Annotated in this window: 48 protein-coding genes (2 of these 48 cut by a window edge); 26 read left to right on the forward strand and 22 right to left on the reverse strand. The window is 46.4% G+C overall.

All coding sequences use genetic code 11. The features are described from left to right. Both WC647_11160 and WC647_11165 read right to left on the reverse strand, forming a co-directional pair. A protein-coding gene (locus WC647_11160) for a hypothetical protein (protein ID MFA6222858.1) crosses the window boundary here: on the reverse strand, nt 1-799 show its 5' portion. It extends 122 nt beyond the left edge of the window; only the first 799 of its 921 coding nucleotides appear in the window; it begins with the start codon at nt 797-799; the stop codon falls past the left edge of the window. 88 nt (nt 800-887) lie between these two features. After that, nucleotides 888-1298, reverse strand: a complete 411-nt coding sequence (locus tag WC647_11165; protein MFA6222859.1) for a DUF296 domain-containing protein — start codon at nt 1296-1298, stop codon at nt 888-890. Nucleotides 1299-1399: 101 nt separating this feature from the next. Between WC647_11165 and WC647_11170 the strand changes: the two genes are divergently transcribed. Next, nucleotides 1400-1696 (forward strand): hypothetical protein, encoded by a 297-nt coding sequence (locus WC647_11170; protein MFA6222860.1) that lies wholly within the window; start codon nt 1400-1402, stop codon nt 1694-1696. On the opposite strand, the gene rsfS is transcribed toward WC647_11170, so the two are convergent. After that, nucleotides 1683-2120 (reverse strand): ribosome silencing factor, encoded by a 438-nt coding sequence (rsfS, locus tag WC647_11175; protein MFA6222861.1) that lies wholly within the window; start codon nt 2118-2120, stop codon nt 1683-1685. The two genes, WC647_11170 and rsfS, sit on opposite strands and share 14 nt — an antisense overlap. 20 nt (nt 2121-2140) lie before the next feature. Beyond that, entirely contained in the window at nt 2141-2773 is a 633-nt protein-coding gene (gene nadD, locus WC647_11180) for a nicotinate-nucleotide adenylyltransferase (protein MFA6222862.1), read from the reverse strand. Nucleotides 2774-2904: 131 nt separating this feature from the next. Here nadD and rseP point away from each other — a divergent pair, with 131 nt between their 5' ends. After that, a complete protein-coding gene (gene rseP / locus WC647_11185; GenBank protein MFA6222863.1) occupies nt 2905-3978 on the forward strand; it encodes an RIP metalloprotease RseP in 1074 nt (357 codons plus the stop codon). Between the two features lie 73 nt (nt 3979-4051). Further along, on the forward strand, nt 4052-4741 hold the full coding sequence (tsaB, locus tag WC647_11190) for a tRNA (adenosine(37)-N6)-threonylcarbamoyltransferase complex dimerization subunit type 1 TsaB (protein MFA6222864.1): 690 nt from the start codon (nt 4052-4054) through the stop codon (nt 4739-4741). 10 nt (nt 4742-4751) lie between these two features. Here tsaB and WC647_11195 read toward each other — a convergent pair whose 3' ends face one another. Beyond that, nucleotides 4752-5534, reverse strand: a complete 783-nt coding sequence (locus WC647_11195; GenBank protein MFA6222865.1) for a metallophosphoesterase — start codon at nt 5532-5534, stop codon at nt 4752-4754. Nucleotides 5535-5754: 220 nt separating this feature from the next. On the opposite strand from WC647_11195, the gene WC647_11200 reads away from it, so the two are divergent. Then, a complete protein-coding gene (locus WC647_11200) occupies nt 5755-6735 on the forward strand; it encodes a hypothetical protein (protein ID MFA6222866.1) in 981 nt (326 codons plus the stop codon). Between the two features lie 137 nt (nt 6736-6872). Then, the gene (locus tag WC647_11205; protein ID MFA6222867.1) at nt 6873-9440 is read left to right on the forward strand and encodes a PAS domain S-box protein; all 2568 of its coding nucleotides are present in this window, start codon (nt 6873-6875) and stop codon (nt 9438-9440) included. An 88-nt stretch (nt 9441-9528) separates the two neighbouring features. Here the strand turns inward: WC647_11205 and WC647_11210 are convergent, their stop codons facing one another. The 4 genes from WC647_11210 to iorA all read right to left on the reverse strand — a co-directional run bounded on the left by WC647_11210 (nt 9529) and on the right by iorA (nt 13862). After that, nucleotides 9529-9738, reverse strand: a complete 210-nt coding sequence (locus WC647_11210) for a hypothetical protein (protein ID MFA6222868.1) — start codon at nt 9736-9738, stop codon at nt 9529-9531. A gap of 142 nt (nt 9739-9880) precedes the next feature. Then, nucleotides 9881-11302: a DNA recombination protein RmuC gene (gene rmuC, locus WC647_11215; GenBank protein ID MFA6222869.1), complete on the reverse strand. Its 1422-nt coding sequence runs from the start codon at nt 11300-11302 to the stop codon at nt 9881-9883. 197 nt (nt 11303-11499) lie between these two features. Further along, nucleotides 11500-12084 (reverse strand): indolepyruvate oxidoreductase subunit beta, encoded by a 585-nt coding sequence (locus WC647_11220; protein MFA6222870.1) that lies wholly within the window; start codon nt 12082-12084, stop codon nt 11500-11502. Further along, nucleotides 12081-13862, reverse strand: a complete 1782-nt coding sequence (iorA, locus tag WC647_11225; GenBank protein ID MFA6222871.1) for an indolepyruvate ferredoxin oxidoreductase subunit alpha — start codon at nt 13860-13862, stop codon at nt 12081-12083. Before iorA ends, WC647_11220 begins: the two co-directional genes overlap by 4 nt. Before the next feature lie 872 nt (nt 13863-14734). Between iorA and WC647_11230 the strand changes: the two genes are divergently transcribed. Continuing rightward, the gene (locus tag WC647_11230) at nt 14735-15376 is read left to right on the forward strand and encodes a L,D-transpeptidase (GenBank protein MFA6222872.1); all 642 of its coding nucleotides are present in this window, start codon (nt 14735-14737) and stop codon (nt 15374-15376) included. A gap of 92 nt (nt 15377-15468) precedes the next feature. On the opposite strand, the gene WC647_11235 is transcribed toward WC647_11230, so the two are convergent. From WC647_11235 to WC647_11245, 3 genes are all read right to left on the reverse strand, one after another. Then, complete coding sequence (locus tag WC647_11235; GenBank protein MFA6222873.1) at nt 15469-15990, reverse strand: flavin reductase family protein; 522 nt, start codon at nt 15988-15990, stop codon at nt 15469-15471. A 167-nt stretch (nt 15991-16157) separates the two neighbouring features. Then, complete coding sequence (locus WC647_11240; protein ID MFA6222874.1) at nt 16158-16319, reverse strand: hypothetical protein; 162 nt, start codon at nt 16317-16319, stop codon at nt 16158-16160. 82 nt (nt 16320-16401) lie between these two features. Beyond that, complete coding sequence (locus tag WC647_11245; GenBank protein ID MFA6222875.1) at nt 16402-16797, reverse strand: NAD-dependent epimerase/dehydratase family protein; 396 nt, start codon at nt 16795-16797, stop codon at nt 16402-16404. A 283-nt stretch (nt 16798-17080) separates the two neighbouring features. Between WC647_11245 and WC647_11250 the strand changes: the two genes are divergently transcribed. From WC647_11250 to WC647_11270, 5 genes are all read left to right on the forward strand, one after another. Then, nucleotides 17081-24976, forward strand: a complete 7896-nt coding sequence (locus WC647_11250; GenBank protein MFA6222876.1) for an SDR family NAD(P)-dependent oxidoreductase — start codon at nt 17081-17083, stop codon at nt 24974-24976. Between the two features lies 1 nt (nt 24977). Next, nucleotides 24978-25730, forward strand: coding sequence for a 4'-phosphopantetheinyl transferase superfamily protein (locus tag WC647_11255; GenBank protein MFA6222877.1), 753 nt, complete (start codon nt 24978-24980; stop codon nt 25728-25730). Nucleotides 25731-25742: 12 nt separating this feature from the next. Continuing rightward, entirely contained in the window at nt 25743-27299 is a 1557-nt protein-coding gene (locus WC647_11260) for a radical SAM protein (protein MFA6222878.1), read from the forward strand. A 141-nt stretch (nt 27300-27440) separates the two neighbouring features. Next, entirely contained in the window at nt 27441-27728 is a 288-nt protein-coding gene (locus WC647_11265) for an integration host factor subunit alpha (GenBank protein ID MFA6222879.1), read from the forward strand. Between the two features lie 107 nt (nt 27729-27835). Beyond that, nucleotides 27836-29254 carry an MATE family efflux transporter gene (locus tag WC647_11270; GenBank protein MFA6222880.1) on the forward strand — a complete coding sequence of 473 codons (1419 nt, stop codon included), beginning with the start codon at nt 27836-27838 and terminating at the stop codon, nt 29252-29254. Between the two features lie 7 nt (nt 29255-29261). Here WC647_11270 and WC647_11275 read toward each other — a convergent pair whose 3' ends face one another. Continuing rightward, nucleotides 29262-30818, reverse strand: a complete 1557-nt coding sequence (locus WC647_11275; GenBank protein ID MFA6222881.1) for a DHA2 family efflux MFS transporter permease subunit — start codon at nt 30816-30818, stop codon at nt 29262-29264. A gap of 10 nt (nt 30819-30828) precedes the next feature. Beyond that, a complete protein-coding gene (locus WC647_11280) occupies nt 30829-32022 on the reverse strand; it encodes an HlyD family secretion protein (GenBank protein ID MFA6222882.1) in 1194 nt (397 codons plus the stop codon). Nucleotides 32023-32265: 243 nt separating this feature from the next. On the opposite strand from WC647_11280, the gene cbiM reads away from it, so the two are divergent. The 9 genes from cbiM to WC647_11325 all read left to right on the forward strand — a co-directional run bounded on the left by cbiM (nt 32266) and on the right by WC647_11325 (nt 40060). After that, nucleotides 32266-32868 carry a cobalt transporter CbiM gene (gene cbiM, locus WC647_11285; protein ID MFA6222883.1) on the forward strand — a complete coding sequence of 201 codons (603 nt, stop codon included), beginning with the start codon at nt 32266-32268 and terminating at the stop codon, nt 32866-32868. A gap of 83 nt (nt 32869-32951) precedes the next feature. After that, the gene (cbiQ, locus tag WC647_11290) at nt 32952-33695 is read left to right on the forward strand and encodes a cobalt ECF transporter T component CbiQ (GenBank protein MFA6222884.1); all 744 of its coding nucleotides are present in this window, start codon (nt 32952-32954) and stop codon (nt 33693-33695) included. Further along, a complete protein-coding gene (locus WC647_11295) occupies nt 33692-34336 on the forward strand; it encodes an ABC transporter ATP-binding protein (protein ID MFA6222885.1) in 645 nt (214 codons plus the stop codon). Before cbiQ ends, WC647_11295 begins: the two co-directional genes overlap by 4 nt. Before the next feature lie 127 nt (nt 34337-34463). Then, entirely contained in the window at nt 34464-35024 is a 561-nt protein-coding gene (locus tag WC647_11300) for a septal ring lytic transglycosylase RlpA family protein (GenBank protein MFA6222886.1), read from the forward strand. 108 nt (nt 35025-35132) lie between these two features. Then, nucleotides 35133-36455 carry a methylenetetrahydrofolate--tRNA-(uracil(54)-C(5))-methyltransferase (FADH(2)-oxidizing) TrmFO gene (gene trmFO / locus WC647_11305; protein ID MFA6222887.1) on the forward strand — a complete coding sequence of 441 codons (1323 nt, stop codon included), beginning with the start codon at nt 35133-35135 and terminating at the stop codon, nt 36453-36455. After that, nucleotides 36427-37857: an exodeoxyribonuclease VII large subunit gene (gene xseA / locus WC647_11310; protein MFA6222888.1), complete on the forward strand. Its 1431-nt coding sequence runs from the start codon at nt 36427-36429 to the stop codon at nt 37855-37857. The genes trmFO and xseA overlap by 29 nt, the downstream gene beginning before the upstream one ends. A gap of 3 nt (nt 37858-37860) precedes the next feature. Further along, entirely contained in the window at nt 37861-38667 is an 807-nt protein-coding gene (locus tag WC647_11315) for an inositol monophosphatase family protein (protein MFA6222889.1), read from the forward strand. Nucleotides 38668-38756: 89 nt separating this feature from the next. Next, the gene (locus tag WC647_11320; protein MFA6222890.1) at nt 38757-39503 is read left to right on the forward strand and encodes a 4Fe-4S double cluster binding domain-containing protein; all 747 of its coding nucleotides are present in this window, start codon (nt 38757-38759) and stop codon (nt 39501-39503) included. A 5-nt stretch (nt 39504-39508) separates the two neighbouring features. Next, the gene (locus WC647_11325; GenBank protein MFA6222891.1) at nt 39509-40060 is read left to right on the forward strand and encodes an NUDIX hydrolase; all 552 of its coding nucleotides are present in this window, start codon (nt 39509-39511) and stop codon (nt 40058-40060) included. Between the two features lie 32 nt (nt 40061-40092). Here the strand turns inward: WC647_11325 and WC647_11330 are convergent, their stop codons facing one another. Next, the gene (locus tag WC647_11330; protein ID MFA6222892.1) at nt 40093-40503 is read right to left on the reverse strand and encodes a twin-arginine translocase TatA/TatE family subunit; all 411 of its coding nucleotides are present in this window, start codon (nt 40501-40503) and stop codon (nt 40093-40095) included. A 194-nt stretch (nt 40504-40697) separates the two neighbouring features. Between WC647_11330 and WC647_11335 the strand changes: the two genes are divergently transcribed. Then, a complete protein-coding gene (locus WC647_11335; GenBank protein MFA6222893.1) occupies nt 40698-41420 on the forward strand; it encodes a DUF1573 domain-containing protein in 723 nt (240 codons plus the stop codon). A gap of 66 nt (nt 41421-41486) precedes the next feature. On the opposite strand, the gene WC647_11340 is transcribed toward WC647_11335, so the two are convergent. Then, on the reverse strand, nt 41487-41960 hold the full coding sequence (locus WC647_11340) for a hypothetical protein (GenBank protein MFA6222894.1): 474 nt from the start codon (nt 41958-41960) through the stop codon (nt 41487-41489). Between the two features lie 312 nt (nt 41961-42272). On the opposite strand from WC647_11340, the gene WC647_11345 reads away from it, so the two are divergent. Next, nucleotides 42273-43892 carry a tetratricopeptide repeat protein gene (locus tag WC647_11345; GenBank protein ID MFA6222895.1) on the forward strand — a complete coding sequence of 540 codons (1620 nt, stop codon included), beginning with the start codon at nt 42273-42275 and terminating at the stop codon, nt 43890-43892. A gap of 129 nt (nt 43893-44021) precedes the next feature. Here the strand turns inward: WC647_11345 and WC647_11350 are convergent, their stop codons facing one another. The 3 genes from WC647_11350 to WC647_11360 all read right to left on the reverse strand — a co-directional run bounded on the left by WC647_11350 (nt 44022) and on the right by WC647_11360 (nt 49597). Beyond that, the gene (locus WC647_11350) at nt 44022-45320 is read right to left on the reverse strand and encodes a phenylacetate--CoA ligase (protein ID MFA6222896.1); all 1299 of its coding nucleotides are present in this window, start codon (nt 45318-45320) and stop codon (nt 44022-44024) included. 188 nt (nt 45321-45508) lie between these two features. Further along, on the reverse strand, nt 45509-48649 hold the full coding sequence (locus WC647_11355; protein ID MFA6222897.1) for an AsmA-like C-terminal region-containing protein: 3141 nt from the start codon (nt 48647-48649) through the stop codon (nt 45509-45511). 57 nt (nt 48650-48706) lie between these two features. Further along, a complete protein-coding gene (locus WC647_11360) occupies nt 48707-49597 on the reverse strand; it encodes an alpha/beta fold hydrolase (GenBank protein ID MFA6222898.1) in 891 nt (296 codons plus the stop codon). A 295-nt stretch (nt 49598-49892) separates the two neighbouring features. Between WC647_11360 and WC647_11365 the strand changes: the two genes are divergently transcribed. Then, the gene (locus tag WC647_11365; GenBank protein ID MFA6222899.1) at nt 49893-50309 is read left to right on the forward strand and encodes a hypothetical protein; all 417 of its coding nucleotides are present in this window, start codon (nt 49893-49895) and stop codon (nt 50307-50309) included. Between the two features lie 169 nt (nt 50310-50478). Next, nucleotides 50479-51960 carry a DegQ family serine endoprotease gene (locus WC647_11370; GenBank protein ID MFA6222900.1) on the forward strand — a complete coding sequence of 494 codons (1482 nt, stop codon included), beginning with the start codon at nt 50479-50481 and terminating at the stop codon, nt 51958-51960. A gap of 158 nt (nt 51961-52118) precedes the next feature. On the opposite strand, the gene WC647_11375 is transcribed toward WC647_11370, so the two are convergent. Beyond that, nucleotides 52119-52463, reverse strand: a complete 345-nt coding sequence (locus WC647_11375) for a hypothetical protein (GenBank protein ID MFA6222901.1) — start codon at nt 52461-52463, stop codon at nt 52119-52121. A 414-nt stretch (nt 52464-52877) separates the two neighbouring features. On the opposite strand from WC647_11375, the gene WC647_11380 reads away from it, so the two are divergent. Next, on the forward strand, nt 52878-53075 hold the full coding sequence (locus WC647_11380; protein MFA6222902.1) for a hypothetical protein: 198 nt from the start codon (nt 52878-52880) through the stop codon (nt 53073-53075). Nucleotides 53076-53239: 164 nt separating this feature from the next. Continuing rightward, complete coding sequence (locus tag WC647_11385) at nt 53240-54307, forward strand: branched-chain amino acid aminotransferase (protein ID MFA6222903.1); 1068 nt, start codon at nt 53240-53242, stop codon at nt 54305-54307. A 122-nt stretch (nt 54308-54429) separates the two neighbouring features. On the opposite strand, the gene xerD is transcribed toward WC647_11385, so the two are convergent. Beyond that, on the reverse strand, nt 54430-55356 hold the full coding sequence (gene xerD / locus WC647_11390) for a site-specific tyrosine recombinase XerD (GenBank protein MFA6222904.1): 927 nt from the start codon (nt 55354-55356) through the stop codon (nt 54430-54432). 39 nt (nt 55357-55395) lie between these two features. After that, nucleotides 55396-57671, reverse strand: the 3' portion of a protein-coding gene (gene glnD / locus WC647_11395) for a [protein-PII] uridylyltransferase (GenBank protein MFA6222905.1). It continues 400 nt past the right edge of the window; 2276 of the gene's 2676 nt are visible here — the last part of the coding sequence; the start codon falls outside the window, past its right edge; it ends in the stop codon at nt 55396-55398.

The raw sequence follows: 57671 nt of genomic DNA on the forward strand, positions 1-57671 counted from the left end.
ATGAAAAAACGATAACCAGCACATTGTTCATGATTGCAAAACTTACTCCGGCGCCTACACGATTGGAAGAACTCTCTTTAGGAACAAGCAAGAACCCGGTCAGATAATATATTGCGGAAAGTCCGTAAGCCACTCCAAGGCTCAACAGGAGAACGCTAGGGCTCTGAAAGAAAAAATAAGAGTATTTGGAGAACACCCCCAGGTTGATAATCGCAAATATAACGAGCGAAATAGGAAAATGAAACGGAAGTATTTTTTCCAAGGTCTCCATGAAAAACCGTCGAGCCACAATTACGGCCAACATGGGGACAAATATGATAGTGGCCAGTAATCTGATCATCAATTCCAAAGGGATATTGACTTCCTGACCAGCGAGCGCTTTAAGGAGAACCGGCAAAGTGAAAGGAGCCAGCAATGAGGTGATAATGACCATTCTCAACACAGGCGCCAACTCAGTATCCAACAAGTTAGCTATAAAAGGGGCCACGACCCCTGTTGAAATTCCAGATAACAAGAGAACAGGGATGGCGAAATCCGGAACTACCAACAAAGCGACCCAATACAAAACAGCCGGCAGAATCGCCAACTTGAACAGTACAAGGATAAGCGTCGTCTTGAGGGATCTTGGGGATGTATCCAGCAGTGAGTCGAAGTTGATTCTCAAAAAACTGAGAAACATCAGTAACATCATGAAATACAATGGATAAGGCTGTAGCGGAGAACACAATTCCGGTTCAAATATGGCAATCGCAGCGGAAGCGAAAATTACAACCAGAAGAATGAAGTCATTCATCCTCATGGCGCTTTCACCGCGCCTATTTTTTCGATGAAATTTTTGACTGACTTGAATCCGTCGCGGCCGACCCCAAAAATGGGCTGACTTCTTTTCAAGATTTTGCCCATAGCATCAGTCCGGTCGCCTCGTCATATTCTCTTCTCATTATGTGTCCGGGTATCTCGATTCCGCAGAGTTCGGAAGCGAAAATTATTGAGCCTGGTCCGAGATGGCCTCCAAAACACTGAAATTTTTGATCTGCAACCAGAATGTGGGCATGAGCGAATATCTCGCCATCCTTTTCTGATATGTTACCGATGCAGGAAACAATTTCTAAGTCTTCATTGAATTCCTTAAAACTATACTTTTGTTCACCCGGATTGTAGAAACCTATAACAGCCTTCGTTAAGGCTCCAATCAGATTGAAAGATCCACTGCGAATTGATCTGGATCGAAACTCATCGGTGATGGTGTCCAGCAAATCTAGACCCTTAGGGAGACGCGCCAAAAACTGTAATCCCATATTTGTTTTCTCCTTGAGTAATTTTTCCGCAAGAGATAGATGTGAACCACGGCCAAGTGTATAGTGTCCTTGTCTCAAACTCTTAACGCAAGAGGAACGATATGAAAAGAGGTTTTTGTCACCATTGCGGAGAGCCGCTAGAGTTTGCCGAGAAGGTATTTCGCAACGACACATGTGTTGTTTGTGGTTCGGATATCTTTTGTTGTTTAAATTGTTCGGAATATGATCAAACAGCCTCTAACCAGTGCAAGGAACCTCAGTCGGAAAAAGTTTCGGTAAAGGACCGGCGGAATTTTTGTGAGTATTTCAATCTATCAGAAAGAAAAAGTTCAGCAAACGCGAGGGAAAAAGCTGCGGACGCTAGACGCAAACTGGAAGCTCTATTCAAAAAAGATTGAGGTCATCTTCATCCTCGATGTCTTTAGATGCCGCAATCTCCTTAATTATATCAGGCGCGAAAATTTCACGGGGGGCGTCCGACCAGAGTCCTTCCAAATCGTAGAATTCTCTCGAGGCAATCTGGAAAACATGAACTATAACTTCACCATAATCCAGCAACACCCAATTTCCTTGAGATAAACCTTCGGTTGAATATGCGCGTGTGCCTGTGGCTGACGCGGCTTCAAGAATTCCCTCCGCTATTGATTTTACGTGTCTAGCGGATCTTCCGGAGACAATAAGAAAATAATCCGTAATCGGGGTTAGTCGGCTCAGTCTCATCAGCACTGGATTTATCGCTTTTTTTGAAAGAGCGGTTCTTAGAAGGTTTTCCGCTTTTACTTTGGAATCGTGGATTGTGAGTCGCTTGGCTGATTTATTCATATGTCCATTTCTCTTATCTTTTAGGAGTATAAGTTATGTAATTTAATATATTCTAAAACTGCTTCAGGAGTGAGGTATTTTGCGCTCGACGAACGCTTGAGCAATTTTCTTAATTCCGTAGAAGAAACATTTAAGCCTCTGATATCAGAACGCAATATTGATGTTCCACTTGTGTGAACAAACTTATCATCATGACAAGAAAACTCTCGCTTCAATGCTTCGGGGAGATTTTCCCAGGCTTTGCGAAAGGTCATTCCTGGTCGATTGACTATGATAAAGTTGGCCAGAGTAAAGAGTCTTTCGTAATCTTTCCATGTTCGTATCTCACTCAGGGAGTCGGATCCCATTATGAAATAGACAAGATGATCCGTTTGGGATTTAAAATAATTTAACGTGTTAACAGTGTAAGATGGGATGGGAAACCTCAATTCCATGTCTGACACTTCGAAGATCGGGTTGTCGGAGCAAGCAAGACTTGTCATGTTAAATCTATGTTGCGCCGGATATATTTCTGTCCGATTCTTGTGAGGCGGTTGGTGACAGGGTACAAAAATGACCTTCTCGAGATTGAACCTTTCTGAAGCTTCTTGAGCGAGCCTCAGGTGTCCAATATGTGGGGGGTTGAATGTTCCGCCAAGTATTCCAGTTTTCAATACGATCTCTTATAATGAAGAAATGACTTGTTTTATAGGAACGAGATTTTATATTTAAACATGTTAATTGAAAAGAGGAATCCTGCCGGATCCTTAAAGATTCGAGGGTTCTTCCCCGGGAGGACCAAAGTTTGGAATATATTCTTGGTTTTATCGTCCTATTAGGCGTCTTAATTTTTGTTCATGAATTTGGGCACTTCATTGTGGCAAAAGCCCTAGGGGTCAAGGTCCTTAAATTTTCACTCGGATTTTCACCTGTAATGATTAAAAGAAAATGGGGTGAGACCGAGTATATGCTCAGTTGGATACCTCTGGGCGGATATGTGAAACTCTTCGGTGAAGAACCCGATTCTGAGGAGGAGATCCCTCCTGAAGAACAACACAGGACATTTACAGGTAAACCCGTTTGGGCAAGAATGGCGATTGTGGCCGCGGGGCCGGTCTTCAATTTTATCTTTGCTGTGATTCTCCTGTGTTCCGGTTTTGTAGCGGGTTTTCCTGTGCTAGCCCCGGAAGTCGGCAAGGCTCTTCCTGGCAGTCCTGCTATTGAAGCAGGTTTTCAACCCGGGGATTTGATCAAAGCCATAGACGGCAGGGCCGTTTGGCGATGGGATGACGTAAGGAATACGATAGAAGACGCTGCCGGCAAGCGCCTCGTCTTTACGGTTGACCGAGATGGTAGCGTTAAGGAGATTTCCGTCACTCCCACATTAACTGATCAAAAAGATGTCTTTGGCGAACTTAAGGGAAGGATAGGCATTGCTCCATCCGGAAAAAAGATTGAACTGAGCTTTGTGGCCTCGATTGGTGAAGGTGTCCGCTTTTCAGGATATTTGACAAAACTTGTGGTCATGACTGTCGTTAAGCTGGTTCGTGGGGAAATAGGCGTCAAGGCATTGAGTGGTCCTATAACAATTGCCCAGGCTTCCGGCGAAAGCCTGAAAGCCGGAGTTTTCAGCTTCATATTTCTCATGAGCTACATTAGCATTAACCTGGCGATTATCAATTTGCTTCCTATACCAGTCTTGGATGGCGGGCATCTTTTGTTTTTCCTCATCGAGGCGGTAATAAGAAAGCCGGTCACCGGGAAAATCAGGGAAGTCGCTGTTCAGTTAGGTCTTTTGATCATAGTGTTCCTGATTGGTTTAGTCTTTTTCAATGACATATACAGGATCGTCACAAAAGGTTGGGCACTGTCTCCTTAGGTCTCGGACCAGCTAATCTTGGCTTCGTAAACCTTGGTTGGTCTTTGAAAATTTGTCTGTCGAGGGATTTCAATTGCTGATTCTTGCTGCGCACACCACTACCCCTGAACTCTGTATAGCTCTAACAAGAGAAGAAAAGCTGATCCAGGAACTGGTCCTGAAGCCTGGCAAGGAACATCTTGAAAACATCTCAGGGGCAATCCAGGAAGTTCTCACAATAGCGAATCTTGAACCCGGCAGCCTCAATGGGCTCGCCGTAGCGGTAGGACCCGGATCATTCTCTGGGATACGGGTGGGTCTGTCTGTATTCAAAGGTCTAGCTCTTGGGCTAGGCCTAAAAATTTGCGGTGTTTCGACTCTGGAGATCCTTGCCTGGCAGGCTTTGGAAATTGGAGATGTAGGAGTCCCTATAATTGAGGCTGGCAGGGGTGAGGTTTACTCGGGTTTTGTTAAAAAAAGTTCCGAGGCCATAGAAATTATTCAATCCCCAAGACTGGTAAACAAAAGCGAATTGGCGGAATTTATAGCGCGATTCGAACCACGTGAAGTGTTTATTTGTGGGGCTCAGGAACTGATAGAGGATATTTTCGAGAACCGGGATGTCTATCTAAAACCTGTGCTTAGGCCTTCTGCTTCGGCTTGTGGCATCCTTGCCGAAAAGCGTTTAAGGTGTGGTCTTTCAGATGACATTCATCGGCTCGTTCCTGTGTATGTGAGGAGATCCGACGCAGAGGTGAAGAAAGATACAGTCAGGTCCTCCTGATTAAGTCCAATCAGAATTTGTCAAATTCATAGATTGTTCTAGTCCAGAATTTGCTATCAATAAATTCCCGTGGTTCAATTTCGATTAATCTTTTGTTGATTCTGATGACGTGATATACGCTGTCCCAGTGTTCCAACAAAGGAGACCCGCAAGACGATACAATGATGGAGCTTTTATTATCGGGAATTCGAAGTTCGACTACCGAAGACCTGTGTTTATGACCCTGCAATATCAATTTCACTTTAGATTGCGCGCATATAGTAAGAATTGCTCCGGCATCCGATAGTTGGTGAGCCCAAAAAGATGACGCGCGTAGGACAGGGAGCACGGGATGATGCAGGAAAAGAACCTTTAGATATGGTAAATACTTTTCCACCTGTTCTTTGAACCAATATCTGCTCTTTCTGGAAATGGATCCTGGCCATGAAGGAAATTGGCTCACTGAATTTAGCCCAAAGAAAACGGCCTGGTGTTCTTTGGATTTGAAAAACACCTGGTCGCTTGAACCAAAAAAGGATCTGTAGCGTCTCATTGAAAATGAAGGAAACAGAAGTTCCCATGGAGCGAAAACGGGCGTCTCCCTATTTCCAGGGATAGTCAAGTATGGGGAGCATGTTGAATCGAGAAAATTTTTTGCCTGTCTGAACTGTTTTGTGTGACCCCTGTCCGTAACATCTCCGGACACCACGATCAGGTCGGGCTGTTGGTCGAGCAGATCGGATGAGAGGGCCTTCAGTTTTTCGGGAGATATTGACGCTCCGAAATGCAAATCCGAGAGATGGGCTATTTTCATGGGACCTAGGATAAACTTGGATAAAGTTCGGGTCAATACCGTCTGATACCGAGAAACGTTTTCAAAGGAAACAGGATGAACATAGATTCAAATTTGAGTTGATTAATATGGCAAAATTAGTTAAAATTACTAATGAAAATAAGATTGTAACTATTGAGCGCCGTCCATTGTTCTTTCGCAAGATCAATGGTGATATGCTTGAGGCTAAAGGAGTGTGTTCATGAAAATAATATTTCGAGCGGGTTTTACCGCGCTTCTCTGTCTTTTTCTGGCCGGGATCGCTGTAGGTCAGGATTATTATGGCGGTTATCAACCATATCAAGGCCAGGACTACAGCTCCTACGGGTCGTCAGGTTATGCTCAATCGTATCCAGGTTATGGGCAGAACTCTTCATCCGGTTATGGTTCACCGTATGGGTACGCGGAACAGTCAGGCGCCCAGGGAAACCGGGCCCCGTATGGCTATGATCAATACCCCGGCGTTCAGGGCTATGGTCGATACGACAATTCCCCTTTAGGAGCTGGATCATACGGCTTGCCTTCATCTTCTCCTCAATCCAATCATCCTACTTTGAGAACCAGGTTGACTCCACCGGTAGGGAGAGGTGGCGCGCCTGAAGTCAGAGAAACCACGAGGGTCGTTACACCGTCCCGGCAACGAGCGCAAACCAGCCAGAGACCCGCTGCGATTCCAGCATCCAGAGGTTCGGAAGAAGGAATGCTTTACAATAATGATATTTATTGGGATGGCAGGGAATCTCAGAGTCAGGAATCCGGGGCAGCGGCGACTCCGCCGCAGGGGTCACAATCCCTCAACAGAGGAGCGGCTTCCTCTGCCGCCAATGCCGCTGTTCGACAGGCTAAACCACCTGCAGTCGCAAACGCTAATCAGATAAGAACGCAGCGAACTCGCCCCAATATTGTGAGACAGGAAACCAAGGCGGTGTCTACGCCCCCTGCGCCAAGCGCTTCAGGCTTCAAGTGGGGCAAACAAATCCCGGATGTCAGAGAACAAACATCGCAATCGAAACAGTCATTTAAGTGGGGCATAGAGGGTAGGCCCTCAATGGTAGGATCTGAACCCGGCCGAAGCGCCACCATTCCGGGAACGGCCCAAGTGTCTGCTCAAAGTCCGGAGCAAGGCTCGTCAAACTCATTGGAAAATAGCTCAAAGAAATTTCAATGGGGTAGAGTTAAATAAAACGTTCGATCGATCCCTTCAAGACTGTCTTTCGCCGATATCCGGCTCCGAATGTCCCTGACCAGCCCCGGTCAGGGACTCTAAACATCCAAAGTGGCCTTCAACAAATGACTTCGCCTCCTTTAGAGGAACCAACCATGGGCATTGGTTCATCAACAAAAACCGAAAATTCGAACGATCTTCAGATCGGCAATGTTGATGATTCGGCGTCGTTCTCTTCACAATCTCTTCCACACTTGGAAGACAAACATAAAGATCCCGATAAACAATTACGCATTTTTCGCATCCTATACGATCTCGCACTTTCAATACCCAAGGGAAGATCCATTGACGAGAACCTGGATCTCATAGCGCAAAAGGCCAGGGAAATACTTCAGACGGACACATCATTTATAGCGTTGCTTGATGATCAATCTCATGAGTTGTACATGAGGGCCTTCTCAGGGATTCAGACGCATGATTTTAGAATGATGCGTTTCCCTATCGGTTCCGGAATGGGTGGAAAAGTCTCAGCGGAAAAGGTTGGGGTTATTGTCTATGATTATTTTAGGGAAATGGCCAGTAGTCCAGTGCTTGAAACAGTGAAGGCTGAAGGCGTAATTTCCGGGATTGCGGTTCCTTTGAGGAGTCGCGGGGTAGATCTTGGAGTCCTTTACGTTTTCAATAGAAGCTACACCATATTTACTGAGGATGATCTAGCAACCGTTACTTTGGTGGGGAACCTAGCGGCGGTAGAAATTTCACGTTCAATTTACGCAGAAAGGCTTAGACAGGCTCAAAGCACGCTTGAAGCGAGGGTTTTGGACCGCACTGCCTCACTCATGGAAACAAAGAAAAGCCTGGAGAGAGAGATAGCTGATCGTGAAACTCTTCAACAAGCCCTGATAGAAAGTGAGAAACGATACAGAGGTCTGGTAGAGAGCGCCAATGACATCATTTTTTCATGTGACGCCAATGGATGTTTTACTTTGATCAATCGGGTAGCTCTACGTATCACAGGTTACTCGAGGGAAGAAATATTCGGACGTCGATACGTCGATTTTATACACCCCGCGTACAAGGATGAAATTGAGGAATTTTATTTCAATCAGGTCAGAAAAAAGATTCCTGACACATACAAAGAATATCCGATAGTGTCCAAGAGAGGACAGATCATATGGTTGGGGCAAATTGTTCAGTTAATAACGGAACAATCCAGGATAATAGGATTTCAGGCTATAGCCAGAGACATCACGAAAAGGAAGGCGGCTCTAAAAGCTCTTGAGGAATCGGAACAGGAATTCAGATCAATATTTGAGTATTCACCGATAGGAATTTTTAGATTTGACAGAAACGGAGTGATTACAACCTGCAACGAAAAATTTATCGAGATCATAGGATCATCGAGAGAGAAACTAGTTGGTCTGGATATGTTGAACCTGTTGAAGGATCAATCAATTCTGGGGTCAATTCGAAAGGCTTTGTCAGGTACAATTGGATATTATGAGGGGGCATACGCTTCGGTAACGGCTAAGAAGATTACACCGGTTAAGTGCGTCATGAGTCCTGTCCTGATAGATGGGGTTTTTCAAGGGGGGATCGGAATTGTTGAAGACATAACCGAGAGAAGAAAAGCTGAAGATGAACTCAGAAAAAGCAAGGAAATGATGGAAGCTATACTCAACGCTTCCTCCGACATGGCATTTTTGGCGGACACCGCAGGACTAATTCTTAGAACCAATAAGACTATGGCGGCGAGTTTCAACATACCGGTCGATGACCTGATAGGGAAAAATTGCTTTGACCTGATCGACCCGGAATCGGCTGAGCGGCGGAGAGAAAAGTTCGGGCAGGTAATCGCTGAAAAGAAAGCGATAAGATTTGAAGATACAAGAGCTGAAAATTACTTCGACCAGAGTTTTTACCCCATATTCGACACAAGAAGCGAGGTCGTGCAAATAGCCGTTTTTTCACGTGACATAACGGAAAAGAAGAAGTCAGAGGAAGCCTTTCTCCAGTCGGAACGTTTCAAGGCAGTAGCTGGATTAGCCGCCGGCGTAGCTCATAACTTCAACAACTTGCTTCAGGTGGTCATGGCAGGATCCGAACTGGCTCTCCAAGAGACTAGGAAGGGTAATCTTCAAAATATTGAAGTCGTGATGAGACGCATGATCAACGGGTGTAAATTTGGAGCTGAAACCGTTAAAAGGCTTCAGGAATTTGCCGGCATTTCCAGTCAAAGAGATCGACCTCTGGAAATTCTGGATGTTTCTGAGATAATCAAGCAAGCTGTTGAAATAACGAAACCTTTTTGGAAAAATAACCCGGAAAGGGAAGGAATTTATATCAACATGGTCTTGAACTTAAAAGATGGATGTTTTTTGGTGGGCAAGAAACACGAAATGTTTGAAGTTCTGGTAAATTTGATCAAGAATTCTGTAGAGGCCATGCCTGATGGAGGCGATTTGTGCATAGCCTGTGAGCCAGAGGATCGGGAAATCATAGTTAAAATTAAGGATACAGGAATTGGCATAGGCTCAGAAAATATCGGAAAATTGTTTACCCCTTTTTTTACAACCAAGATGAAATCCGGAGCCGGATTGGGGTTGGCTACCACCCGTAAGATAATCAATGACCACGGAGGTCACATCTTTGCCGCAAGTGACGTTGAAAAAGGGGCATTGTTCACCATGGTCCTGCCTCTTAAACAGCCCCTGGGGTTATAGTCAACCTGAAAAAAATAGAGAACCTTGCTCTTTACCACCCTCGGAATGTCCATAGGGATGGGTGTTCCGCCAATGGGAAAAGCTAGTTTTAAGCCGGTTTTTCCTCTAGAGATTCCTGAATTTTACCAACATATGTCAGAATATCTTTTAGCAGAGGCATGACAACCATAGCCCACTCTGGCTGCTCTTTCATATTGACGCTGCCGGTCTCCAGTACCTTGGCTACCACAAACAGCTTTGTCCTCGCGTCATAAACTTCCTGTCTTACTTTCTGGGGATTCCACGCTTCGTCGCTCAATATAACCTCCTGTTTTGGGGTCAATTCCCTTACTAGATACATTTTAGGACATTACGCCAGAAACGGCGAAAAGCCAACGCGCGGGAGAGAATAAAATTTAAGCGAGTCCCCGTTTGTGACTAAAAACCTGGACTTGTAAACATCATGCCAAGGCGGACTTTGTTGACGGGCGATTTTCTGAAACATTGACTGCTTTGTCGACGGGACGCAGGCCAACGATATTGCCCTGACCTCCCGTGCCAAGGTCGGTAAACTTTCGTACTGACGGAAGAACCCGAGACTCAAGAGATATCACGGACTTGTTATACGCGGTCACAGCGCCTTCCAGGCCTTTGCCGATTTTTTCGATGTGGTCAACCCATATGCGAATGCGTTCATAAACGTCTTTCCCAAGATCACTTATCTGGAGAGCGCTCTCGGCAATTTTCTCCTGCCGCCATCCGTATGCGACCGCCCTAAGCAATGCGATGATTGTGGTTGGCGACGCGAGGATAACGCGTTGGTTCAGGCCCACTTCGATTAAGCCGGGATCATTTTCAAGCGCTGCGCTGAAGTAGATTTCGCCAGGCAGGAACATGACGACAAATTCCGGGGCGTTATCGAATTGTTCCCAGTAGGACTTGGAAGCCAATTTCCCAATGTGATCCCTGATTTGTCGTGCATGACTCTTCAAATGCCGCAATCGGTCCTTGCCAGATTCAGCCGCAACCGCCTTCAAATAACCGTCCATGGGGGCTTTAGCGTCTACGACCACGGTTTTCCGTCCCGGTAGCTTGATGATCATATCCGGACGCAGGCGTCCGGATTCTGTAGAAATGGATGGTTGTTCCTCAAAATCGCAATGATTAAGCATACCGGACAATTCCACAACCCTGCGTAGTTGCATTTCTCCCCAATGTCCTCTAACTATCGGTGTTTTCAATGCATGGGCGAGGTTTGATGTCTCTGACCTCAACTGTTCCTGTGCTCTAGCCAGAGCCCCAACCTGTTCGCTGACGCTGGAGTATGCCTCGATTCTTTGTTTTTCAAGGTCTTGAAGTTGCGCATCCACTTTCTGGAGCGAATTTTTTAAGGGTGATATCAACGACTGAATTTCAAACTTTTCGCTCTCAATGTCACTCTTGGCTTTAAGTCGGCTCTTCTCCAATTCACTTTTGGCAAGGTCCAGAAAACTCTGATTGTTGTGACTCAATGCCTCGGACGAAACTGACTTGAACACGTCAATCATCTTCGATTGAGCAATCTCGAACATACTGAGTTTCTCATCCGAATATTTTTTTTCGGCCCTGATCTCCGTTGTGAGAGAGGTCACATGATTTTGAAGTCCAGAATTCTGCAACCTGAGTCTGGATATGACTTCACGACAATTTTCAGCCTCTTTCCTGAATTCCTGAACTTGCGTCTCGCGAATCTGAAGACGTTCTAACAGGGCGGCGTGTTCGCCGGCGGCGGAAGCGAGTGACCGTTGAATTTTCAAAGAAGCTCTGGTGTTTACTATGAAGTAAACGCAAAATGAGCCTAGCAAAAATCCAAAAACGAAAAACTCCGGCGCACCTAGGTTCATTTAGACCTTATAGTAACTTAGAAATCAATATTAGCAGGTTGCGCAGTTATTATAATAAAATACTTAAATTAAGTCAAAAAGAATGCTTGCGATTGGGGCTCCCGCAGTACTTGGGAAACTGCGGGAGTTCGGGGGAAGCGAGTCTCTACCTGAGACCACTTGGGGATGATCGGACTGATCTGAGGCCAATTCTAAAATTAGGCCATTGCTCGTCCTTCGTTAAAGGCCCTAATATTAATTTCTACGAGCTTTGGTTTTAGTGATTCTCTCAGGGTCTTTTCGTAAACTTCAGCCGGGATATCCAGGAACTTTGACAGTACACCGAGGAATATCACGTTTAGCACCTTTGGGTTCCCAATCTTCTTGGCGATTTCCGGCCCGTCGACAATTATGGTGTTTGGGGCTTTTTGCTTAATTTTTTCGAGAACATCGTTCGGGTATTCCTGCTGGCCCGTGAAAACAGCGGGAGGCAAAATCTTTTGATCGTTCACAACGACCTGCCCTTTCTCAGACAGGAACGGAAAATATCTAAGTGTCTCAATCTGTTCAAAGGAGAGCAGAACATCAGCTTCCCCCATCCTAATGATAGGAGAATTCACAGTCTTTCCAAAACGAACGTGGCTTGAAACAGAGCCGCCTCTCTGGGCCATCCCGTGAATTTCGTTCTTTTTCACGTCATAACCGTGTCTCGCGGCCACACGACCAAGCACGTCACTCGCTAGAATTATGCCCTGTCCGCCAACGCCGACAATCAATACATTGTATACACGATCCTGGCTCATGACGCCTCCTCAATAGCATCAAACTTGCAAACCTCAAGGCATGTGCCGCATCCGACGCACAACGCCGCGTTTATCTTGGAGTAGCCCTTCCGTTTCTTTCCGGGTTCAGGCGCATCGATCCTGACGAACTCAAGAGCCGGGCAGCCTGTGTTTATACATGTCTTACAACCGGTGCAGACGTCCTTTTTGATTCGTAACGGTTTGTCCGGGAGTATACGGCCTTTTTTCAGGAGAGCGCACGGCGCTCTTGCAATGATCACCGAGGGTTCCGGAGCTTCCAACTCTTCCTTTACTATCTTTTCCAGCTCTTTAAGCTTGTAGGGGCTGACGACTCTAACCCTTTTCAATCCGAAAGACTCGCAGAGTTTGGCCATGTCGACCGCTATTGTAGGTTCTTCTCTCAATGTGAACCCGGTTCCGGGATGTTGTTGAGCGCCGGTCATCGCCGTGATTCTGTTGTCTACTATTACAACTGTAGATTGGCCTCCATTATAAGCCAGTTCGAGAAGGGGGGTCATGCCGGAATGGAAAAACGTGGAATCGCCAATGACTGCGACGGCTTTTCCTTTCGCTACTTCCCCAAGTGTTCTGGCAAGGCCTGAAGCGATGCCGATGCCGGCTCCCATGCAAAGGCAATTATCCAGCATGCCCAATGGAGGCAGCGCTCCCAGGGTGTAACAGCCAATATCACCCGCAACGTAAACCTTGTTTTTCTTGAGAGCTGTAAAGGTGGCCCTATGAGGGCATCCCGGGCACATATTAGGGGGTCTGAGAGGCAGTTCCATATCGATGGATCCTATACTCTTGGCCGAAGACTTTCCCAGGAGCGCCATTTCAACCAGTTCCGGCGATAGTTCGCCGCACAGCCCGGTGAGGTTTTTTCCCTCGACGTCGATTCCCATCAAACGAACCGCTTCCTCGATGAAGGGATCCAATTCTTCAATAACTACGAGTCGTTTAACCTTTGAAGCGAAATCGCGAATCATCTTTTCCGGAAGGGGCCATACCATGCCCAATCTCAAAAATGACGCGTTCGGCATGACTTCTCTTGCATACTGATAAGCCACACCAGAAGTTATGATGCCTAACGATTCGTCCGCCATTATAATTTTGTTATAAGAAAAAGTTTCAGCGAAAGAGGCTAAGCGTTTGAGCCTGTCTTCCACAAAGGGATGCTTTTTTCTAGCCATGGCGGGCAGCATTACATACTTCACAGGGTCCTTCTTAAGGCCTAACTCTCTCGGACCTTCTGTTCTTTCCCTCATTTCTACGAGCGACATAGAATGCGAGATACGCGTGGAACTCCTGAATATTACCGGTGTGTCGTAATCTTCGCTTATTTTTAGCGCTTCGCCTATCAAATCTTTGGCTTCCTGGCTGTCAGAAGGCTCCAGACACGGAACTTTACCAAATTTGGCGTAATTTCTTGTGTCCTGCTCATTTTGGGAAGAATGCATCGCAGGATCATCACAAACTATTATGACAAATCCGCCGTTAACTCCGGTGTAAGAAAGGGTCATAAACGGGTCCGCCGCCACGTTTAATCCTACATGTTTCATGGCAGCCAATGCTCTAGACCCACCATAGGAGGCGCCTGCCGCCACTTCTACAGCCACTTTTTCATTTGGGGCCCATCCGGCGACAATTTCCGGGTACCTTTCACCTATATATTCCAGGATCTCTGTGCTAGGTGTTCCCGGATAGGCTGAGGCCAATCGAACACCGTATTCGTAGGCCCCTCTTGCTATTGCTTCGTTTCCAGATAATAGCTCTTTCACGGTCACTTCACCTTTCGTAAATTTCCATGATCTCGACTCACTGAAAGTCGGATCAAATGCCTGACAGGACGGAAGTATCACCGTAAACGGCGCCAAAACATCTAAACCAGGGCCGTTCGGTATGTATGAGGGATATCGACATTACAATCCTAACCTTACTTAACGACCCTGTCAAGATTTTCATATATGCGTTAATTTGGCAAAAATCCTGAATTTACAATATAGCCTTAACAATTGGAATTAGTTGAATTAGTTGTAGTAAATACCTATCCTGACAAAGATGTTTCTGTTCACCTATGTGAAACTACGACAAGAGGGTAAGTCTGTCCGGCAATCAACATGTTATTATTGGCTGATAGATTGTAAGTCAAATATTATTGATTTATCTCGAAAGAAATGATAATAATGTGAACAAGTTGCGTTATCATAACAGGATATCATGAGAGATTCTTATGGTCAGAATATTAACTCTGATTTTAGGCGCTAGTGTTTGTTTTTTTTCCCAGGTTGCCGCGGAATCCCAAATTTCCCAGAATAATTTAATGATGGATTCCACTTCTTCGCGTTCCAGTTTGTCGCGTCAGAATGTATTCTTACACGCGAAGAATTTCGATCAGGAACAGACGAAACTAAATTCAACCAATCCTTCACCTGAGACTCGCCGAAGAAAAAAAACCGAGCCAAGTAATAGAAGTCACCAGCGGTTTGCCAGGAATAACACTGATTCAGTTAATTCGGATGCGCCCGGACAAGGCGAAGCCTACGTCTTGGGAACGTCAATTTTCGATATCAGGATACCCGGGGACCCGCGGTCCCGTTTTGAATTAAAACCTGAAAATTGGAATCATCCGCAGAAAACGGAGTCGTGGTCCGTGCGACAAAAAGGCGAAGGTGCGCCAATACCAGGCTCCCTTCTAAAAAAATTGGGTAGTATTCCAAATCCAGTCATTTCTTTTCAGGAAGATCAAATTCAGAGACTGGAAATCCAGGTAAGTCACTCAACGCATGTTTTTAAATTACTTGCTCACAGGAGAGGCGCCGACATTCAAATACTCTATGAGTGCAAGATCGGGCTCGGGGCCCCAGAATTTCCTACCCCGGTTGGCACTTACTATGTAACGCACATATATGACCAGGACCCGTGGTGGATTCCGCCCCCAAATCGCGCATGGGCGGCGGGGGATTCGCCCAGTAAAAGAGTCTATGGGGGAACCATGGCTCCTCTTCTCAAGAAAAGAACACCAACGACCAGGAAAAAAGACCTTTCGAATTCGGAGGATCGAATTGAGGGTGTTGTGAAACTTGAGGATTATGGCTACAGATTCCATGGCACTAACGCGCCCAGAAGCATCGGACGCAACCAATCTCACGGTTGTGTCCGAATGATTTCCGATGACGCCAAGAAAGTGGCCGGCATAATAGAAGATTACGTGGGTATAGCAGAACGAAAAGAGTCGGAAAATGGGTCTTACGCGATTCTAAAGGCGCCTGTAAGACTGAATCTACTCAAGTAGTAAAAGGAATACGTTTAAGAAATATTGGCCTCGAACAGTCGTTGATTTATTAAAGTTTATGACGGCTCCGGATTTTTCCCCCATATCCCGGATCAGGCTTTAGGATTATACGTAGGAGCGTTTTTCGACGTTTTTCCCTTCAAATGTACATGATAGTATTCGTAAGTGAGAGGCCGACCCTCATCTATGGATTTCGAAAAAACTACCTCACCAATAAAAACTGTGTGTGTGCCTACATCCAAATGATTTTTGACTTTGACTTCCATTACGCCCAAGACATTATCAGTCACGAGCGGACATCCATTTGGGCCAATGAAATGGCCGGTTTTCTCAAATTTATTTACGTCACGTCCTGATTTGAATCCAAAAAGTCCAATGAAGGGAAAAGGCGTGGAGTCTTTGAGCACCGATACACCAAAAATGCCGCCGCTTATAATTAACTCATGGGTGTAATTCATTCTGTTGATAATTACTGCGACGCAGGGCGGCTGAGAAGTAACCTGTATTACAGTGTTAACGATTTGCCCGTTGATGCGAGCCCCATCGGCTGATGTTACGAGATACAAGCCGTAACTGAGGCCACGAAATACGTTGTAATCGACTTCAGGGATCATGGAAAGCCTCTATCGGGTGAAATATGCTCACCGGCAGGGGAGCGGACAGCCCCGGCCAAAAAGGTCCAGTTCTCAGTCACTTAAACGCATGAAGAATTTTGCTTTGTTAGATTCCCTGATAGCAGGAAACGTTCATTTTGGTCAATCACAGCAATTTCGGTCTCGGACTATTGCCCTGAATGCCCCCAATCTTTTTCAACGGCGTAATCGATAATCCTGTCAACGTATTGAGAATCAATGGGAGGAACTGGAAGATTTGTTAGCGCCCTGTCGATGTTGGAGCGATCAAACACCGGGTTGTTCGCGAAGCGCAACAGAATTGTCTGCATTTGCCGCCACACCATCCTCTCGATCCTGTTTCTGGGTTGAATAAAGGGCGCTCCAGCGCCCGCAAATCGAAGGCCGTGCTAATTATGTGGACTTTAAGGGGCTTTTCGGTCCATCAATTTTCTTAATGTCACCGTTGAACCTAGGTTTGTCCTGAGAGGCTCCCCATGCTCGTCCATGTGCAGTCGTGTAGAAGCCGCGCTGTGCAACAAAGTGTGTCCACGTCTTTATTCCTTTATAGTCCTGGCGCCACTGGTCCCATTGATTGTCAGCTTCAAGGATATCACCCTTGAACCATTTTAGGGATCCCGCGCTTCTCGGGAGCCCGAGCCCCCCAAGAAACGTATTAGTATCCAGCTTTCGTGATTCACTCCTGTAGTGGGCCCATACGCTGTGACGGCGATCAAGCAATTCAGCCAACAGATATTCCCCGAGGAATCCTGTTCCACCGGTGAGAAGCACATTCATGGAATCGGACATGTATCTTCCGCATGTTCTAGAATTCCGCTCTAGGAACACCCTTATTCGAACATATTAATCTAGACTGTAGGCGTATGACATTACAAACAAAAAACCAAGACCAATCCTATAAAATCAATCAATCTCACATCTTCATTAGTAGGTTAAAATATTGTAATAGCAGATGGTGTCTCATACAGGGAATCGTGAGGCTATTGACTTGAACCCAAGTTTTTTGATTACATGCAGAGAATGATAGCTTATACTATAAGTTTGAATTTATTTTCCTAAATAAGGGTGTTAGATGTCAGTCACATGTGATCAAGCTTCATTAATTTTCCTGTTTCAAGCTAATAATATTACCTCCTCACTAATAAATACAGCCAAAGACCTAAATGTTCGAGTGGCTTTTGATCTTGGATCTGAAAATCCATCTTTGTATCAATCTTTGCTACTAGTAGCGGACGCGTCGCAAGATGTAGTGGATCTTAAGATCTCCCCCTGTGTACTCTCAGACCCAAAATTGGTAACCACGCTAAATGAAATAGATGTCCGAAGAATTTGGCTGGACATGGAACCTGTTGGCGCTTTGGAGGACAAAAATTCAATATTTAAACAAATTGCAGAGCTAGCGTCTGATTTTGAGATTATCCCAATATTGAGTGATTTAGGCTCCATCCGGAAAATTATAAAAGACCATCCAGACATAAGGAACATTGCCATAAAGGGAAATGAAGCAGCCGGTTTTGCTGGGTCAGAGACCTTGCTCACGCTTTTTTCAACTGTTTCTTCGCTACTCAAGCAATCAAACTCTCCTGCGAATATTTTCATATGGGGCGGGATCTCCTTTCCCGAGGTGGCGGCGGCGTTTCTGGCCTGTGGAGCAAAGGGCATAGTGTTTGAGAGTCTCCATTGGCTGACCGACATGGTCAACCTGGACGAAGATTTCAAGAAGCGCATTGAGAACATTCGCCCGGATCACACTGAGTTGATAGGGGCAAATTTAGACGTTTATCTCCGAGTCTTCAATAAGGGTAATTCTACGTCCGTAAAAGATTTGAAAGATTTCGCCGGATCCTTATGTGGCGCCGAAATAAGAGACGAACAAAGAATTTCTTTTATCAGGCATGTTTTGAAAAATTTGACGCATCCCCTTAAAAGCAAGTTTGGGAAAGATGAGTTGATCCCTCTAGGTACTGAAGCGACGTTCGCTGCATCTTTTGTTCGTCGCTACGGTTTTTTCACTGAACAGGCTATTGAGAAATTTAGTAAAGACATTGAAAAGTGTTTGAGCACGGCCCCCGAACGAGCCGTGTCTTTCGTAAAGAGCCCAACTGCTGAGAAGATGGGGACAGAATATCCATTTATTCAGGGGGCCATGTCCTGGATTACTGATTCAATGGAATTTGCGTCAGGCATTTTGGAGTCAGGAGCGTTACCAACGCTGGCGCTTGGGCTTATGGACTCCAACACATTGAACTCAAAATTCTCTGATTTGCAAAACCACTTGGGCGATCGGCCCTATGCCGTGAACATAATCACCCTGTCCGAGAATCCATTCCGTGACGAGCAAGTTGAATGGGTAAAGTCTAAAAAACCTCGATTTGTAGTCATAGCTGCTGGAGAGCCATCTAACGCCAGGGGTTTCATTTCAGATGGTATTGAGGCTATATACATCGCGCCGAATGAGGAACTGCTCAGATTGGCGCTCGAAAACGGTATAAAGTTTGTGGTCCTTGAGGGTCATGAATCGGGGGGGCATGTCGGCGTTCATAGTACTGTGACTCTTGTCCAGGCGGCTCTGGATCTTAAGAGCCGTCGCCCTGAACTCTTTAAAGATTCCACGATAATTTTCGCAGGTGGCTTTTTTAACCGTTTGACATCGGTCATTGCATCTATCATGGGCGCCGACGGCCTCCAAATGGGGACCGTATATCTGGCTTCAAAAGAAATTGTTGAAACAGGAGCACTAAGCCGGATTTACCAAAAGAGAATTCTTGAAGCTCAGCCCGGCTCGACTATAGTTACCGGCGAAAGCGCTGGACTACGTGTACGCTCCCTGAAGACACCAAAGATAGAAGCGATTTGTTCACTCGAACGCGATTTTGCCACCGGTTCCGAGAACGAAAGTTCCTTTCGAAGGAAAATAGAGACATTGAGCGCGGGCAGTCTTTTCATTGCTGCTAAAGGCATGAATAAGCCCGATGGCGAAAAGTTGGCTGAATCAGAAATAATGAAGCAGGGCCAATTCATGAGTGGCGCATGCGCGGGGGGAATCAACGTCCAGCTTTCTCTGCGCCAAATCCATGAGAATTTGGCATTTGGCGCGCCAAATGATGTTTTGCCCGCTCGGGTAAGCCTCAGACCTGACTACTCCGAACCATTGTCCAATAAACAGAGTTCTTTTTCCTTTTCCAGCCACCAGACTTCCACCACGCGTGGTTCCAACACAGGGACCAATGGATTCGAAAGGATAGCGATAACCGGAATGAGTGTTGTCAACTCACTCGGCGCTAGTCCTCTGGAAATAATACAGGCAAGCCTGGCTCTAAAAAGCGGTGTTACCCCGGTTCCGTCCACAAAGTGGAATCATGAGGCCTTTTTCAGCTCAAAACCTAGGGCTTCTGAAAAAACCTATTGCCGATATGGGGCTTTTCAAAACCTTGAAGTTTCCAGAAAGGAATTAGGCATTCCGCCTCAAGATTTCAGAACTATGGCTGAAGCCACAAAAATTACATTGTGGTTAGCCAAAAACGCAATATTGGAATCAAACATCCTGGAGTCGAACATCCCCAGAGAACGCATTGGCGTTCTAATATCTCAGAATTCAGGCGAAGCTGCGTCAACATTGGAGCAGATGATAATCAGAGGTTGCTCTGAAAAAATATTATCCGACATCAAGAGAGCGCTCAATCTTACCCCTGACCAGGAGGCTCTTGTATCCGAAGAGATTAAGCAGAAAAGAATGGGTGTCGATGACACCACCCTTCTCGGTCGGCTAAACTGTTCAGCCGGTGGATTCATATGCAACAAATATGGATTTATGGGCCCCAGTTTCTCTGTTTCAGCGGCTTGCGCAACGTCTTTGGTGGCTCTCTACAGCGCTTACCAAATGATTAGAAACGGAATCATAGACGCTGCTGTGGTAGGTGGGGGTGAGGAGCTTTTGACTCCAATGCATTTCCTGGAGTTTTCAGCTTTGGGGGCTTTGGCAGGTCTGTCGGGCGCCAACAAATCTCCTGCCGAGGCTAGTAGGCCCTTTGACGCGGACCGTGATGGGATGGTCCTTGGCGAAGGCGGAGCGATGATAGTCATCGAACGCGAATCAATCGCACTCAAACGAGGCGCCAATATTTCGGCCTTTATAACTTCCATGGGAGCCAGCAATAACAATCTTGGCATGGTGGAGTCTTCCAGAGCCACTCAGGAAATCGCTATCAGAGCCTCTTTCAAGGACTGCTCATATGGCCCGGAATCCGTGGACTTGATAGAGTGCCACGCCACCAGCACTAAACAGGGCGATGTAGAAGAAGTCCAGGGGCTGAAATCAATATTCAATTCCGGTCGTCCGCCGGTTCTCACCTCTTTCAAGTCTCAAATCGGTCACACTTTGGGAGCTTCTGGACTTAACAGCCTGATCCGGGGTGTTATGGCCATGCGCTCGAAGGTTTTTTCTCCAACAATCAATTATTGCAAACCGGACCCCGAGATTGGAATGGAATCAGCGGGATTCAGAGTAATGTCTGAACCTTCTGATTGGCCGCTCAGCAATGGCAATCCTCGGCGATTCCAGGTTAACGCTTTTGGCTTTGGCGGATCGAACTACGTGGTTCAGATCGAAGAATCCCAAAATCAAGAAGCGGTAAGATTTTCTCCATCTCCAGAAAAACTCAAGATTTCCGTTGATAAGCGTCCAATAGTCAAGGCTCCGGATGGAATACATTTCTTTCGAAGTTCTATAGCTGGAGAAACATACCGGATAGCTGTAATCGCTGAATCTGAAGCCGCTGCTGTTGAGATGATACAAAACGAAGATTTGATCTCCGGCGAAGGAGCGATCGGTGGTAAACGACTGAAAGTTTTGGCGAGGCAGGGCATTCATATCGGATCATCCAACGCGCCAATACCCCGCATGGCTTTTGTTTTCCCCGGTCAGGGATCACATTACGCCGGAATGGGGCATGAGCTTTACAATAACTTCCCGGTGATTCGGGAATGGATGAACAGAGCCGCTGACGTAGCGGAATTCGATATCCTTAAACTTCTATTTTACGATAAAGAAGAAGATTTACAAAAAACAAGGTGGCAGCAGCCGGCGCTATTTACTCTTGAATACGCCTTGGTGCAACACTTGATTTCACTGGGGGCTAGGGCCACGGCTTTGGCCGGACATAGTCTCGGAGAACTCACAGCCCTGTGCCTTGCCGGTGTTTACTCTTTTGAGGACGGCTTTCGCATTGTGAACAAGCGTGCAGTTTGCATGGACAAAGCCTGCAAAATGAACGTGGACCCGGGAATCATGGTGGCCTGTGACGCTCCTCTGGACGTGGTAGATCAAATCCTGTCCGAAGCAAAAAACGTTTACATAACGAACATAAATTCACCTAGGCAGATTGTAATCGGAGGGGCGACCGAAGAGTCCAAGGAAATCTCAGCTAGACTGAAAGAAATGGGATATAGGAGCACCGTCCTAAGGGTAAGCATGGCGTTTCATTCGCCGATCATGAGGTGTATCCACGATGAGCTGAGAGAATTTATTGATACCGTAGATTTCCACCCCCCCCAAATTCCTGTTATTTCCAACACCACGATGAAACCTTTTCCGGACGATGCTGAAGAGATAAAGGGAATTGTGATGGCCCATCTTGAGTCTCCGGTTCATTGGCTCCAGAATGCCAAGACGTTGTGGAACGAATTTGACGTGAGACTTTTTGTTGAAGTCGGGCCGCGAGAAGTTTTGTCTAACCTTATACAGGACACTATTGAAGAAGCCCCATGTATTCAGACCTGTCTGCCTTCCGCCGAGTCTTTAATGTGCAAGACAGCGGTAGCTCAACTGTATTCCAAGGGAATTCTGCCAATTGATAATGCGAGAGATTTGACCGACGATCTTTATCGGGGCTCCCAATTTGAAGCGGTTGAAAACCATAAGGAACGGCCGGTGGAGCGTACAGTTAATTCCAGGGTTTCAATACAAACTGATTTGAAAGAAATTATACAAAAAGAAATCAACTCATTCGTAATCGAAACATTTGGCAGATTTATCAGGCCTTCTATCTTACGGCAGATTCGTACAATTAAGGACCCAAAATTCAGCGAAGCCGATCTGGACAGGATACTTGGAAATTCATTCGGCGCGTTGTCCACCCCATCTCTTATTGAGACGCCGTACAATCAAACCCAGCTTACAATCGCTCAACAGGAACCAATGAGATCCGCTGCTCCTGAACCGGAATCCTCGGCTCCGGATACCACGGAGACAATTATTCGCATAATAATGGAGGTAACTGGTTATGACAGGGATGAGATTGAACCTCACATGGACCTTAGGGAAGATCTCGCAATAAGATCCAGCAGGCTTCCTGTAATTATGGATGCGGTGGAAAGTCGATTCAAAATCAAGATCGAACTTGAGGACTTTATGGACGTGAGAACAATTAAGGACCTGTCGGATCGTCTCGACATGGTTGTATCAAGAAAAGCTCCGTCCATCGCAAAAAATGCGTCAGTCGATTCTGAAATCGAGGAAACAGAGATTCTGGAAACTCCCAAGGAAATTTTGAAAAGACTTACTTTTTCGGAAGTTCCCCTGACTGGCGATTCTTTTCAGCCGCTGGAACTTAGTCCGATGGATTCGGTTATTGTTGTTGGCCCTTCTTCGTCCGAAGAATTCTGCAGGAATGTGGGAGACGTTTTTCGCAGGGATTACGGGGTCCGGATAGATCACTTTTTCTTTGGTTTGAGTCAATCGGATAAAGACGAAAACATCGTTGACTTGCTATCGGATTCCGGTCTGATGGAAATAAAAGACACAATAAGAGATTCCGAGTCTCCGGCGGGAATAGTCTTTGTCACTGATGAGGCTTTTGAGGCGAGATTTTCCGAAACAGCGACGTTGACGAACTTTTTGACGGGATTTTTCAGCTTGTTGCAGCAATTTATTCAGAAACCAAGCAAAAAGATGTCTGTATACTTGCAATCTGGGGGTGACTCGCCGAGCGCTTTCATGGAAGCCGTTACGGGCATTTTCCTCAGCTCTGCTCTAGAATACAGTTCGGTCCTTTTTAGAACGGTATTGGTTGATTCATCTACTGACATAAGAACCGCTATACGAAGTTCAATGGACAGGAGTAAAAAACCGGTTCAACTCATATGCAGAAATGAAGAACTGTACACTCTCCAAGGTAAGGTGGCTCCATTTCTGTTTGAAACCGCCAATAGGAAAATCGAAATCGGCGAGAATGATGTTGTTTTAATTTCAGGAGGGCTTTCCGGAGTGTCCGCAGAACTTGGGAGAGCTTTCGGGCCGTTTGGTCCAAAGTTGATCTTCATTGGTCGGACATCCATAGACAGCAGATCCAGCAATTACGTTAATGACCAAAAGACGTCCTTGACCCTCAAAGCCCTTGAAGAACTCCAAGCAGGCGGCCTCAGATCTTATTACTATCAACTGGATGTGACAGATTCGGGTTCAATTCAAAAAGTTCTGGATAGAATTCAGAAGGAACACGGCAAAATAACTGGTGTGATTTATGGCGCCGGCCTATTGAAGGACAATTTTATCAATCGAATGCCAACAAAAGATTTTTCCTCTGTCGTCAACGTAAAATTTCTCGGAGCGCTAAATCTTTTCAACGCGTTGGACAAAACATCGCTCAAGTTTTTTGTAGCTCTTTCATCGGCAGCGGCCATCCAGGGAAACCCCGGACAGGCTAATTACGCAGCGGCTAACAGGATGATGTCAGCATTTATAAGGGGCCAAAGAAGTATTCATCCCAAGATCCAGCTCAAGGCGCTCATGCTGCCCCCGATCGAGGGAGCCGGTATGGCTGAAAACGCTGAAACCAAGGAACTGATGCGCCGGATGAATGCGTCGTACATTTCACTTGAAGAATTGCGCGGAATGTTTTTACGAGAACTATTCATCGCTTCCAAAAAAGATTCGTGGTCTCTCTTTATGAAGAACCTTCCGTGTTTGAGTTCCGCTCCCCTGGATACTCAAGTAGAAAATTCAGATGAAACTGTTATCGATATCGGGTCAGTAGATTTCAGAAAAGCGGATTTCCCAATGCTGGACTCAGTACCGGATCTAGACATGGATAAAGGTTCTCTGAAGGCATTAAGATTTTTCGATCAACAAAAAGACCCTTGGGTGGTGGATCACAAGCCTTTCAAGTTCATGAAACACCCTATAGTATCTGCGATCATGGCCGTTGAAACATTTATGGAGGCTTCCAAGACATTATTTCCGTTTTTGAACGTTGTAGGCCTGAAAGAAGCCCGTTTCCTTGACGTTATAGAATGCCCGCCGCATAAATCTGTAGAAAGCCAAATTTTTGTGGCAAAGGTTTTGGAAGAACGTGGAACAATCATTTGTGACGCTATAATGTGCGCTCAAAAGGGCAAGTCTGGAAAGACGATTGAAAAGACTCATCCAAACTTCAAGGCTCAGATAATAATGGCTGGAAACGCTATTACCCCAGCCAGATCTTTTGAGGGGTTTCCTGTTCGACCGGACGAGTTGGACACAAGATCGATGGAACATGACGAAGTCATGGAGTGGTATTCTGATCGCTCCGATCTCAAAGGACGGTATCGGGTCATGGAAAGGTTTTACGGAACCGGACCTGATTGTATCAAAGGAGAGTTTACTTACAGGCATTCCCACGATTTTGCCAAACCTCTGCGAACTGTATACCAGTTTTCCCCGTACCTTTTTGAAGCGTTTATGCATTTGATCAACTTTTATCTTGCGATGCGGGACGATCATGACAAGCGATCGCTTATTCCCTTTGGAATTAATGAACTGCGTTGTTTTCGCAAGATAGAGGATGGCGAACGGATTGTCGTGGAAGCGCGTAAAAAATCAGGTGATGAAAAAGGAGTGATGTGGGACGCGTTGGGACTGGACGCAAGTGGATCAGTAGTAATGTATTCCAAGGGTATAAAGATGATATGGATATCTGGTTTAGGAACCTGAAATGAGGGGCGCCGAGCGGAAATTGGATGAAAACCGTTCAGGAGAATTTTGCTCTTTGCGGCAGGACGTCTTTTACACTAGTGTCAGGCATAAGTCTGTTAACCCCGGGAGCGAGTCTCGTGGAGAAATCAAGCGGCTCGTTGCCCGTAGTCTGATGGCGTTCGCTATTGAGAGAGGTATGCTAAGAGCGAATTCTTATGAATTGGATGATCGAATTCTGGACATTCAGAAAGACAGTCTAGGTAGACCGACTCTTAAAGGTTTCAAAAATGAGAATTGGTCGATTTCATTTTCATATGGGCGCGAGAAATTATGGGGGGCCATATGCTACGGGAATTTAAATTGTGGAATCGACGTCGCGTATCCCGAAGAATTCACAAAGTCCTACCCTTTTCATAGAGCGTTCAGTGACTCGGAATTGTATCTTCTGTCGTCTTCACTGGATCTTAATGCTATCGAGTCCGCTGCGTTTGCATGGTCGGCCAAAGAGTCAGTAGTCAAAGCGCTAGGAGTCGGGTTTCATTTCTGTGATCCACTTGATCTGGAAGTGACTGATGTTCAATCATTCGGGCGGTATTTTGAGGCTAGGCTAGGTTTAACGGTCAAACCCAAATTAAAGGCCACTCTAAATGGCTTCACGGTCTTTAAGACCATGGTACGCCATGATGAAAACGGATTTCTATCCTTAAGCGCGACCGCTATTTCGAATAATCAAGTCCATTCTGAGGGCTTGGAGCGTTCCATCGTGATGTAGGCTAACAGTTTAATGAGAGTACTTCTGATAAACAGCAACAGAAAAGGAGATATGCTGGCCGCCGCGCCAATTGGTCTCTGTTATGTGGCTTCCGCCGTAGAGGCCGCTGGCCATTCGGTGAAGACGCTGGATTTATGTTTTGCAGGCAAGAGAGTACTTTCCGAAGTAAGCAATTTAGTAGAGTCGTTTGCGCCCGATGTTGTCGGGGTTTCTGTCAGGAACATAGACAATACGAACATGCTTCACTCAATCTCCTATCTTCCTGACGCAGCCGGTTTGATGGAGCATTTAAGACTGATAACGGCAAGCCCTGTCGTGATTGGTGGATCTGCCGCAAGTTTGGCTCCAGAAGCCATTCTGAGGTTCTTGAAGGCCGATTACATTGTTGTTTCGGATGGTGAAGAGCCCTTTCAGCGCTTACTCAAATGTTTGGAAGACCACAAAAACCCCTCGGGAATACCCGGTGTGGGAATGCTGATTAACGGATCGTTTCATCTCACTCCGCCTGTTCTTAATGGGTTTGACGGCAAAGCGCCCGATATAGGCCGATGGGTCGATACTTCACTATACCGAAAAATAGGCGCGGCTTATAACATCCAGACCAAAAGAGGCTGCAGGAAGCGCTGCGTTTATTGCACCTACAATCAGTCCCTTGAAGGGGGTCGGTTAAGGTTGAGAGATCCGATAGATGTAGTAGACGAAATAGAGGACGCCCTCAAAAAGTACCGACCAAATTGTTTTGAATTTGTAGATTCGGTTTTTAACGACCCGATCGAGCATTCGAGAGCGATTCTTGAAGAAATAATCAGGCGGCCCTGGAAGGCCTTGTTCACGGCAATGGGTGTTCACCCAAAGGGGCTTGACCGAGAATACCTCGATTTGATGTGGAGAGCCGGTTTCAGGTCTTTAATGATCACTCCGGAGTCCGCTTCAGACAAAATGTTGGACTCATATAGAAAAGGATTTACAAAGCAAGACGTCCTCAATGCCGCGGAAGCGCTGAATCGGACGGCTTTCGCTGTCTGGTGGTTTTTCATGATAGGTGGGCCTGGAGAGACAAATGAAACGTTGAAAGAATCTCTGGATTTTGTGCTGACTAATCTTCAGAAAAGGGGGCGCGCCGTAACTCATGTAGCTCAATTCTTCTTCGGCGTGAGATTATATCCGGGCACTGATTTGTGGAAGATGGCTCAAGAGCAGGGATTCGTCAATGGGACTCCCAATCCCCTTGAACAGGCGTGGTATTTGTCAGAGGAACTTGATCTTGATAAAGCGTTGTCCCAGATGCTTGGGGCCGCTGCAATATGTCCAGAGGTCTACCTTGGATTTGATGAACGACTGTTGGCCTTTTCCAGGACTATCGTAGCAGTTTGTCGTCTTTTGCGTTTGAAAGGGCCATACTGGAAATACATGAGGTTTGGTAACGTAATAGGAATCAAGACAGGAATAAGGTTCATTTTTAAACCACGAGACGCTTCAGGTTTGATAAGGAAGGCTCTCATCAGGCAATCTTATTCCGGCCCTCTTTTGAATAAACTTCAAGAACCGTTGATAGCCCTGGATAGTTGAATCAAAGTCAATCTTCTTGATTGTCATTCCATTTCTCTCAAACCATGATGTTTTTTTCAGAAATTTCTTGCCTTTTTTGTTCATGCTGTTTTAATGTATTTTCAGATTAGTGATTTTTTTTAACTACTTGGGAGGGTGTGTATGACGCTTACCAAAGCTGATATAGCAAAAAAGATTGCGGATGACTGTGGTTTTATGAAAGGGGAAGCAACCGAGATTGTGGAAAAACTCCTCGACATAGTCAAAGATTGCTTAATCGATGGGGAAGATGTGATGATTTCTGGGTTTGGAAAGTGGACTGTCAAGGGGAAAAATTCCCGACGAGGTAGAAACCCTCAAACTGGAGCTGAGTTGATTCTTGACGCCCGCAAAGTAGTTACCTGGAAATATTCTCCGGTCCTTAAGAAATCCGTGAACGTACCCGCCTAGAAAATCCGCCAACATACATTTGGGACTGTTCCTGCGTGTCTGTTCACCTCAAATCGCCTTTTTGACAGATTTGGGACGAACAGGCCCGTAATAGGGACAACAATTTTTTGAGCTGGGAAATCTTGACTTCTCGATCAGGAAATTCCAATCCGATATCAAGAGCTTTCCGGAATGTGCTGGAGGGTTATGCGGAAGTTCTGCGGATATCCATCCCACTAATCCTTTCCACTTCCTCTTTGACTTTGGCGCTTTTTGTGGATCGGTTGATGCTCTCCTGGCACAGCATTGACTCTGTAGCGGCCGCCACACCCGGAGGGATAACCTATTTTACAATCTGCTGTTTTTTTCAGGGTACTGCTCAATATACCAACACGCTGGTAGCTCAAAGTCATGGCGCAGGAGACAGTGTCACGCTGTCGAGGTCGGTCTGGCAAGGGATTCTGTTTTCTTTGTTGGCGCTCCCGCTGCTGATTATGACTATACCTGTGGGCCGGTGGGTGTTGGCCCATACGGGCCATGAACCGAATATAATCACTCTTGAAAGAGAATACTTTACGATACTTATGTACAGTGGCGTGGCGCTTCCTCTTAATGCAGCGTTTTCGTCCTTTTTCTCGGGAAGGGGTCGAACTTCGTATGTACTAATTGGCAATCTCATAGGGAATTTAGGAAACATAGTTCTGGACTACGTTTTAATATTCGGGAAGTTTGGTTTTCCTGAACTGGGAATAAAGGGCGCAGGAATCGCCACGGCTGTGACCAATTTCCTCCCGACCATTTATTGGGCATGGTTATTCTTGGGACCCCGTTATCAGCCCAAGTATCAGACCAGAAAACAATTCACCTTCGACAGGAAAATCTTTTGCGCCCTCCTAAGATTCGGTCTTCCAGCGGGGACTCAATTTATTCTGGATGTCGGATCATTCACGGCTTTTGTCCTGATCGTGGGCAAACTGGGGGCAATAGACCTTGCCGCAACCAATATTGCGCTCAGCATTGAGACATTGTCCTTCTTACCTATGGTGGGTATGTCGATAGCCACGAGTTCCATAGTAGGTGAATACATAGGCCGAAAACAGATCAACGTAGCGGAAAGGAGGGTGTATTGCTCATTAGCCCTCGCCTTGTTTTACACGGGCGTCGTCACAGCGTTCTTCTGGATAATACCCGAATTTTTTTTAAATCTTTTCAGGCCCTATCACCAGACGAAATTGGCTTTCGAGCCCCTGCTTGAAAAAGGTGTGGCCCTGGTTCGGATAATAGGGGCCTACACCCTATTTGACACAGTTTTCATCATATTCAACGGAGCGCTAAAAGGAGCTGGTGACACGAAGTTTACGATGTGGGCCCAGATCATAGCGTCCTGGGTATTTTTTGTCCCACCTGTTTACATCATGACGACATATCTGGGGTTGGGAATTTTGGCAGCCTGGTCCTGGCTCTTAATCTACGTCATTTCGATCGGAACTATTTTCTGGTTGAGGTTCAAATCCGGTCACTGGAAGTCGATCAGACTATTTAACTGAACTGGCCCTACTCCGACGGCATCTCGAATTTTTTACCCACAGGCGGTTTTTGAATGATCCATAAAACTCCCACCAAAACGACAAATATTAATGATAGAGCATAGAACACATCGCAATAGGCCATCAATGCGGTTTGCTTGTTGAGCGACTGGTTAATGTAGCCAAGCGCCAGATTGCCATGGTCTGAAAATGAACCGAGCTTTTCCTGCAACATAAATTTCAATTGATCAAGCCTGTATGTGAAGCCGGGATTGTATACGTCGAAATTCTCAATCAGACGAGATTGATGGAACTGTGTTCTCCTTGCCAGGAGAGTTGTAACAAACGCTACTCCAAAGGATGACCCAAGATTTCTAAGCAGATTGAAAATTGCGGAAGCGTTGTTCAGCTTTTCTTTCGGCACGTAGGCCATCGCTACAAAAGAACATGAAACGAAAATAAATGGCATGCCCACCCCTTGAATAAGGCGTGAAAAGGTAGCTGTCTCTATATCTATGTTTAAGTTGAAACCAGACATGTAGTGAAGGCTATAAGCATTGATAAGAAGGCCTACTGCGAGCAAAATCCTAGCGTCCACCCTTTCGGTCGTCTTTCCCACAAATGGCAGCATGAACAGTGCTATAGCCCCTCCAGGCCCAAGCACCCAGCCTGCCAGATATGCTGTGTACCCCATCAATGTTTGTAAGAATAACGGGAGTAAAACGATAGAACCGAAAAAAGCGAAAAAAGCCAAAAACATAACGAAATTACCGGTTGCGAAACTTCTATCCTTGAAGATTCTTAGATCCACGATTGGTTGTTCATAATAAAGTTCCCAAAATACCAAAGCTACCAATGAAACAATGGCAGAGGCTGTCAGCAGCACTATTTGGGTAGAGCCGAACCAGTCTTTGAGTTCACCTTTGTCAAGAACTATCTGAAGGCTTCCCAGACCAACTGTAAGTAGAACCAGTCCTACGTAATCAATCTTTTCTCCTTTTTCTCTTCGCTCCTGAAACGACGGATCGAATACGAAGCTGGTGATCATGTAAAGGGCTAGCGCTCCTATAGGGATATTTATGTAGAAGATCCAGCGCCAGGAATAATTGTCAGTCAAATAACCCCCCAGGAGCGGACCCAAAATAGGCCCTACAACAACTCCCATACCAAAGATGCCCATGGCCAGTCCACGCTGGCTTGGTGGATAGGTTTCGAGGAGTATCGCCTGAGACATCGGCTGAAGTCCTCCGCCACCTATGCCCTGCATAATTCTGAACAGGATCAGCTCGTTCAGGCTGGTGGCTGCGCCGCATAGGCTCGAACTTATCGTAAACACTATAAGTGAAAGCAGCAGATAGCGTTTTCTCCCGATAAATCTCGCCAACCAGCCGCTCATCGGGATAACGATTGCATTAGCCACCAAGTACGAGGTTAGGACCCAGGTAACCTCTTCCTGGCCAGCCGCAAGGCTCCCCTGGATATGAGTCAACGAAACGTTGGCTACACTCGTATCCAGGATCTCGATGAGAGTCGGGATCATGACCGCCAGTGTGATAAGCGCCTTGTTTGTTTGCGGTCCTGGCATGCCGGTTTTTTCAGTGTGTGTAAATTGTTGGGATTACGCTCATTCCGATTCTTAGAGCCGGAAAGGGATTGGGTGTTTTTGTATCGAAAACTATTTTTACCGGTATACGTTGAACTATTTTCACATAGTTGCCTGTGGCGTTCTCCGGAGGGAAGAGAGAAAAGGCTGCGCCAGTGCCGGACATTATTGAATCAACGGTCCCTTTGAATTTGATTCCCGGGTAAGTGTCAACCTCAATACTTGCTTGCTGGCCCGGTTTGACACCGTGCAATTGAGTCTCTTTGAAATTTGCCGTAACCCAAATCAAACTAGGGTTCAAAGGAACGATTGCCATCAGAGGCTGACCTCTAGACACCATCTGGCCCGGTTCTACCTTCTTTCGTGTGACGAATCCATGTGTTGGAGATTTAATGCTTGTGTAGCCAAGGTTCAGATCAGCCTGTCGAACCCTTGCTCGGGCCAGTTCAACCCGAGCCTGTTGGGCTTCTACCTGTCTGGCCCTAATCTTAGCCTGGTCCTCACCGGTATTCGCCAAACGGATATTGGCTCCCAGACGATCCTTATCTGAAATCAAAGCCGCTTTCTGTTTTTTTACTGCGCCAAGGCGGGCTTGAGCCGCGTTTACCTGCGCCAAGGTAGTTTGAACACGGGTTTCTACATCATCAAGTGTAGACTGAGATATCGCCTGGCTTTTAATTAATTCATTCATTCGCTTGTAATCAATTAGGGCTTTATCATGTTCGGCCGCTGCGCGTAGTAAGTCTTGCGCTGCAGCCTCTTCATCCTTGTTTTTTGTTTCAAGATTCTTGTTGAGGGTGTTTAGTTCCGACTCGGCCCCCCGTACCTTTTGCTCGGTCTGACTAAGTTCCAAGGGAACCCCGAGTTCCAGGGATGTCAATGTCGATTCGGATTCCGCCAAGTTAGCTTTGGCTTCCGCGAGAGCTACTTCGTATTCAGTGGGGTCCAGAGACAGCAATGGAGAGCCCTCGAGAACTTCCTGATTGTCATCCACATCAACCGAGATGACGTAGCCGGCCACTCTGGGAGTTACGGAAAAAATGTGGCCATCGACAAAAGCGTCATCGGTGGATACCTGGCCAATGGTCATATAATAATATCCACCCCCAACTGCGATCAGTAGGGTTAGTACCGCCACAATTATATAGATCTTAAGTTTGTTGTTGTTTTTCAGTCCTTCTGGCAAACTCTAAATACCGTATGAAAGGCCGCTTTCTGCATTTTTATCCCTAATCGAGTCTAACAGACGAAAACAAGGAGGTCAATCTCGGTAACCCACAGTCGGAATAAAACCTGCTCGGGACGACAGGCGGATATCCCATGTAATTATTGCAACACAGGGTCGGGCTCGACAACTTGACTTGTGCCACGAAAGGCCGTAAGTTGCAATTAGTGCAACCTAGGTCCACGTTAAGGAATACGGAGAACGATGCATATATCCGAAGGAGTACTCTCCGGCGCCGTTTTGATAGCCGGCGCAGGACTGTCCACTGTAGGCGTGGGTATTGGAATCAAGAATCTCGATTACGATCAAATTCCTAAGGTCGGACTCTTGTCAGCAGTTTTCTTTGTAGCCTCCCTAGTCCATATTCCTGTGGGCCCAGCGTCCGCCCATCTGGTTCTTAGTGGTTTGTGCGGGCTTTTGCTTGGATGGACAGCGTTTCCAGCTATTCTTGTCGGCCTCAGTTTTCAGGCTTTGCTCTTTCAGTTCGGAGGACTTACCACACTTGGAGCCAATACTTTTAACATAGCCTTTCCAGCGGTTCTCCTGGGAATGACGTTGGGGAAATTAGTAAATAGTGGAAATTCCGCCATCAGAATGACGGCCGAATTTCTTTGTGGGGCTGGATCCATATTCTTCTCGGGACTTCTGGTAGCGCTGTCCCTTTTTGCGACAGGTAAGGCTTTCTTGCCGGCCTCAAAGTTGATTATCCTGGCTCACATACCTATCATGCTGATTGAAGGATTAATTACAGTATTCATAGTAGAGTTTGTCAAAAAGGTTAGACCGGAAATCTTGAGCCCAGCCTAGTGTCTCCCGGATAACTAAATTAATTAGATAGGTCAAACGCTTGGGTTTTGCGTGGGAATAACTATTGGGGCGTTGAAAATTTTATGAGATTAACTGAATTTTCACATGGGGATTCTTTCATACATCTGATGGATCCGAGATCAAAAATTGTAACCACCGTCATCTTTTCAGTTTTTGTAGCGGTCAACAATTCTCTCCAGGTATGCGCATTGGCTCTAATCTTCCCTTTAGCCATGCTAGCATTGGGAAGGATAAGCTTTTCAAAGACGCTTAGACGTCTTGCGGCAATAAATTCTTTTCTGGTTATATTGTGGTTACTCTTACCATTTTCATACCCAGGAGACCCCCTGTTTACGATAGGCTCCTGGACAGCGACCCGACAGGGCGCGTTGATGGCTCTGATGATCACATTGAAATCCAATGCGATAGTAATAACCATGATAGCGCTCTTGGGATCATCATCAATATTTAGTCTGGCCCATGCTCTGACTCACCTCGGGGTACCGGAAAAGATAGCCCTGCTGTTCTTTTTTTCGTACCGTTATATTCATGTTATTAATACTGAATTTGAAACTCTCAGCCGAGCCATGAAAATCAGGTCTTTCAGACCAAACATGAACATTCATACATACAGGAGCTATGCGTATTTAGTAGGGATGTTGCTTGTCAAAAGCTTTGACAGGTCGAACCGAATAATGGCCGCCATGAAGTGTCGTGGTTTTAAAGGTAAATTTTACATTCTTCATCATTATCAGATGAAACGAATGGATTTTCTGCTACCTGCGGTAAGTGGGATTTTTGCGGTCCTGATTATGGTGGTTCGATGATCAATCTCAGTGATATTTCTTTCCGATATGACACGAAATACGTGCTCAAAGCGGTGAATCTAACGATAAAAACCGGGGATAGGATTGGGCTGATTGGTGGAAACGGGACAGGGAAAACGACTCTGTGTCACATTATTATGGGGCTGATAAAACCTGAATCCGGAGCCGTCGCCATTTTTGGCAAGCGTCGCCAAACAGAGTCTGATTTTGCCGAGATCCGCCCACGCGTCGGCTTTTTGTTTCAGGATTCCGATGATCAGCTCTTCTGTCCTACGGTATTGGAAGATGTAGCGTTTGGTCCCCTGAACTTGGGCAAGTCTGCCGAAGAGGCCAAAAAGATAGTCTCAAAAACGCTTGACGACTTGAATTTAAGCGGCTTCGAAGATCGCATAACTTACAAGCTTTCCGGAGGAGAAAAGAGACTGGTAGCACTTGCGACAGTCCTTGCAATGAACCCTGAGGTCCTTATTTTGGACGAACCCACGAGCGGTTTGGATGATGATACTACGCAGAGACTCATAGATATTTTAAACAAATCCAGTTTGACCTACCTGTTGATATCCCATGACAAGGAATTCACGCGAAAGACAAGTTCTTCAATACTGACCATGAATGGTGGAACAATTCACGGCGAATCCTGATCTTTGTCGGGACCTGCGGCAAATAACAATAAGTATAATAGTTAGTTATTGACTAAATATTATGTTAATGGTATGATTATGGCTGATATAATTACTTTATTAATTTGTAATAACAGCGAAAACATAAATGCCTTGTCGTGTGATCGCTCTACTCTTTCTTGCCACCTTTTTATGCGGCTGCGCCGCAACGCCTAGTCTTGTCAAACTGGATCGATTCAAGGGATACATCATAAAAGGGAAGACCTATCATCCCATGAAAATAGTGAAGGTGGGTTACAAGCAGGACGGTGTCGCTTCATGGTATGGGCCGGGTTTTCACGGTAGGAAAACGGCGTCCGGAGAAGTATATGACATGAACGAGATGACGGCGGCTCACAGTGAACTACCCCTGAATACACTACTGAAAGTGACAAATCTCAACAATCGCAGACAAGTCATCGTTCGTGTGAACGATAGGGGACCTTTTGTGGGAGACAGGGTGATCGACATGTCGTTCGCCGCTGCGCAAGATCTCGGGATGGTGACTCCTGGAACAGTTCCAGTCAAACTTGAAGTGATCGGGACGACCACGCAATTGGCTTCGGTAAAGAAAAAGAGACGCAATGTTCTCGCATCTCATGCTCCTGCTACTCCAAATCCATATTACGCTTCCAAGAGCCGGGGGTTCCTGGCTCTCCTTCGGAACTGATCAACCTAACCGTTACTTGGGCCAGACTGAAAGGGTTGCAAATAAGGGGCTGCGAGGGTAGACTTACCTTTAAATCAAGTTTCCAAGATTGCAGGATTTAATTTGAGTGTGACCATTGTCGGAGCTGGTCTTGCTGGCTGCGAAGCTTCCTGGGCGGTAGCGGGGCTGGGTGTTTCTGTTCGTTTGATTGAAATGAAACCAAACCGGTTTTCTCCAGCTCACACGTCGACGGATTTTGGAGAATTGGTTTGTTCCAATTCACTGCGGTCGGCGTCATTGAAATCCGCCGTAGGGCTACTTAAAGAAGAACTTCGAAGTTTGGGCTCGCTTATCATGCAAGCGGCCGATCATACGTCTGTTCCCGCGGGTAAGGCTTTAGCTGTCGACAGGGATCATTTTTCAAAATTCATAACCGAACAGATAGAAAAATGTCCTCTGATAAATGTTGAACGGAGAGAAGTTGCGGAAGCGCCTCTAGGAGCGACGGACCCGGTTATAATCGCCACCGGTCCCCTGACATCTGATCCTTTGGCTGAAGACATAGCGAACAAACTCGGCGCCTCGAAACTCCACTTTTACGACGCGATCGCTCCAATAGTTTATTCGGACAGTCTCGATATGGAGAAACTGTTCAGGGCCTCGCGTTACGAAGATGGCGAGGGAGATTATCTGAATGCTCCAATGAATCGCGATCTATACGAGAATTTCGTCACTGAGATTAACAACGCGACAAAATTGGAGCCTCATCCGTTTGAAAAGATCCCGCATTTTGAAGGATGCCTCCCTATAGAGGAACTGGCGTCAAGGGGAATGGCCACACTCGCGTTTGGTCCAATGAAGCCGGTAGGCCTGGCTGATCCTCGGGATGGACGGAGACCTTACGCCGTAGTCCAACTTAGGGCGGAAAATCGTGAAAGAACGCTTTACAATTTGGTCGGATTCCAGACGAAAATGACTCATCTAGAACAAGAGCGGGTCTTCCGGATGATACCGGGTTTGGAAAAGGCGGTATTCGCTCGTCTAGGGTCGATTCACAGGAATACATATATTGACTCCCCGTCCCTGCTCGATGAGTTTTCTCGCTCCAGGGACTTTCCAAATATCTTCTTTGCCGGCCAAATCACCGGGGTTGAGGGTTACGTAGAATCAACCGCCTCCGGTCTGGTGGTTGGATCCATGGCCGCCTTGATTTCTAAGGGAGTCCAGCCGTCGATACCATCGGCTGAATCGGCAATTGGTGGGTTGCTCAAACACACACGCGAATTACCGAGAAAAAGATATGAGCCGATGAACGTGAACTACGGAATGATTGAACAGGGAGTCACTCGCCGTGGGAAACCATCGAGGGAGGAAACAGCGGAACGCGCCCTGATGGCCGTGAGAAAGTGGAAAGATGAAATCGATGACGCACTCCGAAACGCAGGCTTGTGAAATCAATGATTCAGGAGAATTATACCAATTGGAACTGAGTGAACGCAAAATCTTTACTGTAAGCGAACTTACGGAAGAGATCCGCAAGGTTTTGGAGGGAACCTTTCCAATGGTTTGGGTTAAGGGGGAAATCTCTAACTTCAAACGGGCCCCGTCAGGTCACACTTATTTGACATTGAAGGATGATAACTCCCAAATAAGATGCGTGATGTTCAAACATCAGAGTAAGTACCTAAAGTTTCAACTTGAGGATGGCTTAAAGATTCTCGCGTCGGGTAGAGTCAACGTTTATAGCCCGAGAGGCGAGTACCAGCTAATTTTGGAAACCATGGAGCCCGTAGGTCTGGGCAGCCTGATGCTGGCGCTTGAGCAACTCAAGACCAAGCTCGCGTCTGAAGGACTCTTTGATAGTTCAAGAAAGAAACCCCTGCCTAGGAGACCAGGCACGGTTGGCGTAGTGACATCAGCTACGGGAGCCGCTGTTCGCGATATTATTCGAATAATAAAAAGAAGATCGCCGGGAATAAATATTCTGATCAGCCCTACTTCTGTGCAGGGCGACAAGGCCCCCGAAGAAATAGTTTCTTCCCTGCAGAGGCTAGTTATTTCGGGAAAGCCTGATGTAATAATTATTGGAAGAGGCGGTGGGTCCATAGAGGATCTTTGGGCGTTTAACGATGAAAGTGTGGTTAGGGCCGTGGCGTCGTGTTCTGTTCCCATAGTTAGCGCAGTAGGTCACGAGACTGATTTCACTCTTTCGGATTTTGCAGCGGACGCTCGCGCTTCGACTCCTTCTGCCGCTGCCGAGATAATAGCCCCGGATGATCGTGACGCTTGGGACTCAGTCACCAGCCTGATCGCTCGATTGAAAAATGGAATCCGCGTTTGTCTGACAAGATCGGCTCAGACCCTGGATGATCTCACCAAAGGGTTCGAGTATCCATTGCGCCGGATCCAGGATGAGCGTTCCAGAATTGAGGATCTTACGGAAAGAATTAGAAAAAGCTCCATAAGGATGCTGACTGACGCTAGAAAGGATCTGGTCGCGATGTCAGGGCGCTTGAGGCCCGAGATCCTTATGAGGAAAACAGCCACTATTTCAGGAGATTTGGGACGCCTTGTGACCCGACTGGAACGATCAACGAAAATTATCATGGATGATTCTAAAAGCCGCGTGACAAATCTTGCCGCAAGACTGGACGCTTTAAGCCCTTTTAGAGTTCTAGCCAGAGGGTATACCATCACGTTCAGAACGACTGATGGAACACTGCTTCGAGGAACCGGAGACGTTGATCAAGGAGAGGACATCCGGACGGTTGTTTCCGGAGGGTCAATAGTCTCTCGCGTTGTCAGTGTTGATCCGACTCCAATGGATTCCACAACCTTCAAGAAATTAAATTAAGCAATGAACTCAAATATTAACGCAACGGAAATTCTGGAGTTCACCAAAGAACTCGCGTCCGAGGCAGGAAAAATAATCATTTCATATTTTCAGGGCCGATTCGGCATTGAGTCCAAAGATAGCGCCCCGAACGGAATCGACATCGTGACTGACGCAGACAAAGCATCAGAACGTTTTATTCTGAGTCAGATACGTAAGTCATTCCCCTCTCACGACATAATGACTGAGGAAACCTCCCTGGACAGATCAGGGTCGCGTTTTCTCTGGATTGTGGATCCCTTGGACGGCACAGTGAACTTCGCCCATTCATACCCGCAATTTTGCGTTTCCATAGCTCTCATGGAGCAAGAGGCAATTAGGCTGGGTGTTGTGTTTGACCCTGTGAGACAGGAAATGTTCTGGGCCTCCGATGGCGAAGGCGCTTTTTTAAACGGCTCCGCTATTCGTGTGACACAAAGCGACAATCTTTATAGGTGCATTGTCGGTACTGGTTTTCCCTATGACAAAGCAAGGTCAATGACCAACAATCTTAGGGAATTTTGCGCCGTAACGCTAAAGACTCAGGGGATTCGACGGTCCGGTTCCGCTGCCCTGGATCTGGCTTGGGTAACATGCGGAAGACTGGATGGCTTCTGGGAACTCAAACTAAAACCCTGGGATTTTGCCGCGGGAATGTTACTGGTTCGGGAGGCGGGTGGAACAGTCACGAATAGAAGAGGCCGCAAAATGAAAATTTCGAGCCAAAGCATTGTGGCCACGAATTCGTTTATTCATGATGAGTTGCTCAATATTCTGTTGTCCGTAGAATAAAAAGCTCAGCCCGAACGTTTCGCATGCAAACATAGCCGGGACAAAAGAAAATGTTTTCTGACGTCTGAGGTCGCATCTGTGGAGGATTCTTGAACAGTCATCAGGTAAAGGATTTTGCGCGTCAATGCGGGGCCGATGTTGTGGGTATTGCCGATTTAGCGTTGCTGGAGGGCATTCAGACTGAACCGGCGGACTTGCTCCACGGATACCGTAGAGCTGTTAGTATTGGAGTGAGATTGGCCGATGGAATTATTGACCCTATTGAAGACAGGCCTACGCCCCTTTATCAGCAGCACTATGCGAAGGTCAATATTCTGCTGGATGTTATTGCTCTAAAGGTGAGTCAGTATATCCAGGCCAGAGGTTGCAAAACACTTCCAATACCAGCTTCACAGGTCCTTGATAAGGAAAACTGGACTTCCTATATCTCGCACAAGGCCGTAGCCATAGCGGCAGGGGTAGGATGGCAGGGAAAGAGCCTCCTTGTCGTGAACCCTGATTTTGGACCCAGGATTAGACTTGTGACCATACTCACCGATGCGGCTGTAAAACCAGATCACCCACAAAAAAATCGCTGTGGTCGTTGTTCTTTTTGCACAGAAGCTTGTCCTGTGGACGCCATCAAGAATGTGAACACAAATTCCCATTATGAAAGTCGCGAACAGGCCCTGTATTTTGATCGTTGCCTCGCCAGGGTCACGGAAAATTCCGGTCGACCTTTTCTGGAAAGCCCCATTTGTGGTGTTTGCATCCGCGCTTGTCCCTGGGGTAAGACGCGCAAGCGAAAAACAAGAGACTACGATGAATCCATTTCAAGAAGGATCAGACTGGATTGACAAAAATGTTTTCAAACAAAAATCTTTATTGGGATCTGCTTAGCACAAGAGAAGATAGCCAATACCATCTGTTTTCAGTTGAAATAAACACTTGCAGGTCTCCTCGCACAGGAAAGCCGCATGAATTTCAGGTGCTGAAATCAACTGACTGGGTAGCGGTAATCGCATTGACGGAAAAAAGGGAAGTTGTTCTTGTCAATCAGTTTAGACACGGAACAAGGGAGCTATCCCTCGAACTACCGGGTGGGCTCGTAAAGCAGGGACAGTCTCCGGCCCAAAGCGCGGCTGAAGAACTCATGGAGGAAACCGGATTCACAGCTCCACATTTTAAACTGATTGGCTGGAATCACCCTTTTCCAGCAATCCTGACAAACAAATTTCACGTGTATTTGGCTGAAAACGCGGTTCCAACAGGCAAACTTAATCCAGATGAGACAGAAGAACTCGAAACCATAATGGTCCCCCTTGACGATCTGAAAGACTACGTCCGTAAGGAAAAAATAACCTGCGGGATCATGATAGCGGCCATAGGAATGTTCTATCTCAATTCCGAATAAAGACTGAAATTCCTCGTCACACTATCTTTCAATCAGGAGACTTCCTGTTTCGGCTTTTCTTGGTCGGGACCGGGTTCCATTTTTTCGTCATTTTTTGACGTAGTCGTCTCGGGTTCAGACGAACTTGCCAAGAGTTCCGCATAGAAATCCGGACCTGCTTTTTCTCCCACGGGCAATTTCAAATCCTTGTCAGGTTCATCATTTTTTTTGGCGGCAGGCTCCGTGGCGGTAGGTTCACGATTGTAGTTGTATGAGGATGAACTTGTTGTTGGTGGGCCATCCAGATCCAAATTGATGGAACGTTGAACGTCGGTCGCCATCTTTTGTAATTCCCGAACCATCCTGCCGACAACCCTCGCTGTCTCGGTCAATTGGCGGGGCCCTAGGAATATTAATCCGATAAGGGCAATGAGTCCTAATTCATACATGGAGATTCCGAACACGAAGCAACTCCCATTTGACCAAGTCATAAATAATAATCCAACGCAAAAAAATATTAATGCTCATTTGAAAAATTTTCAATGGTTCCAGCGTTGAAGTAAAATAACTATTCCAATAATAATCAAGCCGGTTGAAAGACTCATTTGTTTGATGTATGGGATTCAGCAGGCTCGGATGTTGTTTTATGGAGATTGCAATGAAAATTTTGCTTAAATTATCCTTTTCAATTTTGTTGACGTTACTTTTGGCGGGGCTTAGCGAAGCCGGCGGCCCAAAGATAAAGTTTGAAAAGCTTAGCCACGATTACGGCAAAGTTTCCAGCGGACAGAGTGTCTCCGCAGAATTTGAATTCCGGAACGAGGGAGACGCTACGCTAAAAATTGAAAATTTGACCGCGAGTTGCGGTTGTACGAAAGCAGTGGAAGGGAAAAAGGAAATCCCACCCAGAGGAACGGCAAAGATCTCGGCTCAATTCGACACAATCGGTATGAAAGCTGGGAGGAAACAAAAAACAATCTTTGTGAAAACCAACGATCCCGTGACACCGGTGGTTAAGTTGACCCTTTATGCAGACGTGGTCAAAGAAATAAATGTAACGCCTCCATCTTTAAACAAGAAGGTCTCGTCTCTGGCGGACCCGATTGTTTTTCCGTTGAATATTACGGACACAGCGACCACAGGGTACAAGATATTTGACGCTGAAACCGTTGAAGGCGAAGGTCAGGTTTCCCTGGATCCTTCCAATGTCACACTCCAACCGAAATCAACTTCCCATTTAAAATTGATGTTGAAATTAAAACCGGAGCCAAACCGTTCTTTTTACGCCGGCAAGGTACGTTTAAAAACAGATCATCCGAGTGAATCTGAGATAGAAATACCTTTCCTGGTCAAACTCAATGATCCCAGAAGTAATCCCTGAAATCGGACATTTGCGCCGGCCAGGATTTTTCATGAAAGTCGGTGGATCTATTGGGATCACGATCAATCAAAGAGTTGATTTCGCATTTTCCGTGAAACATTGCTCACTCAGACTTGATTCTTCGCTAACTCTCGATCTGGCACGGAAGAAGTTGATCACCCGAAGCGTCTGATCGACCCCGTATTTCCACATTACAGCCGTAAGGGCGATGGAGATGGTCAAGACAGCCGCGGAAAACGTCAGAAGAAGGTAGCCTATCCATTTTCCGCCTATGCTGTTGTCTGATAGAGGGATGATAAGAAACAATAACAGGAAAAATGAACGTGGTAGAGGCCCTAGTGCGGCCGCGAGCGTTTGGGCCACGTCAAGAATTTTTAGCGCTATTCGAAAGAACCCCCAAATGAAACCAATCAGGCATGAGAGAAAAACCAAAGACCTGATGATAAATACTGACGTTGAGGACAGTTCAAGGCCGGTGAGCAGAAAGTTCAATTGAAAAAATATCTGTAATTGAGAGAGGATATCCCATAAAGATTGCATGCGCCTACTCCCTGAAGGTTTTTTAAAATGTCCGGCGCGCTTACCGTCGGACATTTCAATAACTATGCGCTACTAATGTATATTAGTACATAATATTAGTATATAATCAAGACTGTTTGATCTTGTTGAGTATATAATTACCGCAAATGGTTGCTAATACAGGATTATGAGTGTATTAATTCAGAACATCAAATCATTCTGAGGTAACGTTCGTCAACAGTTGATTGACAAACCTCGGGAGCGTTTCTAGACTGAAGCCTGATGATCCTTCGTTGACGAGGTCTTCGTGAGTTCGCTTTTGAGACTGAACAAGTGAATAAAACCCCTATTTCATACAAGACCAAGGCCGTTCTTCTATTAATTGGAGCGATGATATTCTTTACTGTAGGTTGTTCGAGTTCAAATGACCACAGCCTGACTGAAGCTAGGAAATTGCTTGATAGCGGCCAATTGGAAAAAGCCGCTAAGGTTGTTGATGAACGTCTGAAACTTGACCCGAACAACAAGTTGGCTTTTTTCCTGAGAGGAAAGGTCAGAGACAGGTCGGAGGATTTAGATCTTGCCCTTGAAGATTACAATAGGGCTTTGGAACTGGATCCAGGGTTCGTCGACGCACTCGAAGCCCGGGGTAGGCTGAAGATAAGGACAAGAGACTATGATGGCGCTGAGGATGATTTGACCCATGTCTTGCAGACAGGGCGCCAGTCTGCGCAGTTGATCTCGTCGCTGGGGTTGGCTCACTTTTTCAAGAAAGATTTTGAAGAAGCGCGTAGGCTTTTCGATCAAAGTCAGGCCATGGATGAAAGGCACGATGGAGCTTATTTTGGAAGAGCGGCCATCGACGTTGAAGAGAAAGATTATCCGGCGGCCATCCAGGAATTGGATAGCCTGTTAAAATTCCACCCCAAGAATGCACAGGCCTTGTTTCGTCGTGGCTTCGCTCATCTTAAAGCGTCTGATCCTGAAAAAGCAGTGGCTGATTTTAATGTCGCCCTTGAATTAGATCCGGATTTGAAAGAAATCTACTGGTACCGAGCGGAGGCTAACAGAGTCCTTGGAAAACCCGAAAAGTCCTTGCAGGATTATGAAAAGGCGGAGGCGGCAGATCCCAACGACCCAATTCTATATTTGAATCAGGGAACAGTCCTGATGGCCACCGGCCAGTATCCTGAAGCGCTTGAGAAACTTACTCGGTCGATCGTTCTGGACCCTGAAAACCCGTTGCCCTACATAAATCGGGCAGTGCTTCAGTTTGACACCGGAAACCTTCTTGCGGCGCTGAGCGATCTGAATAAAGCTATCAAATTGAGGGATGATGATCCTCAACTGCTGATCAGGCGGGCTTACATCTTCAAGCTTATGGCCAGAGGCGATAGGGCAATAGGGGACCTGAACGCTGCGCTGACAACCGATCCAAAAAACTATCAGGCGCTTCTGCTCAGGGGTAGCCTTTATTACAATCAGGAGCAATTGGATCGCGCCGTGCTGGATCTTGAAGAAGCCATAATTCAAAACCCAGAGGACCCTTCGGCTTATCAACTCTTGGCCGAGGCCCTTTTTCGTAAAGGCGAGAAGAAAGAAGCTCTGGATGAGGCGAATCTGGCCCTGAGAAAAGACGAAACATACATACCTGCGTTCATAACCATCGGGGATATTCATAAGTCTGATCTGAACTATGATCAGGCGATAGAAGCATATTCTAAAGTATTAAACCTCGACTCCGGCAATTTTGAGGCCAGACTCAAGCGGGCCAAGCTGTATGTGGAATTAAGAGATTTTTCCGAAGCTCTGGATGACCTGGACTCCGCTGTAAAGGTCAACCCATATAGCGGGGATGTTTACGCTCTTAGGTCCCAGTGCTATGACGCTCTTGGTGATCAGGAAAAAGCCAGGCAGGACACCTGGCGGGCCAGAGTGTTTGTAAATCGTTAAAGGACCTAAAAAAAGAGTCAGGGACATGGCTGATTCCATATTCCTGACTCTTTCCAAGCCGGCTCAGCAGAACTGGTTGGACTTAAAAAAACAGCGATTATCGGTTACGTACCGACACAATCCCAGAAATTACCTCTCGTCGATGATTCTTTTTGCTTTCCCAATGCTGCGTTCAATAGTATCAGCAGGCACGATAGCTACAGGTACGTTTATTCCGATAACCTGATGAATCCTCTCGGAAATCCGTTTGGAGATGTTGTCCATCGTGTCTTTTCCCTGATCATATATGTTCTTCTTCAATTCGGTTTCTACGGTGATATGGTCTATGTAGCCTTTTTTGCGGAGTCTGATCTGGTATTGCGGTTCTACTTCAGCGAATTCCATGAGCACCGTTTCAATTTGTGACGGGAAAACGTTGACACCGCTTATGATCATCATGTCGTCAGAGCGTCCGAGGATTTTATCCATTGTAATGAGGGTTCGCCCACACTGACATTTTTCTTTTCTCAATGAACAGATGTCGCGTGTCCTATAGCGAATCATGGGCATTGCCCTTCTTTGCAAGGCTGTAAATACCAATTCGCCTTCTTCTCCTTCGGGCACAGGCTGCAGTGTTTCCGGGTCCACAATTTCAGGGTAGACATGGTCCTCATTGACGTGAATTTGGTAGTACTCACAAGTGAAGGAGACTCCAGGCCCCATCAATTCCGTAAGACCATAGTGCTCATAAGCGTGAATACCGCCACGACCTTCTATGTCACTACGCATCTCAACGCTCCACGGCTCCGCCCCGAAGTGACCAGTCCTCAATCCCGTTTTCTTGAAATCTACACCCATCTTCTCGGCCTTTTCTATTATAGTGAGGCAGTAAGAAGGAGTACAGCAAAGGGCCGTAGTGCCAAAATCCTGAATCAGCATGATCTGTCTTTCTGTCATGCCGGCGCCTGAAGGTACCACGGCGCAACCAACCCTGATTGCTCCCTGCAGGAATCCCAAACCCCCAGTAAAGAGTCCCATCCCATATGCGTTTTGAAGAATACTATCCGGCCTTACTTCCTGAGCCCAAAGGCCTCTAGCCATGCACTCAGTCCATTGGTCCAAGTCCGCCGCCGTGTATGGGCCGGTAATCGGTTTGCCCGTAGTTCCGGACGAAGCGTGTATCCTGACTACGTCGGCCATTGGCACTGCGCACAGGCCGAAGGGATAGTTGTCACGCAAATCCGTTTTCATCGTGAAAGGAAACTTCGCCATGTCCTCCAGACTTTGAAGATCCGAAGGCTTGACCCCCTTGTCATCAAAGGCTTTCTTGTAGAACGGGATGCGATCATAAACCCACTTCACCGTCTCTTTCAGTTTTTCCAACTGAAAGGCTTTCATCGCTCCTTCGTTCATGGTTTCGAACTTTTCATCCCAGTACTTCTTAAACATAAGGGGCCTCCTCGAGACATGCGATAGTATTTTTTTTGGAAAAGAACGGTCTAAGAAAGCTATTATCTTTCAAGAAATAACGAAATAGCCTGACCGTGTCAAGCTAAAACCTGGTTGACAATGTCAGAACTGATAGTCGTGCAAGTCTTCATTCCAATGAAAAACAGTTCACTAATTAGTTACCTTCCTTAGTTGACCAACTGTTTCAATTGATTAACCCGATCTTTTGGTAATGAGTTCTCCAGGACTGGGGTGAGGGTGGGCTCTGCCCATAAACCGGCTATTTTGATTATGACGTTCAAGGAATCTTCTTTTTTGGGGGATACTTGAGGCTGGTTTTCGGGTTTATTCTCCGATGAATCGATACCCAACTTCTTGAGTTCCTTATCCAGGCCCATTATTTTCAAGAGTCCCTCGTTTTTGTGAATAATGTCTTTAACAGCAGGGATGGAACCTAAGGCGGCCAGTGGGGCTGCAGACGTTCTCACATAACTAAGGATGTCCATCTGCTGCGCCTTGAGGTTTACGCTGCCGATGGCCCCCATAATGAGTTCGGACGCCTTCAATCTAAAATTGTCCGTTTTTATTATGCCTGAGTCCAACGTTAGATCTGCCGTAGCTGATTGTAGCTCGAAAGGATTGAACTTCTTTGACTGTTTGCTCTGGTTGAGAAATGGTTCGATCAATGCGCTGGCGCGCGCCAGAACGGAACCAAGTTTTTCACCGGACAGTCTGCCCGGTCCAGCCGAAAGTGAAGCGTTTCCTTTTAGTTTTCCGGGGTTTTCCAATCCCTCCAGGTTCAAGGACGCTGTAACAGGGGCCTCTATTGTTCCATGGACATTACCTTTGAGGCCTTTGCCTTCAAGTGAAGAACCCCTCAAATGAAAAGTTCCCGTAATCTTATCAAAACTCAAAGGACTCTTTGAGGGTTTGTAACCGACCGAAACAAGCTGAACCACCCCATTTATCGGTTCCTGGTTACCGTGACCTCCACACGTAAGGTCGGCTCGAACAAGACCGGACAACCCTGATTGTTCCAACGAGGGGAAAAGCTTGGTCAAGGCCGTAAAATCGGCCTCCTTTAGATCGAGTTTTCCTGACACTGCTCGGCTTGCCTTGAGATTGATTGTTCCGGAAGCTACGGCCAGAAGTCCTGGCGCCTTAAACCCTAATTGAGCTACCTCAATTAGCCCTGGAGAGCTGGAACCCGAGGCGGAGATGTTTAATTCAACCCCGGCCTTCTTGAAAAACCATGTCCCGATAGAAACACGAACATCTCTCAATGGAGCTACGAATGACCATTTCAGCGAATCAGGGGCGCCTGAAACCCGAAAAGACACGTTCGAGACCCCTTCCATGTCTACCGGCGCTTTGGATGGCAGCCCGAGAAGATCAATAACCTCTCGGCTTAACGTCAAACCGCCGTCGAGGTTCAAATCCATTCCCTTGGAATTCAATCGATGGATGTTCCCTTTAACCAGGAGAAGTGTCTTTTTGTTACCCGGTAGGCCAACTCTGAGGACTAGATTCTTAACATTCGTCGTGGATTTTTGCGCCGATATCTCAGTATCCAGACTTACCGGACAGCCCGAAATAGGCTGAAATCCAGGAGCCAATTTGATTGTAGTGTCGGACACCCTGAGTTTGATGTCCATTTCTTTGGGAAAAATGGACAAAGGTCTGGATTGGTCCAACGAAATGACAGTTTGAGCCCGGAATCCCGCTTTTACCCCCGGTTCTTTATCAAAAACCGATTTTAGCGACAAATCTGCTAGTGAAAGATCTCCGAGTGTCTCAACCTTAAGGTTTTCCAGGGGGCCTTTCAGATGCGCCGTGGCAGAGATCGGTCCGCGCAGCGTAAAGTCTTTGGGTAAGCTGATTCCTAGATGTCTTAGCCACTCACCCCTTATGTTTATTGTGGTTTCGATGTCTAGAAATTTGCGTTCGGACAGGGGTTCGCCTACCTTTCCCTTAAGAGACATAAGCCTGTCCAGGGATTGGTTTTCTAGATGGAAGTCCGTAATTGTGAATGAATCTGAGGTGAGCTTAAAGGCGAGGGTAGCCGTTAGTTGATTTCCAAGGAAACCAAATTTGGCAGGGGCATGAAATTCGCTAAGTTTTGCAGATCCGGAGACAGACCAACCCACGGTCCTTGTCCAGAAGCCCTGAAAATCCGTCTTGATTGAGCCGCTGTTTCCAAGTATATCGAGAATGTCATTTGGCAAACCTGAGGCCATGCTTCTGACCGGAATATCCTCTGAAGTCCCCTTCAGCTCAATTTCCTCAACTTGCCTGAAATCCGAAGTCAGCGCTGCGGACGCTCTCAGCTTCAATGCGGATGAATGATCTTTTCTTTGAAACATTCCGGCGGAAACTTGAAAAACCGGCAATTTCCCCGGTTCAATTTTGGTTGAAAAGCCAACATTGTTAAGTTCAACTTGTTTAAACCACGAAGCTGCGGGAGTTGGGAGAAACCAAAGGTTGGTTATTTTGGCGGATTGGATTTTGCTTTCTAGACTTGCTTCCTGAACAGATAAAAAGTCCTGACTCACCCTGGCGAAACCCTTTGTCGCCAGTTCTGAACTCTCAAGGCCCGGGGAATTTGGTAATCCGGTGATGTCAATATCAAACCTGAACTCCTCACGTTTAATCTGACCATTAATCTTTTCAAAGGCCAAATGGACAGGAGTTGAAGATCCTGTTGAATAGTCATCAAGGAAAACCTGGCACGACTCCAAAACAATAAACTTGATCGGCCATGAGATTCGCTGCTCCGTAGGGAGACTGGAAGGCGCCGTTTCCTTATGGGGTTGGGTCGACTCGGGACCATGAGTTGGCTCCCCCGTTTCTCTCTCAGACGTCGTGGAGGTTGATTTCTTTCCTGAAATTTCAGGCTTCCCAGAAAAAACGCTTTCGATTTTTCCACCTGAGTCTCGATACATCCCGACTACGGCTGAAGACAGCCTGAGATTCTCAATTGACGGGCTACCAGTAACTATACTCCAGAGACCTAAACTCAAGCGCAAAGAGTCTGCTGTGAAAAGGGGACGTTTGTTATTATCTCTTATGGCGATGCCTTTAACAACCAGGTTTATCAATGAAGGAAAACCTAATTTGACTTGTACCTTTCCCAACGATGTTTCCCGTCCTGTCGCCTCATTGATCTTGTTCTCCAGGACGCGTTTCAGGAACGTGGTGTCAGGCAGAAACTTTGTTAGAAGTAGAAGTCCAACTCCCGCGAAAAGACAGACAGAGAGTATTATGATGATCAGTTTTTTTGGGAAAGTCATAGCTTGTCTACTTTTTGGTTTGGCAGGGAGGATTTGCATTTTCTCAGACGCTCCCCGAAAAGGGCGCAAATTTCCCTGGTTTTGAAAGTCAGCGCCTTACCTGGGGTCTGGTCGCTTCCAGCCGAGTAGTTCAAGGGACCAGTCTTCCAAAGCATCCAGACATCTGCTGTCCAGCCTCAACCTGTGGCGCCCGCCAGGGATGATTTCCAGCTTGGTTATCCCTGATGGAGCATGGCGATACAGTTCTTTCGCCTGATCCAAAGGTATCAATTCGTCATCATCGCCATGAATGATCAACAGGCTCTTCCCCTTGAAGTAGGCGATCCATTTTCTGGGCTCAATTTCAACGAAACCATGTTCCCATTTTTGAGCGTCAACAGGAAAATCGGGGTTTCTAATTATTCCTCTGTCTTTGAAATCTTGAATAATCACCGATACATCTTTGCTGAAAATCTCGAAATTGGATGGCGTTCCAACAACCGCCAGTCCGAAGACATTCGCGTTGTCCGCCGAAACGTTTATAGCGGCTGCTCCTCCGCCACTAAAACCCACAAGTATGATTCTCGTAGGATCTATAAATGGGGTATTGATTATCTTGTCCAGCACGGCGCTCAGGTCTCTGGCCCAACCCATCATATCGAAGTCCCCACCGGAATCCCCACAGCCTCTGAAGTTAAATATCGCCGCGGCCAATCCGAGGGAAGAAAACCGTTCAGCCAGACCTTCATATCCCGGATCATCTGATGGTCGTGGGGAGCCGCTTCCCGGTATCCCGTGACAGATAATGACACACGGGTACAGCATATGCGGCTGACTGGCCGGAAAGTATATCTTCCCCTTTATTCCGATTCCGTCCGACATTACTGAAAACGCCTCAATCATGCGAGAACCCGTAGGGTCTATATGAGAAAAGGTTTGAGGCGCCTTATTTATCCTGAGCGCTTCCAATAATCTACTGAACATTAAACGGATCAAACTGAATTCCATGAATGACATCCTATGGCGAGTGTTTGGAGGAATTTCTCGTCACTCCACATCTAAAAGGGCTTGCCTTCCTGTGTTGGAGACGTGCGCCGTCATTATTATATTGTATACAAAACGTTTTCGCCATCCTGGTTAAAAGTAGTATTTATAGCTCAGTAAGCTTGTATAAGAATAATTTTACAAAATCAAGGCGTGCGCAATTTAATGTGACGCGCTTTATCTATAAAGACAAGTCTTATAGTTGTTGCAAATTAACCTGTATTAGTTTAGGTTTTGGTGGAAGGATTGAGGTTAACTTATGATTTGTAAGGTGATCTGCAAGTTTGGATTGTCTCGATCCTTGATGATTCTGACAGTGTTGAGTTTTCTTCTTCCTACCGCTTTAGTCATATCAGCAGAGAATCAGGCTGAAGATATTTGTAAACCTGAACTCCTCAATTCACCGGTTGTCGAGTTAGGCGCCGCTGCGATTTTCGAGTGGGCGTGTGATGAGCGAAAAAGCGCGGGTGAGGGATTCTATGTCGTCTTTATAAGACCTTCAGGCACTTATGTTTTACTCAAAGTCCCCAAAGGAAGAACAAGCTTTGAGTTTACGCCGGACACGGTGGGCCAATGGCGCTGGATGGTAATCAACACTCATCCGGACAGAACCAAGCCTGACATAGAGTCAGCTCTTGGATTTTTCAAAGTCAATATGGCGCCCGACGGCAAGTAATATGAGCAGACGTCTTTGAGGATAGAGCAATTTTGGCGCCGAAATACAAATTTAATTCTAGAAAAACAAATTATCGGGAACGTAGGTCATTTACGAATGTCTTTGTTGAGTAAAGCACAATTCCTGTACAGGGGTTGGCGAAAAATGTGGCAATCAGAAGGAGCATATCATGACTAGGAGCCTCTATAAGGCAAAAAACACACTATTTATTCCTCTTTTCGCACTTATTTCACTTAGTCTTATTTTTCCTATCCAATCTCTCGCCGCAGCTCCGGCCGTTCTTAAACAATTAGATGACGCTTTTGTTCAGGTCGCGGAAAAGGTAAAACCCGCTGTAGTGAACATCAGTTCAAGCAAAAAAGAGACTGTCAGATCCTCTGAAGGAGCGCCTGATCTCGAACCATTCTTCAAGAATGGGCCGTTCAAGGATTTTTTCGGACAGCAGGAACCATTCAAGAAGTTCAAGAAAGGTCCTGGAGGGGGCAGAGAGGTTCATCCTCAAGGGATGGGATCGGGTGTAATAATTTCAGCCGACGGTCTCATCCTGACCAATGCCCACGTAGTAAAAGATTCGGACGAAATTAAAGTAACGATTTCTGACAAAAGATCATTTAACGCGACGGTGAAAGGTATCGATGTCGAGAGCGACATAGCGGTCGTCAAAATTGACGCCAAGGACCTGCCTATAGCTCATCTGGGTGATTCCGACAAACTCCAGGTAGGTGAAATAGTCTTCGCCATCGGTAACCCGTTCGGGCTGAACAGAACGGTAACTTCCGGTATCGTGAGCGCCACAGGTAGAACTAACGTCGGAATAATTGACTATGAAGACTTCATACAGACCGACGCCGCCATTAACCCTGGAAATTCAGGTGGACCGCTTGTGAATATAGACGGTGACGTAATTGGTCTAAACACTGCGATTGCAACAAGGAGCGGCGGTTATCAGGGTATCGGTTTTGCCATTCCTTCGAACTCGGCAAAACTGATTATGGATGACCTGGTCCAGCACGGAAAGGTTAAGCGTGGCCTCCTGGGAGTCAATATTCAGGATATGAATGAATCACTAGCCAAGTCCTTTGGCCGAGGTGACGCGGAGGGCGCTCTTGTGTCACAGGTTATCGAAGGCAGTCCGGCTGAAAAAGCGGGCATCAAGGCAGGCGACATAATACTTAAGTATAACAATGAGGTTGTAAAAGGCGCGGCCAATTTAAAGAACATAGTTGGCAGGGAAAAACCCGGTTCGTCAGCGACGTTGACAATTTACCGTGACAAAAAAACGATGCAGATTCCTGTGAAAATCGCTGAACGTACAGACAAGACCGTGGCTTCTAAAACTGGAAGCGGGAGTTCCACCGCCGAGACATCCAATGATCTTGGAATCGAAATAGAGAAGACGCCTGCGGATGTGGCCTCCAAGATGGATCTTAAAGAAGGCCAGGGCCTATTAGTAAAAGACATTAGCTCTGATGGAGTTGGAGCAAGGATGGGTCTTCGTTCAGGCGACGTGATTCTTGAAGTAGACGGCGCTACTGTTTCGGACGTCGCTTCGTTTAACAAGGCGGTGTCTGAGGCAAAAAAGAATAAGGTTATCAGACTGAAAGTTCAGAGAGGGAAAGCAAAGATTTTCCTTGCCTCTTCCCTGGATTAGTTCAAGAGCCTGAGGTGTCGAAGTCCGGTTGATTCGGGCCATTGAGGTTCGAACAAAGCCGGGCTTGCCCAGAAAATTCGAAATAAAGTTATTCTTTGTTCGTGACAACGGTTGGGACCAGCAAATGGTCTCAACCGTTTTTATTTGATTGGTAATATTTAGCCAAATGAAACGTTGAATCTGAATCCATGAGGGGCGAGATTTTTCTCCAGAATTCGAGCCGCTGTCAGGAAAAGTGTCCTGTGTTCCCTTGCGCTCCCGGTTCTGGGTGGTTCATTCGGCAAGAGATCATTGCGTGCCTCGAATATAGCTTCGTTGAAATATCTATCCAGAGCTTCCGGCCATGAATCTGAGTGTGTCTCATCTTCCCGCAGAAGCGGATCACAAGGTGGTTCCTTTTCTCTAAAGGATTTTTCCACCCTTATGTCTACGAAGAATCCCGGACTGTAAATAATCCGCGCCATCACCAAATCGCCATGTAAGATTTGAACCGTTACAGTCATGAACGCCTCAGTTTGACTACATCAGAAACAAAAAAGGATGTCAATCCGCGTAATTCCGCTTGAGGGGGTTTTAGAATCAGTGACATTTCGAGTCCCTTGACAAAAATAATATATGAGTTTAATGAAACGTATCTTTAGAGAGGGTTAATTTTTATCATCACCGGCTTGCAGATTCCGGCAACCTAACCTGAGAGACAGGATCCCAAATCAAGTCAAGACTATTTCGGAGGCCATTATAAATTATTCTTTAATATCAGTAGATTGTTATCTCGCGTCTCAACAGGCGAGCCATCTAATCTGGTTTAGATTTGGGGATCTCAACCTCTTCCGGCTTTAACGAATTTTCAGAGTCGGAAACTAAGAGCAGGTCGCACGGAAAATTTCTGAAATCGGGTAGGAGGTTGGAGCGGAGATATGGAACCTAGTCCAATGCTTGTCAAGGGAAACCGGGACTCGGACAGACCTTACCGAAAAGTGGACTGCGATCACTACAGTGAATGCCTGAATGTAGCGCTAAAATTCCGCTGGTCTGATTTTTCGTGTTCGGAGTGCAACGCCTATTCGCGAACCAGATTTATCGAACAGGCTACAGGGTCTGAGGATTATTGGTAAGAATGAGCTGATATCCTCAACATTTCTCTGGATAAGTCTACCTGGCAATTGTTATTATATTGAAAACCGGGCTGGGCGAAACCTTCTGGATACCACGCAGAGGAGGCGCCTAGCCTTTTGTTTGCCGAAAAGTTTGCGCAGAGATCAGTGTCAGTGGAGGATCTATGGGAACAGTGCCGAGAAACAGAACAGGGTCCCAACAATATGATGAGGACAGCCTTGGATTTGGCGATATCTTTACGGATCACATGCTCACAATTGAATGTTCCGCGAGTGAAGGGGGATGGGGAGAGGCCAGGATAGTCAAGACAGAAGATTTGAGTTTGCATCCTGCGGCGATGGTGCTGCATTACGGCCAGCAGGTCTTTGAGGGATTGAAGGCTTTTTCAGGCCCAAAAGAGTCGGATATATTGCTATTCAGACCTGATATGAATATAGCCCGCTTTAACAGATCTTGCGAACGCCTGTGTATACCAAAATTAGATCCCAAGATGTTTATGGACCAAATGGCCGAGCTTTTGAGAACGGACCGGGACTGGATACCCAGATCGCCCGGAACATCCTTGTACATTAGACCCACAGCGATTGCCATGGATGCCCATCTTGGAGTAAGACCTTCTCACAAGTACTTATTTTTTATTATTCTTTCACCCGTGGGAGCATATTATCCTGAAGGCTTTGAACCTGTGAAGATAATGGTTACCGATAAATATGTCAGAGCGGCTTTGGGCGGAGTTGGAGAAGCCAAAACAGCGGCAAATTACGCGGCGTCTCTGAGAGCCGCTGAAGAGGCCCATGACCTTGGTTTCACACAAGTTCTCTGGCTCAATGCCGTAGATAAATCCTCTATTGAAGAAGTTGGCACCATGAACATATTTTTCCGGATAGATGATGAAATTGTAACCCCGGAACTTGGAGGTACAATTCTCCCGGGTGTTACCCGTGATTCTGTTTTGCGTCTTTGTAGATCCAAAAATATGAAGGTCTCTGAAAAGGTAATATCCATCGATGAACTGGTGTCATCAGCCAAGACCGGAAAGCTGCAGGAAATCTTTGGATCGGGAACCGCCGCTGTTATTTCACCGGTTAGTCATTTCCAATATTTGGGAACCGACTATATCGTGGCGAACGGAAAAACCGGGCCGGTGGCAAAAGAACTTTTTGATGAAATAACCGACATTCAATTAGCAAAGAGACCCGATCCATTCGGTTGGGTAGTAAACGTCGGGTGATTGTAGATTTCCAATTGAATTGGATTGTCTCGTCTAGCCCTTAGCAGAGAAGATGAGAAACAGCACAAAGGCCTGCGGATAAAAGCTATCCGTGGGCCTTTTCATTTAACCGTTTTTATTCTCTACCCTCTCGGGTGGGCCTTCTTGTGAACTTCCTTCAGCCTTGTTTTGGCTACATGCGTGTAAATTTCGGTTGTTGAGATGTCGGCGTGGCCCAGCATCAGTTGGACAGACCTGAGGTCGGCTTCATTTTGTACGAGGTGAGTAGCAAATGAATGCCTCAAAGTATGAGGAGAAATTTCCTTTAAGATTCCCGCTGTTCGAGCCGCCTTCTTGATTATCTTCCAGAAAGCCTGACGCGTCATAGGTCCGCCCTTTCGAGTTACAAACAAATATTCACTTCTCCGGGGACCAATAATCATAGGCCGAATGTTATCGTAATAGGCCATGATTTTGCTTGACGCCGTAAGTCCAATGGGGACTACCCGCTCCTTGGAGCCCTTTCCCATTACAGTCACGCAACCAATTTCCAAATCTACTCTGTAGGTCTCAAGCCCCACCAGTTCGGAAACCCGTAACCCGGTACCATAGAGCAATTCAATCATGGCGTCGTCTCTGGCGCCCTCAGGGGTGGAAAGGTCCGCGGACGAGATCAGTACCTCCACCTCCCGTTGATCAAGATATTCAGGAATACGCTTTGGCAGCCTCGGCGTTTCGATGTATTCACAAGGGTTTTCCGTGATCTGGTCAGTTTCTATCAGAAACTTGAAAAAACCTTTAAGACAGGACAGCTTTCTGGCCCTTGTTCTCGGCGTGAGTCCCTGCCGGTTAAGCAGTTCCAAGAAAAGGAGGATATGCTCCTTTTGAATGTTAGTTGGAGACAATACGCTTCTTGATTTAAGAAACAGGGTTAAGTCTTTAAGATCCGAGGAATATGATTCGATCGTCAGTTGCGCCAAGCCTCGGTTTACGATCGCGTGGTCTAAAAAAGAGGTCACCACCGCATCTATTTCTCGAAAGTCTGAGTCTATATTTGTATTGAGAGTCAAAAAAAGCGTAATCTCCAGGTTGGCGACAGAACTTAAAGTCTAAAACGAAATTTGTGTTGGAAACGTTTTTTCAGCAACGTCTTTCTCCATATCTGTCAAGTGTCTTACTAGTTTTTCCCTTATTGAATCAATCTCGTCAAAGTCGATTATCTTGTTCCCATTTTGATCCTGTATGTAAAAAATGTCAGCGGCCTGATCTACCTCGGTTGAGATCTTCGCAAGGACAATGTTTAGACCCATGCCTGACAGCCTGCGAGTAATATCGTAGAGTAGCCCGGGTCGGTCATGTGCGTAAACTTCTACAATCGTGGCATTGTCTGAACTAGAGTTATCGATCTCGACCTTTATCGGGAAACGCGGTTTAGTCGTTCTTGTGAACATGCCTCGCGCTTGCCTCTTGGTTTCAACAAGCGTATCTACATCTATCTCCCCGGCAATCACCCTCTTGAAATCATTTTGGAAATTTGCCCATCTTTCGGGATCGTCAAGAGGACCTTCAGGAATATTGTTTACATGGAGTGTAGACAGCGCAACTGGACCTATCAAATGAGTCCAGGAACTCAATATGTTTATTTTGTTTGAAGAGAGTGTTCCTGCAATCTTGCAAAACAGGCCGGGTTGGTCATGGAGGATTAGTGTTATTGAACTGTAACCGCGCTTGGTGTGGTCGATTTTCTTTGCAATCAGATCGTCCGGGCCCAATGTTTCCCTCTGGGTTTGAAAAAGCCGCCTCTCGATATCCATGAAGTGATCAACGATGATTCCCGGGTAAAAATCAAGACAGTAACGTGGGCTAACGCGTGAGAGAAAATCATCCAGTCTTGGGCCTCTGTATTCAACCGGAACGAGTTCCCTGACTGCCCCTTTGATCTCCTTTACCCAGTCCGACAAATCGTCTCCACCGCCTTCTTCGCCCTGAATTACGTCGAGTGTCCGGTAATACAGTTCCTCGAGAAGCATTTTCTTCCAGGAATTGAGCGCAGTGGGGCCAACCGCCTTCAGATCCGAATATGTCAGGAGTAACAGCAAATCCAGCCTGTGTTTAAACATCACGTTTTCTGCAAAACGATGAATTAAATCCTCGTCATGAATATCTTTCTTGAAAGCGAGATGAGTCATCGCCAAGTGATTCTTGATTAGAAACACCACATCTTCGATATCATCCAGAGGCAGCGCCAAACGCTGCAGAATCGGTCTTGCGATTTTTTCGCCTCTGATTTCGTGTCCCGATCCACTCCCTTTGGCGATATCATGGAAGAGCCCGGCCAGCCGCAGGACCAACGGCTTGTCCAGTTTGGAGAAAATCGTTCTCAACAGCGTCTCATCTTCGGGTCCGTCCGGCTCCCCCATCTCGTCGATATTTTCAAGTACGGCCATGGTATGGAGATCGACCGTATATTGATGGTAAATGTCGTATTGTGGCAGGAACCTTATCCTTGCGAAGGCCGGTATGAATCGTTCCAGAAAACCGACTTTCATCATTGTGTTCAATGTCTGGGCCACGTTCCTTCGACACTCAAGTATCTCAATGAACAGTCTATTCGCGGACGGGTCGTTAATCATCTCGTCGCCGATTTGAGAAAGCTTGGATCGGATCAGGTCAACGAGCCTTATGTCAAAATCGCAGCCGGTTTCAGCAATTAATTTGAAAGCCTGTAGCAGTTGGCTTGAATCGCTGCCAAAAGATTCAGGAGTCAAGAAATTGATGCCGCCCGCGCCGAGACAAAATGACGCCCCGAATTCCAGTCTTTTCGTGTTGGAAACCAATTTGGGCCTCAGAAATAGCCTTGCTCGGGCGAGCAGTTGCCTCCCAAAGAAATCTATAATAGCGGCGTATCTGTAATACTCCCTCATAAAATTTTCAACTGCCGGCCGTTCAGGAGCGTCATGAAAGTTCATCTCCGTGGCTATTAGAGCCTGACAGTCAAATTTGAGTCGATCATCACGGCGCCCCTCGATAAAATGGAGACGGGTTCTGGTCTCTGCGAGGAAACGCACGCCTTGCTTAATTTCCATTACTGACTTGGCTGAACAGAGACCGGCTACCACAAGATCATCCAGGTTGGAGCAACCGAATATCATCCTGGCCAACCAGGTCAGAAGCTGAATGTACCTCAAGGAGCCGGGGCCTTCCTTCAGGTGTGGCTCAAGCAGGTAAATGGTGTGACCAAACTTGTCGGAAGATTTTCTGATCTCGGCTTCAACTCTAAGGTAAAGGTCTAAAGGATCCGATTCAATTATCAGACGATCTCTTTGGACAACAAGGCTTCTATATATCTCGGCGGATCCCCAAACTCTTCTGATGTCCATGAGAG

The sequence above is a fragment of the Desulfomonilaceae bacterium genome, from assembly GCA_041662605.1.
Classification (GTDB): Bacteria; Desulfobacterota; Desulfomonilia; order Desulfomonilales; family Desulfomonilaceae; genus CAJBEZ01.

Excerpts from the sequence above, each read along its gene's own strand:
- rsfS (MFA6222861.1), bottom strand. The coding sequence starts at position 2,120 with ATGAATAAATCAGCCAAGCGACTCACAATCCACGATTCCAAAGTAAAA.
- WC647_11275 (MFA6222881.1), bottom strand. The coding sequence starts at position 30,818 with ATGCCAGGACCGCAAACAAACAAGGCGCTTATCACACTGGCGGTCATG.
- WC647_11250 (MFA6222876.1), top strand. The coding sequence starts at position 17,081 with ATGTCAGTCACATGTGATCAAGCTTCATTAATTTTCCTGTTTCAAGCT.
- WC647_11265 (MFA6222879.1), top strand. The coding sequence starts at position 27,441 with ATGACGCTTACCAAAGCTGATATAGCAAAAAAGATTGCGGATGACTGT.
- WC647_11360 (MFA6222898.1), bottom strand. The coding sequence starts at position 49,597 with ATGGAATTCAGTTTGATCCGTTTAATGTTCAGTAGATTATTGGAAGCG.
- WC647_11375 (MFA6222901.1), bottom strand. The coding sequence starts at position 52,463 with ATGACTGTAACGGTTCAAATCTTACATGGCGATTTGGTGATGGCGCGG.
- WC647_11370 (MFA6222900.1), top strand. The coding sequence starts at position 50,479 with ATGACTAGGAGCCTCTATAAGGCAAAAAACACACTATTTATTCCTCTT.
- WC647_11315 (MFA6222889.1), top strand. The coding sequence starts at position 37,861 with ATGAACTCAAATATTAACGCAACGGAAATTCTGGAGTTCACCAAAGAA.
- WC647_11235 (MFA6222873.1), bottom strand. The coding sequence starts at position 15,990 with ATGATCCCTGAAGTCGATTACAACGTATTTCGTGGCCTCAGTTACGGC.
- cbiQ (MFA6222884.1), top strand. The coding sequence starts at position 32,952 with ATGAGATTAACTGAATTTTCACATGGGGATTCTTTCATACATCTGATG.
- WC647_11205 (MFA6222867.1), top strand. The coding sequence starts at position 6,873 with ATGGGCATTGGTTCATCAACAAAAACCGAAAATTCGAACGATCTTCAG.
- WC647_11170 (MFA6222860.1), top strand. The coding sequence starts at position 1,400 with ATGAAAAGAGGTTTTTGTCACCATTGCGGAGAGCCGCTAGAGTTTGCC.
- WC647_11195 (MFA6222865.1), bottom strand. The coding sequence starts at position 5,534 with ATGAAAATAGCCCATCTCTCGGATTTGCATTTCGGAGCGTCAATATCT.
- WC647_11245 (MFA6222875.1), bottom strand. The coding sequence starts at position 16,797 with ATGTCCGATTCCATGAATGTGCTTCTCACCGGTGGAACAGGATTCCTC.
- WC647_11295 (MFA6222885.1), top strand. The coding sequence starts at position 33,692 with ATGATCAATCTCAGTGATATTTCTTTCCGATATGACACGAAATACGTG.
- WC647_11355 (MFA6222897.1), bottom strand. The coding sequence starts at position 48,649 with ATGCAAATCCTCCCTGCCAAACCAAAAAGTAGACAAGCTATGACTTTC.
- WC647_11200 (MFA6222866.1), top strand. The coding sequence starts at position 5,755 with ATGAAAATAATATTTCGAGCGGGTTTTACCGCGCTTCTCTGTCTTTTT.
- WC647_11220 (MFA6222870.1), bottom strand. The coding sequence starts at position 12,084 with ATGAGCCAGGATCGTGTATACAATGTATTGATTGTCGGCGTTGGCGGA.
- WC647_11240 (MFA6222874.1), bottom strand. The coding sequence starts at position 16,319 with ATGCAGACAATTCTGTTGCGCTTCGCGAACAACCCGGTGTTTGATCGC.
- WC647_11260 (MFA6222878.1), top strand. The coding sequence starts at position 25,743 with ATGAGAGTACTTCTGATAAACAGCAACAGAAAAGGAGATATGCTGGCC.
- WC647_11335 (MFA6222893.1), top strand. The coding sequence starts at position 40,698 with ATGAAAATTTTGCTTAAATTATCCTTTTCAATTTTGTTGACGTTACTT.
- WC647_11165 (MFA6222859.1), bottom strand. The coding sequence starts at position 1,298 with ATGGGATTACAGTTTTTGGCGCGTCTCCCTAAGGGTCTAGATTTGCTG.
- rmuC (MFA6222869.1), bottom strand. The coding sequence starts at position 11,302 with ATGAACCTAGGTGCGCCGGAGTTTTTCGTTTTTGGATTTTTGCTAGGC.
- WC647_11255 (MFA6222877.1), top strand. The coding sequence starts at position 24,978 with ATGAGGGGCGCCGAGCGGAAATTGGATGAAAACCGTTCAGGAGAATTT.
- WC647_11365 (MFA6222899.1), top strand. The coding sequence starts at position 49,893 with ATGATTTGTAAGGTGATCTGCAAGTTTGGATTGTCTCGATCCTTGATG.
- WC647_11380 (MFA6222902.1), top strand. The coding sequence starts at position 52,878 with ATGGAACCTAGTCCAATGCTTGTCAAGGGAAACCGGGACTCGGACAGA.
- WC647_11340 (MFA6222894.1), bottom strand. The coding sequence starts at position 41,960 with ATGCAATCTTTATGGGATATCCTCTCTCAATTACAGATATTTTTTCAA.
- WC647_11350 (MFA6222896.1), bottom strand. The coding sequence starts at position 45,320 with ATGTTTAAGAAGTACTGGGATGAAAAGTTCGAAACCATGAACGAAGGA.
- cbiM (MFA6222883.1), top strand. The coding sequence starts at position 32,266 with ATGCATATATCCGAAGGAGTACTCTCCGGCGCCGTTTTGATAGCCGGC.
- WC647_11385 (MFA6222903.1), top strand. The coding sequence starts at position 53,240 with ATGGGAACAGTGCCGAGAAACAGAACAGGGTCCCAACAATATGATGAG.
- WC647_11325 (MFA6222891.1), top strand. The coding sequence starts at position 39,509 with ATGTTTTCAAACAAAAATCTTTATTGGGATCTGCTTAGCACAAGAGAA.
- WC647_11300 (MFA6222886.1), top strand. The coding sequence starts at position 34,464 with ATGCCTTGTCGTGTGATCGCTCTACTCTTTCTTGCCACCTTTTTATGC.
- xseA (MFA6222888.1), top strand. The coding sequence starts at position 36,427 with ATGACGCACTCCGAAACGCAGGCTTGTGAAATCAATGATTCAGGAGAA.